The sequence below is a fragment of the uncultured Ferrimonas sp. genome, assembly GCF_947489035.1.
Classification (GTDB): domain Bacteria; phylum Pseudomonadota; class Gammaproteobacteria; order Enterobacterales; family Shewanellaceae; genus Ferrimonas.
This window is the reverse complement of record NZ_CANLCI010000008.1, coordinates 57,672-115,342: the sequence shown is the minus strand read 5'-3', so window position 1 is coordinate 115,342 and position 57,671 is coordinate 57,672. Positions and strand designations below refer to the sequence as shown.

The following is a 57,671-nucleotide window of genomic DNA, read 5'->3' as shown; positions in this document are numbered from 1 at the left end:
AACAGCAGCAAAAACGACGGCAGGGTAAAACCAAAGAACGCGGCAATGCCCCCCGCCAGCCCCGCCCGTTGATAGCCGATGGCAAAACCCACTTGGCTGGAGCCGGGCCCCGGCAGCAGTTGGCTTAACGCCACCAGTTGGCTGTACTGGCTTTGCTGTAACCAGCGCAGCTCTTGCACAAAACGCCGTTGGAAATAACCAAGGTGCGCCGCTGGGCCGCCAACACTGACCAAACCCAACAGCAAAAATCGCCAAAATACCTGTACTACTGCGGCCATCGTTCTTCCTTGTATGACTGTGCGACGCGGCGCAAAGATCCGATTGCGCCGCAGCTTATTCCGAGTTTAAGACACTGTAATGACGACGAAGATTACCACAACCAAGCTGATTCCAAGCCCGTTAAACTCGTCGACAATTAGCTCAAGTCGGCCATCAATCGCTTTAAGCCCTGCTCCACTTTGGCAAAAAAAGGGGCGTTGTTTTTACCGTGGCTACATCGCGGGGGCGTTTGGGATTGCCAAGGGTCTTGCCCCTTGCCCCTTGGCCGCTGCTGGGCGGCCCCACAACAACCTTTGTGCATCTGCTGGCCAGACAACATCGCGCTAACCGTTATCAACAACGCCAAAAAAAAGGAGCCGATAAGGCTCCTTTACTTATGCTACTTGCTGCTACTCACTGCGCGAACAGCTACAGACAGCTACAGACAGCTAACGCCAACTCGCGGGCAACTACGACTGCAGCGGTGGCCGCTGGTGCAGCTTCTTACCCGCTCGCAATGCCAACAAACTTGGGGTCAGCAGCAAGGTAAGGAAGGTGGCAAACGCCAAGCCGCCAGCCACGGTGGTGGCCAACTGCGACCACCACTGGGTTGATGGTGCACCAAAGGTGATGGTGCGGCTGAACAGATCGATGTTGGTTTGCAGCACCATCGGCATTAACCCCAAGATGGTGGTGATGGTGGTTAGCATTACCGGCCGCAAACGCTGGGCGCCAGTACGCACGATCGCTTCAGCAGGGCTGAGCCCCTGCGCCACCAACACGTTGTAGGTGTCGATCAGCACAATGTTGTTGTTGACCACAATCCCCGCCAGCGAGATCACCCCAAGGCCACACATGACAATGCCAAAGGGCTGATTGGTGATCATCAACCCCAGCAGCACCCCTGCGATCGACAACACCACCGCCGTCAGGATCAAAAACGCTTGGAAGATCGAGTTGAACTGGGTCACCAGAATGATCGCCATTACGCACAAGGCGATCAAAAAGGCGTTGATCAAGAAGGTTTGCGATTCTTGCTGATCCTCTTGTTCGCCACGGAAACTCAGTTGCACCGAAGGATCCAGTTGCAGATCCGGCAGCTTGGCTTGCAGCGCTGGCAGCACTTGATCCAGCTGCACCCCCGGCGCCAGATCCGCTTCGATCTTCATCACTCGGCGGCCATCAACGCGGCGAATGCTGTCCACCTTGGGCGCGGCCACGCGATCCATAAAGTTGCCCACCGGCACCTGCCCGTAACTGGTGTTGATCCGCAGTTGATCCAGCCGCAGGATGTGGCGTTTTTCTGCGGGGAAACGGGCGCGAATGTCCAGTTCGTCGTCGGCGTCATCTGGGCGATATTCCCCCAACTTTAAGCCCGAAGTCACCAGCTGCACGGTGCTGCCCACCAAGGTGGCATCCGCACCGAAGCGGGCGGCTTTGGTGCGATCCACCAGCAGCTGCCATTCGATCCCGGGTTTGCTGCCGTTGTCGGTGATGTTGATAAAGCGCGGATCGCTTTCCAGCTCGGTGCGGATCGTGGCGATGGCGTCGTTCAGTGCCGCCGGCAGCTTAGAAGCCAACTGCAACTGGAACGGTTTGCCACCGGATGGGCCGTTTTGATCGCGGCGTACTTCCAGCTCGATCCCTTTTAGATCGTCCAACCGATCGCGCACCTTGGTTACCACGGTGTCGGCGTCTACTCGTTGCTGCCAATCGATCAAATTTAACCGAGCGTAGCCGATGCGATCGCTGCCGCCGCTGCGACTGTAAAGGGTCTCTAACTCTTCCATGTCGCCGATGCGCTGTTCGACCTGTTTCATCAATTGATCCTTTTCATGGATCGACAGATCGCCGTAGCCGCGCACGTACAGGTTCAGCCCTTCCGGTTCGACTTCAGGGAAGAATTCGGTGCCTGCGTTGTTGAAGACGTAGGTGGCGATGATCAGCACCACCGTCACCAGCATCCCCAGCAGCACTTTCCATGGGTGGGCGATGGCCCGTTGCAGTTGGCGCACGTAGTGGCCGGTCAGCCCCGGCAGTTGGCTTAGATCGCCATGTTCCGCTTGCTTCATGGCGGCGCGGGTTTTGGCGCTCAGCGGCAACGGCTTACCAAACAATGCCCCCAAGGTGGGCACAAAGATCAGCGCCATCAACAGTGAGGCACTTAAGGTGGCGATCAGGGTCAGCGGCATGTACTTCATAAACTCGCCCATGATCCCCGGCCAGAACAGCAGCGGCGCAAAGGCGGCTAAGGTGGTGGCGGTAGACGCAATAATCGGCCACGCCATCCGCTGGGCGGCTTCGCGGTAGGCAATCCGCTTGTCGGCGCCTTCGGTCATGCGTCGATCGGCAAATTCGGTCACCACGATGGCGCCATCCACCAACATGCCCACCGCCATGATCAGCGCAAACAGCACCACCATGTTAACAGTTAGCCCCATTACCCCCAGCAGCATGATGCCGGTTAGGAATGAGCCGGGAATGGCCACGCCCACTAAACCCGCGCTGCGCAGCCCCAAGGCGGCCACCACCACAATGGTGACCAGAATGATCGCCGACAACACGTTGTTTTGCAGATCCAGCAGCATCTCTTCGATCTCTTCACTGCGATCGCCGGTGAAGGTGACTTGCAGGCCGTTGGGCCACTGCGGTTTGCTCTGCTCAACAATGGCGCGCACCTGCTGCACCGTTTCGATGATGTTTTTGCCCGGGCGCTTTTTCACTTCCAGCGACAACGCCGGTTGTTGGTTTAGGCGGGCAAAGGAGTTGGGATCTTTAAAGCCGCGGCGCACGGTGGCGAGATCGCCAATGGTGATCACTTGATCCCCCTGCACCTTGACCGGCAGCGACAATACGTCGGTGATGTTTTCAAACACCGACGGCAGCTTAACCGCAAAACGGCCTTCGCCGGTGTCCATGGTGCCTGCTGGCACCAGGCGGTTAGAGCGCGACACCAAGGTAACGATGTCGCCTACCGACAGCTGGTAGCTTTCCAGCAGCAGCGGATCGACGATGATCTCCAGCAGTTCGTCGCGATCGCCGCCGATCTCTACTTCTAGCACCTGCGGCAACGCTTCAAACGAGTCCTGAAAACGCCGTGCCAGCTGCACCAAGGCGCGTTCGGATAGTGGCCCCGACAAGGTAACGGTGATCACCGGATTCTCATCCGCCATGGTCACTTCGTTAACCGTGGGTTCTTCGGTGTCAGCGGGCAGTTTGGCGCGGGCTAAGGTAACTTTGTCGCGCACCTTGGCCAGTGCTTCGCTGGCGTCAAAACCGGCGTCAAACTCCATCACCACGCTGGCGTGGCCTTCGGATGCCGTCGAGCGCAGTTCATCAATGCCTTCGATGCTGCGCAGCTCTTGCTCCATCGGCCGCACCAGCATCCGTTCGGCGTCTTCCGGCGAGATCCCATCGTGGCTGATGGAGACGTAGATCACCGGAATGGTGATGTCCGGCTCTGATTCTTTGGGGATGTTGAGGTAGGTAACGGTGCCGCTGATCAGCAGCAGCATAAACACCATCAACACACTGCGGCTGCGGCTCAGCAGCGCTTGGATGATGCCGGTCATTATGGCTGCTCCAACGAGACGTTGATCGGATCGCCATCGCGCACAAACGCTTGGCCAACGGTGATAACGGTCACGTCGTCAGGCATGCCGCCGGTCCAGATCCCATCGCCGTCGGCTTTGACCACTTCGATGGGGTAAAACTTCACAAGATTGCCTTCTACCGCTTTCACCCCAAGGTTGCCTTGTTCGTCTAGCGCCAGCAGGGCGGGAGTGATGTAGATGGCGTTGCGCTGCTCCAGTGGCAGTTGCAGTTCGGCACTTTTACCGGCGCGCAGCTTGCCATCGGGGTTGGCCAGCGCCACTTCGATGCGGAAGGTGTTGGTGCCTTCGCTGGATAACGACGAGATGTAACGCAGCTTGCCGCTGCGATCGCCATCGCCAATAAAGGTGGCGTTGGCGGTTTGCCCCACTTGCAAAGAGACCACGTCGACTTCGGTCACTTCGGCGTTCACCACCAGCGGATCCAGATCCGCCACCATCGCCACTTTATCGCCCACCCCTAAGTAGTCGCCCACTTCCACGAAGCGCTCATTCAGCACTCCGGTGAACGGGGCGCGAATGGTGGTGTGTTCTAAATCCAGCTTCAATCGGGTGACTTCGGCTTCGGCACTGACTAACGCGGCTTTGGCCTGCGCCAGTTGCAGTTCGCCTTGCAGCCCTTGTTTGGCCAATTTTTTCGCGCCGTTGTAATCCAAGGTTTGTTGGGTCAGCAGGCTTTGTGCCCGCGCCAGCTGTTGCGGCAGATCGCGCTGATGCAGTGTCATTAATGCTTGCCCTGCCTCAACCTGCGCGCCGCGTTCCAGCAGCACGGCGGTAATGCGACCGCGCACTTCCGCCCGCAAGGTGGCCATCCGATCCGGTTGGGTGCGGCCATACAGGATCACTTCTCGCTGCACGGGCTGCGCCTGCATGCGCTTGGCGGTTACGGCGACCGCTTCAATGGCATCGGCGCGGGGGGCGGGTTCGTCGCTGTTTGGCTCTTCGCTTGGCCAAACCACGCCAGAGGCCAACCACAACACCAGCGCGATGCTCATGAGCAACGCCACCATCAATGGGTTTCGGGACATACCACCACTCCTTGGGCTGTCTTTGTACTTAATTAAGACACCGAGAATATGGTGATCTTGGTCACCATCCAACCTAAATTTGTGACAACCAGTATTAATGGTGAGCAAAAACTCAAACTGAGCCCGGTTCAAGCACTGCGCGGCGGCCAAATTATGGCCACAAAAAAACCGCCATGATGGCGGTTTTTATTACGAGCTGAGCGCCGTTTCGGTTACACCGAGAACGAAGCGCCACAGCCGCAGGTGGTGGTGGCATTGGGGTTGTTGACAAAGAAACGGCTGCCTTCGAGCCCTTCGGTGTAATCAACAATGCCGCCCATTAGGTATTGCAGGCTCATTGGGTCAACCAACAGGGTGACGCCCTCTTTTACCACAGTCATGTCGCCGTCGTTCGCCTTCTCATCGAAGGTAAAGCCGTACTGGAAACCGGAACAACCGCCGCCAGTCACGTACACGCGCAATTTCAATTCTGGGTTTTCTTCTTCTGCCAACAGGGTTTTCACCTTTGCCGCGGCGGCATCGGAGAATTCGATCGGCAGAGCTTGTTCAGCGACTGCAGTCATGGATACCTCTCAATTTCAGACTCTGGGATTATCTAATACCTGACTAATCCGTTCAAGTTTTACCCTGTAGTTTACGGAGGGTATCGGCGCTAACCAGTTGTGAAAATGGGAACAACGTCTCGCTGTTACCGCCTTTTCCACGGCTCTTTAACGTTATCAGCACCCGCTCTGGAATAAAGTTTTCCGGCACGCTGATTTCGCCGTCAAATTGCTGAAAGTAACGGAAAGAGTAGTCGAACTTGGCGCTGTCGCCGCCCAGTGCCAGCAGGCTTAAACGCTGGGCTTTGCCCGCTTGCGTGCCTTCAAGCTGCACGCTCACGCTGCCTTTGCCGTACCGCTTACGCAGCTGTTGCTGAGTTAACACCAGTTGGTAGCGAAAGCGGCGCGGGGTGTTGGTTTCATCCAACACCAGATCGTGCACGACAACCCCATCCACCTCTTGTTCTGGCGCCATGATGTTGCGGTAGAACGCCAGCTCGGTTTGCACATCGTCCAGTTGCTGCCGCTGCCGCACCAGTGCCGCTTGGGTTTCGTGCTGGCTTTGCTGTTCGAGTTTCAGTTCTAACTGCAGCGTGACCCGCTGCTGATCCGCCTGCAACTGTTGCTGTTGCAGCTGTTGTTGCAGCTGCTGCGCCTGCGCCAGTTGTTGCTGCTGGCTGTACAGCACGGGGCTGAGGATGGCCGCGCCAAGCCCAATAAACAGCAGCGCCAACAGCAACAACAACGGCCCACTTGGGTACAGTCGTTGCCAAAATGCCAGCAGCGCGTGCCAGCGGTGTTTCCAATATTGCATCATCTGATCAGGGCTTCTCTATGATAAACTCAGGCCAATAAAGTCCGCTTACTCAAAGACATGATTGCCGATTATAAGTTCCGACTCGCGTCCGCTCGCCTTAGTGTACAGCTCTGTTTATTGGGGCTGTTGGTTGGGGTGGTTGCCAGCGTACTTATTATCGCGTTTCAGCTAACGGTGGCGTCGCTGCAATCGCTGTTATGGTTTGCGGCGGAGGATTTTACCCAGCAACCGCAATGGATGCGAGTGGCACTGCCCATTGGTGGCGCCATCACCATTGCCGCCTTAATGCATTTCAGCAAGCGCCACTATCGCCGCACCGGCATCGCCTTTGTGATCCATCGGATCCAAAAACACTATGGCCGCATCCCCTTAGGCTCTGGCATTAACCAATTTATTACCGCCGTATTGGCGCTGGTCAGTGGCTTCTCGGTGGGCCGCGAAGGCCCAGCGGTGCACATTGGCGCCAGTGCCGCCACCATGGTAACTCGGTGGTGGTCGCTGCCCGATAACACCATGAAGATCCTCTCTTGTTGCGGCGTTGCGGCGGGGATCTCGGCCATTTTTAACACCCCATTGGCGGGGGTTATTTTTGTGTTGGAAGTGGTGCTGCGGGAATACAAGGTGCACTACTTTTTGCCGATCACCATTGCCGCTGTGACGGCTTCGGTCAGCAGCCGCATCGCCTTTGGCGATGTGCATCTGTACGCCAGCTTAGAGCTGCCGCAGATGCCGCTTGAACTGTACCCAACCTTGGTGGGCTTTGGTTTGGTGCTGGGGTTGGTGGCGGCGTTTTTCCACCACGCGTTGATCCGCACCAATTCGATGAGCCACCACCTGCCCCAGTGGCAACGCATTGTGGCGGCAGGGATCATCACCGCGGCCGTGGGCCTGTTGATCCCGCAAGCGCTTGGGGGCGAACACTCGGTGGTGGCGCTGTCGCACTTGGCCGACACCGGGTTAATGCTGCTGGCTTCGCTGCTGATCGCCAAAATTGTGCTAACCATTGCCGCCATCGGCCTTGGCATTCCGGGCGGCTTAATTGGGCCAATGTACGGCATCGGTGCCCTGCTTGGCGGCACCATGTGTTTGCTGTTTACCCCGTTGTTGCCACAAGTAGAACAGTACCTCAGCCTGTACACCGCCATCAGCATGACCGCGATGATGGCGGTGTGTTTAAACGCCCCCATCGCCGGTTTGTTGGCGTTGGTGGAGCTGACCAACAACGCCACGGTGATCCTGCCGTTTTTGCTGGTGACCATTCCGGCGTTCCTGTTGGCGCACCTTGGGTTGGGCGCCAAGCCGATCTTCTTACGCCAATTGGACATCATGGGCTTGGGCTACCGAGTGCCGCCGATTGAGCAGGATCTCAGTAAAACTGGGGTGCTGGCGCTGATGCACACCGATCTGATCTGTGGCCGTGCCGACTTAAACGCAGCCCAGCAGCTGGAGCTAATCAAAACCGCCGCCGGCAGCCACCTGTTGATCCCCAGCGAACAGGGGCAGCAGTTGGTGTCGCTGCACAGCGACTTTACCGACGCCGACAACAATCCGCTGGCGTGCACGGAACTCAGCGGCTTGCCCGATAACGCCACCTTGGCCGAGGTTTACCTGCTGCTGTCGCCCAGTCGCCAAGGCATGGTGTACATCTACCATGGCGATCCAAGCTGCCCAATTGGCTTAATCAGTTGGTCGAAACTGCATAATTTTGCCCGCTACGGCACCAGTTAAGTGCTTTGTGTCCAGTAAATCAGCAAGCTGTGATCATGGCGCTTGCGCGGCAAGGTCACAAAATGACACTCTGCCAGCGCCAATTTTTACCCAATTTTAATTTCGTTGCTGCGGTAACGAGGTGGGCAGCGCCTTGATGGCGCTGTGCTAACGTATAGGCAATTGTGGCGCGCTTAAGTCGCCCTCCCATTGAAGCCGCTGGTTTGGGCCTGCCCCGCCAGTCATAGACCGAAGGTATGGAGAACCATGAACCGCTCTGAAACCCTATTTGAACAAGCCCAGCAGACCATTCCTGGTGGCGTAAACTCCCCTGTACGTGCATTTAAAGGCGTGGGCGGTACCCCAGTATTTATCGACCGTGCCGATGGCGCTTACCTGTTTGACGTAGACGGCAAACAGTACATCGATTACGTCGGTTCTTGGGGGCCAATGATCTTGGGCCACAACCACCCAGCAATCCGCGATGCGGTACTGCAAGCGGTTGAGAAAGGCTTATCCTTCGGTGCGCCAACCGCAAGCGAAGTAGAGATGGCTGAGCTGGTCTCGGAGATCCTGCCGTGCGTTGACCAAGTACGGATGGTGAACTCGGGCACCGAAGCCACCATGTCGGCGCTGCGCTTGGCGCGTGGCTTCACTGGCCGCGACAAGTTCATCAAATTTGAAGGGTGCTACCACGGCCACGCCGATTGCCTGCTGGTGAAAGCCGGCTCTGGCATGCTGACCTTTGGCGAGCCAACCTCGCCAGGCGTACCGGCCGATTTCGCTAAGCACACCCTCACCGCCGACTACAACAAGTTGGATTCGGTTAAGGCGCTGTTTGATTCCAACCCAGGCGAGATTGCCGCGATCATTCTGGAACCGGTTGCGGGCAACATGAACTGCATCCCACCCATCCCAGGCTTCTTAGAAGGTCTGCGCGCACTGTGTGACGAGCACGGCGCGCTGCTGATCATCGACGAAGTGATGACCGGCTTCCGCGTATCCCTAACCGGTGCCCACGGCCACTACGGCGTTAACCCTGATCTGGTTTGCTTAGGCAAAGTGATTGGCGGTGGCATGCCTGTGGGTGCCTTTGGTGGTCGTCGCGATGTGATGGACTTCTTGGCGCCAAACGGCCCGGTATACCAAGCGGGTACTTTGTCTGGTAACCCTGTAGCCATGGCGGCGGGCCAAGCCCAGCTGAAGCTGCTGCAACAAGACGGCATTTACGCCGAGCTGACCGCCAAAACCGAAAAGCTGGTTAACGGCATTCAAGCGGTTGCGGATAAGAACGGCGTACCGATGACCACCAACACCGTTGGCGGCATGTTCGGCTTGTTCTTCACCAGCGCAGCGAAGGTAACCACCTTTGAGCAGGTTTCGGCGTGCAACATGGATCACTTCAAAGCGTTCTTCCACGGCATGCTGAATGAAGGCATCAACTTGGCGCCGTCTGCGTTTGAAGCGGGCTTCCTGTCGATGGCACACTCTGACGCAGACATCGATGCCACCATCGATGCCGCCGATCGAGTTCTGGCGAACATCGCCAAGCTGTAACGGCTACGTTGATCCAAAAAACGGCGCTCATTGAGCGCCGTTTTTTTATGGCTGTAGTGCAGTGGCTGCTGCCGTTGGTTTATTGCTTTGCTGGGGTATGTCGCAGTGGCGACGGCACCCACAGGGGATAAATCCCCTTTGGAATCCCCTTCGCCTTAGCACAGCTCAACTTTCGCTCCTTGCACTGCGCCATTCGGCACGGCATCGATGCGCCATCCTTGGCTTAGCGATGCATTCGCAACATCCTGTTGCTCAACCTCATTTGCAGTACATCGCTCAACGCTGTGATGCGGCCGTAGAGCAGCTGCGGCGTAGCCTATTTATTTCGCCAACAGCGAGCCCCTGATCAGGCCACGGCTCAGAACCGTCGTCGCGATCAGCGTTAGCAGTGGCTGCTGCCCTACAACCCTTTGCGGTATTGGCGATTGCTGCATGGGGTCAGCTGCTGTTGCAACTGCTCGGCGGCGCCTTCGGCTTGGGCCATTAACCCTAAGAAATCCGCCACCAGCTCGGCGTCGTCCATCGGCACCGAGGTCTCGGTTTGAATTAAGCGCAGATCGATAAAGCCGTGGCTGAGTTGACGCAGATCCGCCACCGCCGCCACATTCAAAAAGTTCTGATTGGCGTACACCACGTTGTGATCGCCGCGCTGCTTATCAATCACGTAGCTGCGCCCTTTTAAGTTGATCAGACTGGCGCGCTTATCGCACTTAGGCAGGCAACTTGGGGTGACCCGATCTTTGCGACAGCCGCTGGTTTGCTGCAACAAACATTGGCGACTGGTGAGCAGGGCTTGCGGATGATACAGGCTGTAATACAGCGCCATGCCCGCTGGCGCACCAATGCCTTTTAACTGGCGCTGGTTCAGTTCGTTCGACATAAACCCACCCACACAACCAAGGCGATGCAGTACCTCAAAGCCGTAACCGTTGCTGAGGTTAAATTGCGGCCCCGCCACCCACGCCAACCCCAGCTGCTGGGCTAACGCGGCAATGCCCGAGTTATTGGTGATTAACCGCGGGGGCCGCAGCTCGTGCAGCAGCCGCTCGGCGGCCTCGAAATCACGGCCAATCAAGATGGCGGGGAAGTAAGGCAGTAACTTGGGCTCGGCGCGCAGCAGTTCGATCATCTCGTGGCAGTGGGCGTGCAGCGCCTCTGGCAGCTGGTAGTACAGCTCGACCGGTTGTTGCAGCAGCTCTGGGCTAGGGCGACGATTGATCAAGACCGCCAAGGTGCGCTCTCCTTGGTGGGTTTCGACCGCCGGGGCGGCTGGCAGCGCCACCGCTGGGTGTATGGTGTTTTCGCCATGCAGTGCTTGCAACAGTTGCTGCCGCAGCTGGGTTAACTCGGCAAAGGGCACCACTGCGCCATCGGCTAAGCCCTGCAGTTGCAGCGGCTGCAACTGATGGTTGGCGTCGTTCAGCGGTTTGACCATGGGGGCTAAGGTTGCTTCGTCAAAGCGGTGCTTTTGCCCCTGCTTCAACACCGAGCTGGACTGTACATGGTGCACCTGCGCCCGATGGCCACTGCCGACGATCAACGTCATGGTGAGCGGTTGCCCCAACTGGCCATGCAGGCTGAGGGTAAGCGGGCGCTTACTGATGTCCATTGGCGCGATCTGGGCTGCCACGTGGTTGATGATGTTGGTTTTGACATCGTACAAACGCTGTTTCACCGCTTTGATTTCGCCCAGTTCGGTGGCGTTGGCGGCGGCCGCAAAGTGGCTGGCGCTGTGATCCCGCGGGTTGTCGATGTACATCGATTGGTTGATGTTGCCATGCAGGTAACCGGCACTGAAATCGCGGTTAAACACGGTGTAGAGCAGCTCGCTGCTGTCGGCCAGTGGCTTGCCTTGGCAGTAGTTGTCGATTTGATCCCGCCACTGATCCACCACGGTGTAAACGTAATGGGATTTTTTGATCCGCCCTTCCACTTTAAGGGAATACACCCCGGCGTCAGCCAGCGCCGCCATTTCGGCAAAGGCGCTGTTGTCTTTCATGTTCAGCGGGAAGTCGTAACCTTGATCGCTGGCTTGATACTGATCGCGACAGGGTTGGCTGCAACGGCCACGGTTGCCCGAGGAGCCGTTGTGTTCCGAGCTGATGTAACACAGGCCAGAGAAACCGATGCAGTAGGAGCCGTGCACAAACACTTCCATCTGCACCCCATGCCGGGCACCGTAGCTGGCCAGCGGCTTGATCTCGGCCAAGCTCAGTTCCCGCGAAAGGTTAACTCGGCTTACCCCAAACTGGCGCAAAAAGTCGATTTGGCCGCGGTTGTGGGTGTTGGCTTGGGTTGAGGCGTGCACATCCAAGCTGGGGAAGTATTGCTGCACCAAGCCGAACAGGCCGATGTCTTGCACAATCACCCCATCTACGTCGCTGTTTTGCAGCAAGTTCAGCAGCTTCCACAGTTGCGGGAACTCACCAGGCAGCATGATCACGTTCAGGGTTAGGAAGATTTTACACTGATGCCGATGGGCTAAGCGGATCACCCCATTTAGGGCATCCCAATCGAGGTTGTCGGCACGGTTGCGGGCGTTGAATTTATCCAAGCCACAATAAACGGCATCAGCGCCAGCAGCGATGGCCGCTTTGATCGACTCTAGATCGCCACCGGGGGCCAATAATTCAAACCGTTTACTCATGCGCTACACCTCAATTTCACCACGGCGGCGCATTGTAGAGATTGGTTAACAGCTTGTATATCGCCCCACTCGCAACTTCATCAACCTAAAAAATAAAACTCTGTTTTATCTAAATTTTTAACTTCAGCTTTATTTCGGCACGGCGGCGACAATGGCGCAATGGGGTTACTTATCGGTTGTTAAGAATGGGTTCCCATGCCGTTCCAGCTCGGTAAGCCACATGCGGGTGGCCAGTTCTAACTGGTGGTATTGCGGCAGCATGTGCTCACACAGGGCGTAGAAGTTTTTGTCGTGTTGTTTCTCTTTCAGGTGCGCCAATTCGTGCACCGCGATCATCCGCAGCATTGGCTCGGGGGCTTGCTTAAACAAGCTGCCAATGCGGATCTCATTTTTGCTTTTCAGCTTGCTGCCCTGCACCCGTCGCACCGTGGTGTGAGTGCCTAAGGCGTTATGCACAATGTGCAGTTTGCCATCGTATTGGATCTTCGCCAGTGGCCCCGACTTCTTCATGTATTGCTGCTTCATCGCCATGATGTATTCCCGCAGCGCCCCATCGCTGGTGATCTGATGGGGCTTGCTGTAATTGCGCCGCAACCATTCGCCAAGGCGTCGCTCGCGCAGCAGTTGCTGCACTTGCTGTTGCAGGCTGTCGGGATAATGGCTGAGGTACTTCAGTGGGGTCATAACACTCTCATCGGTTAAACGGCGACTTCTATGATACCAGCCTCAACCGGCGCTGCCTCTGTTGCGGGTCGATCCCTGAAGCACAGTCAGACTTGCCCATGCATATCGGTCATTTGCATTCATCCATTGCCGCCGTAGTATAAAAATCAGTCGCGTTTGCATTCGCAGCCGCGCCCCTATTTTGTCTGCAAGGATCCGCCATGACTCAAGCTCACCTCGATTCATTGACCATCGGCAGCGGGGCCACACTGGCGCCGCCGCAATTTGCCGATCCACGGCAACAGCGCCAACACGATAAACAGCGTCTGGCCGCCGCCTTTCGCGCCTTTGCCCTGTACGGCTTTGACGAAGGTTTGGCTGGCCACATTACCGTGCGCGATGCGGTGGAGCCAGACACCTTTTGGGTTAACCCCTTGGCGGTGCACTTTGCGCTGATCTGCGCCTCGGATCTGGTGCGGGTGGATCACCACGGTAATGTGGTCGAGGGCGATGCGATGGTCAATAAAGCGGCCTTTGCCATTCATTCCCGCGTGCATCAATCCCACCCCAACATTAAGGCGGTGGCGCACTCTCATAGCCGTTACGGCCGCGCCTTTGCGGCCCTTGGCCAGCCACTGCTGCCGATCAGCCAAGACGCCTGCATGTTCTTTGAAAATCACGCCATCTACGACGATTTTGGCGGCGTGGTGATGGAACTGGATGAGGGCCAACGCATCGCCAATGCGCTGGGCGACAACATCGCTGCGGTGCTGCAAAACCATGGCCTGTTAACCGTTGGCAGCAGCGTGGACGCCGCCTGTGCCAGCTTCATCACCATGGACAGCTGTTGCCACAGCCAGTTGCTGGCGCAAGCCGCCGGGGAACTGAAGCTGATCCACCCCGAAGTGGCTCGTCAGGCCAAGCAGATCACCGCCTCGGATCTGGTGCTGTGGGGTAACTTCCAGCCGCTGTATCAGAAGCTGCTGGCGCAAGACTCAAGCTTCCTCGACTGATGCAGGGCACAGTCTTAACTCAGGTGCTGCTGCCGCTGGCGTTGGCCTTAATCATGTTTGGCATGGGCTTAACCCTGCGCCGCCAAGATTTCACCCGCTTGCTGCAACTGCCGCAATCGGTGGCGGCGGGGCTGCTGGGGCAAGTGCTGGGGTTGCCGCTGCTGGCGCTGTTGGTGATCAGCGCATTTAACCTCTCGACCGAGCTGGCGGTGGGGTTGATGCTGGTGGCGATCTGCCCCGGTGGCACCACTTCTAATTTGCTGTGTCACTTAGCCCGCGCCAACTTAGCCCTAAGCGTGTCGTTAACCGCGCTCAGCAACTTAATTTGCGTGTTAACCGCGCCGCTGCTGGTGGGGCTAACGCTGCAGTGGTTTGCCAGCCGCGACGCGGTTGAGTTTTCACTGGCGGCAACGGCGGCGGGCTTGTTCACGATTTCGTTGCTGCCGGTGGCCATCGGCATGGGGGTAAATCATGTTGCGCCGCAGTGGGCCAAGCGCACTGAACCGCTGTTTCGTTGGTTTTCGGTGTTGGTGCTGGTGCTGCTGGTTATCGCCATCACCATTCAAGAGTGGCAGATGTTGATCCGCATGTTCGATCAGCTGTTGCTGGCGTGTTTGGCGTTCAATCTGCTGGGGCTGGGGCTGGGTTATCTGCTCAGTTATCTGTTTCGGCTCAATGGCAACGACACCACCACCGTGGTGATTGAAGTGGGCGTGCAGAACACCACCTTGTCGATGCTGATCGCCATCACCTTCTTAGGCCACCCCGACTACGCCATTACCGCAGGCGTTTATGGCTTGGTGATGTATCTGGGTGCCGCCTTGGCCATTGGCTGGCGCCGCCGTGGCCAAGCCAAGGCAGCCGTTATGCCATCAAGCTGATACACTGGCGCTTTCGTCCCCTTTATCGGAAGCGCCATGAACATCTGGGTAGACGCCGACGCCTGTCCGGCGGTGATCAAAGAGATCCTATTTAAAGCCGCGGATCGCACCGCCACCCCCACCACCTTGATCGCCAACCACCCGCTGCGCGTACCGCCATCGCCTTACATTCAGTTTCGCCAAGTCAGCAGCGGCTTTGATGTGGCCGACAACTGGATTGTGCAGCAGGTGCAAGCCAACGATCTGGTGATCACCGCCGACATCCCGTTAGCGGCGGAAGTGATCGACAAAAAGGCGCTAGCGCTTAACCCCCGTGGCGAGATGTACAGCGCCAGCAACATCCGCCAGCGGCTGAACATGCGCGATTTTATGGACACCATGCGCGCCAGTGGGGTACAAACCGGTGGGCCACCGGCGCTGAGTGCCCAAGATCGCAAAGCCTTTGCCGGTGAACTGGATCGTTGGCTGGCCAAACGGGCGCGTTCATTACGTTAATAGCGATTCAACACAAGGAGTGTGACCATGAAACCAATAGCCCTGCTAATTGCTATATTGGCGCTGAGCGGCTGCAGCAGCATCGCCAAAAACGCGATCAAAAATAACAGTGCCAGCGAGGTGGAGCTTTCCGCTGGCCAATGCATCACTTTGAAACGCCAGTGCGATGCGGCTGATTATCAGCAATGGCAACAACGCGATGGCAGCATCGGCTGCAGTTGCGACAAGATCCGCTACTGACATCGGCTGTTACAAACTGGATTGGCCTGCGTTTCGGCCAGCCCCTAGGGTGGTAACACTGCTTTGTTATCACCGGAGTTGCCGATGCGCTACCTGATCCCACTGTTGTTCCTTATTGCCGCCCTAAGCTGCTATAGCTTGGGGATTCAATCGGGTGCATTGCTGTTGGTGACGCTGGGGTTGCTGTGCGAATTTGGCTTTTGGTTGGGGCTGGGACGGCTGTTTCGCCAGCGCCATTAGCCGCGACATGGCCCCGGTCCAATCAGCGCGCACATTTTCCCTCCCTTGCCGACTCATCTGCCGCAGCGCCTGCCGCACCCCATAGCCACTCGCTCAGCCGCTTGCTTGCCCTTGGCCATGAACAGCGGCTAACGCCCTAAAAACGTCACAGTTTCGAGCAATTATTTTCCTTTCATCACGCCGCCGGTGCCATTTCAAGCCCATCCACCACGCCATCGCATCCGCCAGCGACCGAAAAAATGTCGGCCCACGGGTGTTTTTGCCGATTTTTGCCACCTGAATTGCATTCGAACCACAGATAGCGTGATCGAGATCGTTCTTTCACATGGATTCACTTTTTCTTAAACAATCGGATCGTATTCTCGCTCTGAACCGAAATTCAGAAAAAGGATCTGTTGATGAATTATTTCGCCAAACCATCGGCCCTCGCGTTGGCCATCATGGCCGCCATGCCTGCCAGTGCCGATCTGTTGATCAGCGAATACGTTGAAGGCTCCAGTTCACGCAAAGCGATTGAGTTGTACAACAGCGGCAGCGAAGCCGTCAGCCTCGCCGGTTACTCATTAGTACGCTACAAAGACGGTGCCACAACGCCTTTAACGATGGTGGATCTGAGCGATCAAACCATCCCAGCGGGCAAGCTGCTGGTGGTGCTGAACAACAACAAAGCAGACACTGGCATCGTGCTGGCCGATGGCATTCCAACGCTCATCAACGGTAACCTGCAACACAATGGCGGCGATGCGGTGGCCTTAATCAAAGACGACCAGATCGTTGATGTGGTTGGCGACATTCCCACCCCAGACAAATGGGCCGCGAACGTTACCTTGCGCCGCAATGCCGATGCCTTAAGCGCCAACAACAAGTACGACAGCACCGACTGGAGCGAACTCAACACCGACGATTTTTCTGGCTTAGGCAATCTGGATGCGGTGGCCGCACCAGAGCCACTGGATTGCAGCCAAGCCACGTTCACCACCATTCCCGCCATTCAAGGCGAAGGCGCAACCAGCCCATTGATCCCCGATGGCGCCTACAGCAGCACCGAAACGGTGTTTGTTCAAGGGGTGGTGAGCGCCCGTGGCGACAACAGCTTTAAGGGCTTCTACCTGCAAGACATCGATGGCGACGGCAACGATGCCACCTCTGATGGCCTGTTTATCAACATGGGTGCCAAGGCTCCGGCGGAGATCCAGCCTGGGGTGGAAGTGTGCGTCCAAGGCTACGTTAAAGAGTTCTACAACCTGACTCAGCTCGACATCAGCGCAGATCCACGCATCGAAATTGGCGCCAGCGGTACCGCACCAGCCGCCACGCCATTGGTGATTGGCGATGGCGAAACCTTAGCGGATGCCCTAGAGCGGGTTGAAGGGATGAAGGTGGTGCTGGACAGCAACAGCGACATGAAGGTAACGGGCTCATTTGGCTACCAAGGCAAAAACGGCAACGTGATGCTGTTGTCGCACCAAGCGCCGCTGTTTAAGCCAACCCAAATTTTGCAGCCCGGCAGCGACGCAGCCGCCGCGCAAGCCATCGCCAACAGCCACAACCGCTTAATCGTGCAGTCCGACTACAAAGACTACGATGGCCAAATCAGCTACCTGCCGGACTTCGATCCAGAGCAGAACTTTATGCGCATTGGCGACACCCTTACCGGCCTTGAAGGGATGGTGGGCTACGCCTACAACGAGTACCGTTTGGTTGCCACCAACACCATTGATGGCAGCGATTTTAGCCGCCTTGATGAGCGCCCAGACTCCCCAGCCATTGCGACCCAAGGCGACATTCGGGTGGGCAGCTTTAACGTATTGAATCTGTTTAACGACACCGATGGCGGCGACGACGCACCAATGGCCAGCCGCGGGGCGAAGACACTGGAAGAGTTCCAGCTGCAGCGCACCAAGATCGTGAACGCCATTGTTGAGATGAACGCCGACATCATTGGTCTGATGGAGATTGGCAACAACGGCTTCGGGGAAAAATCCGCCATTCAAGATCTGGTGAATACCCTCAATCTGGAGATGACCGATGAGCAGATGTACCAGTTCATTGAGATCGCCGCAGAGGACAAATACCAAGATAAGTTCTTAGGCAGCGACGCCATCACCGTGGCGCTGATCTACCGCGCGGCCACCGTAACACCGGAAGGGGCGGCCTTTGTGATTGCCACCCCAGAGCAGCACGCGCCAGCGGCCGCCGCCAGCCGTGGCGAAGGCGATGATCTAGAGCAAAGCCCACAATACGATAAATACCAGCGCCACAGCTTGGGGCAAACCTTTATGGTGGGCGATAAGCCGCTGACGGTGGTGGTAAACCATCTGAAGTCGAAGGGCTCTGAGTGCTTGGAAGATTGGCAGGAGTTTGCCGACGACAGCGATCCGCTGGATCTGCAGGGCCACTGTAATGAGTTCCGCGTTTCGGCTGCCGATGTGATTGGCAAAGCGATCAGCAACATTGAAGGCGATGTGCTGGTGCTGGGCGACATGAACGCCTATGGCCTAGAAGATCCGGTGCGGGTACTGACCGATTACGACGCCAGCAGCAGCGATCACGTGATTGTGACGGCGGCGCACACCACCTTGAACGGCGAAACCTTGGATGCCGAGCCGCGCATCATCGAACAAGGCTACGGCTTAGTGAACCTCAACACCCAAATGCACGGGGTAGACACTTACTCTTACGTTTACAACGGCGAACTGGGTAATTTGGATCACGCCTTAGGCAACAGCAGCGTGGCTCAGCGCGTGGTGGCCATTGAAGATTGGCACATCAATGCGGCGGAATCGTCGCAGTTCCAGTACGCCGATAAGTACACCAGCAAGCTCACCAAATCGGATAACCTGTTCTCGAGCTCGGATCACGATCCTGTGGTGGTGGCGCTGAACTACACCGAAGCTAAGAAAGACAGCGACAGCGGTTCTTTAGGCCATCTTGGCCTGATGCTGCTGGCGTGGTTGGGGCTGCGTCGTCGCCGTTAACCCCTAACCGCCCATTCTCCCTGTAAGCGAAAGGCCAGTCGATTGACTGGCCTTTATTTATGGCGCTTTTGCATCCGCCAAACCGCGCGGGTAACCTGCTGCTTTTACCAAGAAAAAGTCAGCCGTGATAAACGAATTCTCGATCCTTGCCACTTTAGCGTTGGTGCATTTAGCGGCGTTGGCCAGCCCTGGCCCCGATTTTGCCTTAGTGGTGCAGGCCGCCAGCCGACATGGCCGCCAAGCGGGGTTGGCCATCGCCTTTGGCATCTCGTTGGCCATTCTGCTGCACGCCATGTTTGCGATTAGCGGCGTCTCGCTTTTGATCCAGCAAGCACCGCTGCTGGGCGTGGCCCTGAAAGTGGCCGGTGGCGGCTACTTACTGTATTTGGGCGTGAGTGCGCTCAGTTCCCTTCCCGCTCGGCTAAGGCAGCCCACAGGGCACCCCTTGGCCAGCAACGGCGCAAGCCTCAGCATTAAGCAAGCCACCATCAAAGGCTTTATCACTAATTTGCTTAACCCAAAGGCGTTGGTGTTTTTTCTCAGTTTGATCACCAGCTTGGTGCCAGTGCAGATGTCCGTTGGCGGCAAAGGAGCGGCCATTGGCATTTTGTGGGGCTTGTCTTTTGTGTGGTTTGCGGCGCTTTCCTACCTGTTAACTGGGGCGAAGATGCAGCAAAAACTGCAACGGTTAACGGTGTGGATTGATGCGCTGTGCGGCGGGCTGTTTAGCTTGGTGGGCGCTGGGATCTTACTTAGCGTGGCGTTAACTCTGTTGGGCTAAGGCCAACAACCAAGGTAACGCCGCCACAATAAGCACCAGTTACAGTTTGCGGATCTGCTGATCCAGCTCAAAGCCACTGTCGGTGACGATCCGCTCTAGCACTTCCACTCGCTCGGCCAATTTTTGGTTTTGCTCCCGCAGCTGCTGCAGCTCTTGATGCATGGCCGGTTCTGCACCACCGAGCCCCTCGTCGCTGCCGGTAATGGTGCCCACGCCAAACCACTTGTCCCACAGGTTGCTGCGGCCGCTTTTGATCTTTAAGGCGTCTTTGCGGTAATCCACCCACACCGCCAGCGACAAAAAGCCAAACACGCACACCATGGTGATGATCCCTGTCCAATCCATTAGCTGTCTCCTTACCCTAACTTGCGAAACTGCTCTTGCAGCTCATAGTTGCCGTCCGTCACGATCCGCTCTAGCACTTCGACCCGCTCTAATAGCTGCGCGTTGTGTTGCTCAAGCTGTTGTAACCGCCCTTCCAGCGCCTCGCTGTTCTTACTTTGCGCCTTGCTGCGATTACGCTGCTTCATGATCTCTGGGATGGTGCCCATGGTTACCGAAATCGCCACGATAATCACAATGGCTGTCCAAAACGACATGCGTTGTCCTCCTGTTGCTCTCTACCCCAAACATCGTAGCCGCCTGCAGTAGTGTCAAGTTAATGGTGCTGAGTGAAAAAAGGTACCAACAGCGACTGGCACCGTCGCGCATTATGTTGGCATTTTGTTAAAGCAAGAGTTAGGCCAACGAGGAAAACCGCGTTGGAGTGGGCGCCAGCCAACATGGGCACGGGTGCGATTAGCGAAACTGACCGGATTGTGGTGAAATCCATCTACTCTCCTTTTGGTCACCGACGTACCCGCAGCCATGCAGATCCGAAGCAACAATCTCTTTCACCTGTGGGGCTTGCTACCACAGCGTGTCGCGCACGCTCAGATCAGCGCAACGGCGATCAGTGGCACCATTGGTGCCAACCCGTTTTCGATCCAATGGCAGCAGATCGATGCCCTCACGGTGCACAGCGGCAGCTGGTTCGACAGTCTGGAACTGACCGTGGCCGATGAGCGTTACTTGCTGCGGGGGCTAGAGAGCAAAGCGGTGGCGCGATTTGTGGGCAATACCAAGCAGCACCTGTTGCAGGCCATTACCCAAACCACCCAGTGGCAACACTTGCTGCAACTGGCCGAACGCTACCAACAACAGCATCACTATTTCTCCTCCAGTGAATGGCAGCCCTTAGCCAACGTTGTGCGGCTGGGGCAGAAGCTGACGCAGTTGGCGCTGCAGCCGGAGCAATTCCGCGATCCTGCCCAGCAGCAATTGCTGCGTTTTGCCCAGCAATTATCCAGCGCCAACATCACCGAACTTGGCCGCAACCACTACAACCAACAAGTGGTGCCCCGATTGTTGCAACGGCACCAACGCTTCTTCGATACCGTAGAAAAGATGCCGCTGAGCGAACGCCAACGCCAAGCCTGCGTCACCAACGACGATCACAACTTGGTTGTGGCGGGCGCGGGCACCGGCAAAACCTCGACGTTGGTGGGCAAAGCGGGGTATCTGGTGGCGGCAGGCTTAGCTCAGCCCGAGGAGATCTTGCTGTTGGCGTTTGGTAACAAGGCCGCCGAAGAGATGAACCAACGCTTGGCCCAGCGCTTGCCCACTTTAGCGAAGCAGTTTACCGCCAGCACCTTTCACGGCTTTGGTAACCGCATTGTCGCCCACGCCCGTGGCCACAAAGCGTCGTTAACCCAGCTGGTGGAGCAAGAGGAGCAGCTGCAACGTTTTGTGCAAGAAGCACTGGAAACCCAGCTCACCTACAACGCCGCCTATCAGCAACAGTTACTGGTTTTCTTTGCCAGTTACAGCACCCCAGCCAAAACTCAGTTCGATTTCGACAGCATTGAGGCCTACCACGAGTTCATCAGTAAGTGCCGCTTGATCACCCTGCAGGGGGAGTTTGTAAAGAGCATCGGCGAGCTGCGGATCGCGAACTTGCTCTATCTGTGGGGCATCGATTACCGCTATGAGATGAAGTATGAACACCCCACCGCCAGCCTTGAGCACGGCCAATACAAACCGGATTTCTACCTGCCAGAAGCGCAGCTCTATCTTGAGTTTTTTGGCATCAATAAGCAGGGCCATACCGCCCCGTTTGTGGATCAGCAGCAGTATTGGCAAGGGATAGAGTGGAAGCGCCAGCTGCACCAAGACAAGCAAACCAAGCTGGCCGAGCTGTACAGCCATCAGTTGAGTGATGGCAGTTTAGAAACCGAACTCGAACGCCTGCTCAGCCAGCATCAATTGCACAAAGCACCGCTGGATCCCACCCAAGCGTTGCAACAATTACAGCAGCAACAGCACTCACCGTGGCGGGGCTTTTGTGATTTGGTGATCCGCTTTTTGGGGTTATACAAAGAGGGTCAGCACAATCTGGATGAGCTGCGCCAACAGCTGGACGCTGACAGCGGCTACGACGTCGCCCGCTCTAACCACTTCTTTGACCTGTTTGAGCCACTGCTGGATGCCTATCAGCGCCACTTGAAGCTGCAAGGGGAGATCGACTTTGCCGATATGATCGCACTGGCCACCGAACGCCTACAGCAGCGGCAATTCAACCACGGCTACCGTTATGTGCTGGTGGATGAGTTTCAAGATCTCAGCACCGGCCGTGGCCGTTTGCTGAATGCGCTGCTGCAATCGCGCCCCAACATGCGCCTGTTTGCGGTGGGCGACGACTGGCAGGCGATCTACCGCTTTAATGGCTCGGATCTGCGCTTCTTCACTCGCTTTGATCACGCCTTTAGCCCCGCTCAGATGTTGCTGCTGGATAAAAGCTATCGCTTCAACAACCGCATCCATCAACTGTCGAGCACCTTTGTGATGGCCAACCCCGAGCAGCTGCAAAAGCAGATCCACACCCATACTCAGGTGCAGGCGGCGGCTGTGCGCTTGGTCAATGTGCGCGAGCAGCTGCCGCAGCAGTTAGGGCAAACGCCGCAGCAATACAAGCTGGCCGCCAACGCCCAAGCGCTGCAACGCGCCTTGGCGGTCTTTAGCCGTCATGCCGCTAAGCATCAACCCGACAGAGTCGCGCAGGTGTTGGTGGTGGGGCGTTACAGCGCCATCAACATGCGTGAACTGCCAGAGTTGACTCCGCTGCAAGCCTCGCTGCCCAACCTTAACGTCAGTTACAAAACCGCCCACGCGTCGAAGGGCTTAGAAGCGGATTACGTGGTGGTGATTGGCTTGGATCAGGGCGCGTTTCCGTCGGTGAAGAACCACGACGAGTTGATCGATCAGGTGCTGCCGCAAGCGGAGCAGTTCAGCTTTGCCGAAGAACGTCGACTATTCTATGTGGCGCTGACTCGAGCCAAGCACTTTGTCTATGTGCTGTTTGATGGCGATAAACCGTCGCCGTTTGTGCTGGAGCTGGCGCGCCTAAATAAAGAGTTGGTTGAACACAGTGGCGCTCCGCTGGTGCAACATCGATGCCCCAAGTGCCAGCAGGGGCAACTGAAACGCTTAACCAGCAAATACCAAAGCGTGTTTTATGTCTGTTCCCTTAAGCCCGCCTGCGATCACACCGAGCGCGCCTGCCCTGAATGCAGCAGCCCGATGCCAACCCAGCCCCAGGGGTTTCGCCGCTGCGTCAACCGCGACTGTGGCCAAATTGATATTCTGTGCCTGCGCTGCGGCATTGGCACCATGAAAATTCGCAACAATCAGCCCGGCAAAGAGCCGTTTTATGGCTGCAGCCGCTACCGTCGCGACGCCGAGGATTGCTGCCGCGAGAACATCAAAACCGAAGCCTACCAACAGCGATTACAACAGGCCAAACGGTGCCGCTCTTAGCGGTGCGCGAAAGCCTAAGCACGCCAAGACTACAGTTGATGGCGCGCCAGATAGGCGGGCAGATCCACCCCAAGCCAGCGTAAGGTGGGGCTAAGCATGGCCGTCCATTGCTGCCGCTGGGGGGCGCTGAGATAGGGCTGAGCCACGCTCGAACCGGTGAGCGCAAACTGACGTTGGCCTAAGCGTCGGTACGCGTGCAGTGGCCACGAGTGGTTGTCGGCCAGCGCCGCATCAATAAATTGCGCCAAGGGACGCTGCGACCAACGTTGCAGCTGCGTAAAATCTTGCAGCAATGGGTACAGCACGGGGGTGGTCCAGTGTTGCCAATCGGGCTGGGCTTGCATCAACCCAATGTTACGCAGGTGCAGCTGCGCCCACAGTTCCGATGGGGTGGCGCCTTCCCGCAGCAGATGCCAGTACAGATACAGATCCGCTAACACTTCGCGCTGCCAATGCTCGGGCCAATTGCGGGGTTGAATTTTGGCTAACCACGGGGAATGACGGCTGGCGACGTGGCCAAGCTCGTGATAGTAGGTCGAGCGGTAATTACGCAGGCTGGGCTGTTCGTACAGGGTTTCATCCAGCAGCACCAGATGGTTGCGTTTGATCCCTTCGGGGTTCAGGAGGATCAGCGCATCCTCGTCGGCCAGCAGGGTGACCCCACCTTGACCGGCAATGGCGTGGTGCAGCGATTGGTTTAGATCCCCTGGCCACAAGGATTGCAGCACCTGTTGCCAACGCGCACTGAGCCGACAATCCGCCAGCCGATCTAAGCGGCACAGTTGATGGGTGGGAATGGCCATTGCGGCGGTCGGCAGCAGGGCCACCAACAAGAAGGCGACTCGCAGCAAGGCTGGCTTACCGACCAACAACCGTATTGGCCAGTAAGCTTGATGACGGCGCGTCCTTGCGCTCGTCATGTCAGTCCTGCGCGCGGATGGTTTTGATGATGGCGGTGGTGGAACAGCCGTCTTCGAAGCCGAGGATCTTCACTTCGCCGCCGTTATCCAACACTTCACGGTGGCCGGCGATCTGGTCCACTTCATAATCGCCGCCCTTCACCAGCAGATCCGGCAGGGTTTGAGCGATCAGCCGTTGTGGCGTGTCTTCGCCAAACGGCACCACCCAATCCACCGCGCCTAAGCCCGCCAGCACCGCCATGCGGCGATCAACGCTGTTGACCGGACGACCATCGCCTTTCAGGCGGCGTACCGATTCATCGCTGTTAACGGCCACAATCAGGCGATCGCCCAGCTTACGCGCTTGGCTGAGGTAGGACACATGACCGGCGTGCAGAATGTCGAAGCAGCCGTTGGTCATCACCACGTTTTCGCCGCGGGCTTTGGCTTCCGCTACCGCTTGTTGCAGCTGCGATTCATTGACCACACCGAAACCGGACTCGTCGTGCATGTCAGACACCATCGACGCCACTTCCACCGCTGATACGGTTGAGGTGCCCAGTTTGCCCACCACCACCGAAGCAGCAGCGTTGGCCAAGGCACAGGCTTGATCCAGCTCGGCACCGGAAGACAGTGCCGTGGCTAAGGTGGAGATAACGGTATCGCCGGCGCCGGTCACATCGTAGACCTCGCGCGCCATCGCAGGCAGGTGCAGCTCTGGGTGGCCTGGACGCAGTAGGGTCATGCCTTTTTCAGAGCGGGTGATCAACAGCGCTTCAAACTCGTACTGTTCGATCAGTGCCAAGCCTTTGGCCACCAGATCCGCTTCGTCGGCCACCTTGCCAACCACCTGTTCAAACTCCGACATGTTCGGCGTCAGCAAGGTTGCACCACGGTATTTTTCGAAGCTGCCGCCTTTCGGATCGATCAGCACCGGCACCGAGGCCGCCCGCGCCAGTTGGATCAGCGATTGCACTTCAATCAAGGCTCCCTTGGCGTAATCCGACAGCACCAGCACCTTGTGCGGCGACAGGTTCTGCTCGGTAGCGGCCCGCAGTGGAGCGGCGGCCTCTAAGCCAAACTCTTGTTCAAAGTCTAACCGCAGCAACTGCTGGTTACGGGACAACACCCGCAGCTTGGTGATGGTTGGCTTACCGGCAACGGCCACCAGTTGTGGCTCAACGCCATTGCTGGTTAAGCTGGTGCGCAGCACGTCAGCGGCTTCATCCACGCCAACCAAGCCCACCAGTTGCGCTTGGCCACCCAGCGCCGCCACATTCAAGGCAACGTTGGCGGCACCACCAGGGCGGTCTTCAGTTTGATCAACTTTAACAACCGGCACCGGTGCCTCAGGGGAGATGCGATCAATTGGCCCGATCCAATAACGGTCGAGCATCACATCGCCAACCACCAATACCTGAGCCTGTTCAAAGGCGGACAGGGCTACTTTCATCGCCACTCTCTTTCGCTGTAACTGGGTAATGGTCCAGTTTATCACAGCCGCTGATGGGTACGATCCTTGTTTAGCGCCCGAAACTGGGCAAATTTGAGTAAACTTCAAGCGGTTGCTGCGTATGGGCAAAGGCAACAAAATTGCATGGCGCTGGGGCTTTTCGCTATAGTCGGCGCCACTTTGCTGCATGACGCAGTGTGGATATCGCAACAGTTCGGTCGGATATGATTACAGAAGCGCAATTTGAACGCCGCCTGTTGGCGCCCAAGTTCTGGTTAACCTGGCTTGGTGTCGGCCTACTGCGGCTGTTGGTTAAGCTGCCACTCACCACCCAAATCACCTTGGGTCAACGGTTTGGGCGACTGTTTAAAGCGTTGCAGCCCAAGCGCGTGCAAACCGTACGCCGCAACATCGAACGCTGCTACCCCGAGTTAAGCGCCACCGAACAGCAGCAGTTGTTGGACAACAACTTTGATGAGATCGGCATGGCGCTGTTTGATACCGGCAACGCTTGGTTCTGGAGCGATAAACGCATCCAGCAACACATGCAGATTGAAGGCCAAGAGCACATCACTCAGGTGCAAGCCGAAGGCCAAGGGGTGATCCTACTGGCCGCCCACTGCCTGATGCTGGAACCTGGTGCGCGGGTGTTTGGCCAAGCGTTTTCCGGCATTGGCGTTTACCGCCCCAACAAGAACCCACTGATTGAATACTTACAAACCCAAGGGCGATTACAGTCTAATAAAGGGCTAATTAAAAAAACCGAAGTCCGGCAGATGGTGAAGGCGCTGCGCCAAGGCGAGATCATCTGGTATACCCAAGACCAAGATGCAGGCGGTCGTGGGATCTTTACTAACTTCTTTGGCATTGAGTGCTCAACCGCCCCAGGCGCGCCCGCGCTCGCCAAGATGGGCAAGGCCAAGGTATTGCCCTTTTTTGTTGAACGTAGCGCCGATGCCAGCGGCTATCGCATCGCCATTCAGCCGCCATTAGATAACTTCCCCACCGGCGACGACCACGCCGATGTGCAGCGCGGTAATGATGAGACGGAAAAACTGGTGCGGATGCGACCAGAGCAGTACATGTGGCTGCACCGTCGTTTTAAAACTCGCCCAGATACCAACGATCGCAGTGAGTTTTATCGCTAACAGCAACGCTGCCACCAACCGCCTTCGGGCGGTTTTTTTATCCGTGACTGAAAGCGTTTGTGCCGCCGCTGGGTCTATCCCCTGCAATGGAATAAACCGCCACGGAGCAGTAATGGCCCAGTCTCAATCAACCCCGATCCCATTCGATTTAACCGCCGCAGCGGCGACCCCCGCAGTAGCCCGCACAACCACCGCCAGCGCGCCCTCGTGGTTGGCCTTAAGCCACCAAAGCAGCCAACGGCTGATGCTGCTGTTGTTGCTGATCTCATCCACCTTACTGGCCATCAGCACCGCCCTGCTCGGCCACCACTCGGCCATCAGCAACAGCACCCATTTTTACGGCATCAGCCAACTGATGGCACCAACAACGGCCAACGCCATTGCGGCGGTCGGCTTCACCGTTATCGCCTTGCTCACACTGGCCACGCTCTACCACAGCGCACTGCAATCGGCCTTAGGTTGGGTGTTGATCGTCACCAGCACCGTGGCCCTGTTGCCACTGTTGGGGCCAACCCTGTACATCGATAGCTTGGGCGGTTTTCCCGCACTGGGGGCGGGCCAAGGGGTGATCAAATACGCGGCGCTGCTCAGCCTGGGCATTGCCCTGCTGCAACCCAATCTGCGCCCGCCATTGCAGCGGATTATCGCCGTAACACCGGTTTTGTTAGTGCTGCTGTGGATTGGTGGGATGAAATTTACCGCGCTGGAAGCCCAAGGGATTGAGGCACTGGTGCAAAGCTCACCGCTGCTTGGTTGGCTCTATCAACTGTTCAGCCTGCAAACCACTTCTAACCTAATTGGCCTGTACGATCTGCTTACGGTGGCACTGTTGCTGGCCACCTTATGGCAACCCCAAGTGGCGCTGCTTAGCATCGGCCTCAGCGGCGCTGTCTTTGTGGTTACCCAAAGCTTCCTATTCAGCTGGAGCGGTGCCCTCAGCCCCAGCAGTTTGCTCAGCAGCGGCGGTCAGTTTTTGGTGAAAGATCTCTGGTTCATCGCCAACTTAATCGGCTTCTGGTACTGGCTGCGCCAACCCGATAGCTAAGCGCAGCGTTTAGTCTGTCTCGTTCAGCAGCAACTGCCGCCACAGCTGTTCAACCGCTTGGCAGGAGGCAGGCCGCTGGGCCAGTGGCACAATGCTGTTGTGCCCCGCCAAGACCCGATGGTGGTTGTCGTCGCGCAGCTGGTGATAACAATGGGTCAGCAGATCCGCTTGAGCTGGGGTGATGATCTCCGCTTGCAGCGCCGCCTTAAGCATCCGCGCATTGTCGCTGGTACGCAGCAATTGCGGCGCTTGGGCGCTGTAGCGCAGCACCAAATATTGGGTAATGAATTCAATGTCGGTGATCCCGCCTGCGCCCTGCTTCAGATCAAACTGATCCTTAGCGGCACGATCCAGATGCTGACGCATCTTCACCCGCATCTGCACCACATCCTGCTGCAAGGTGGCCGGATCCCGGTCCGCCATCAGGATCTGCCGCCGTAACTGGGCAAAACGCTGGGCAAGGCCATCGTCGCCAAACACATAGCGAGCCCGTGATAACGCCTGATGCTCCCAAGTCCACGCTTCTTGCCGTTGGTACTCTTCAAAGCGGCCGATTTGGCTGACCAGCAAGCCGCTTTTGCCCGAAGGCCGCAGTCGGGTGTCCACTTCATACAGCACCCCAGAGGCGGTGCGGGTTGAGAACAGATGCAAGATCCGCTGCGCCAGTTTGATGTAAAAGTGGCCGCCATCAATCGGCTTATCTCCGGTGGTGGTGCCAACCTCGGCTTGGTGCAAAAACACCAGATCCAGATCCGAACCATAGCCCAGCTCGAAGCCGCCCAGCTTGCCATAGGCCACCACCCCAAACCCACGCTCGCCGTCGGCCAAATTCGCCGGTGCCCCGTGGCGCGCGCTGATCTGCTGCCACGCCATCGCCACCACTTTTTCAATGATCGCTTCCGCCAGCCACGACAGGTGATCGCTCACCTGCGTGACCGGCAGCACGCCGGTGATGTCGGCAGCGGCAATGCGCAGTTGCTGCGCCTGCTTAAATTGGCGCAGCGCTTCCATCTGTTGTTCCAGATCGTCGTCGCTGATCCGCAGCATCGCTTCACGCAGCTCGGCACCGTAGCCATGCTCTGGCAGCGGCTGATACAGCGCCACCGGATCAATCAGTTCATCCAGCAGCACGGGATAACGGGCCAGCTGAGCGGCGATCCACGGACTGGCGGCACACAGGTTGGCGAGTTGAGTTCGGGCGCCGGCTTTCTCTAGCAGTAATTCTAAGTAGGTGGTGCGCGAGAGGATCCGCAGCAACACCGACTCCAACCGCTGCCAGACTTGGTCTGGCTGGTTGCGCTGGGCTAATTCTTGCCACAGGTGCGGGATCAGCCGATCAAGGGTGTCGCGGCCACGGGGGCCCAAGCGGCACTGTTTCATCTCGCTGCGGCTGCGCTGCAGCTGCGGCCACAAGTCAGGCTCGAGCCCTTGTTCGGCTAAGATCGCTGGCCCTTCCAGTTTGTTGTTGTCGTCTAACCACAGCGACGGCAGTGCGCCTAACTCCTGTTCGCTGTCTTCACTGTCGCCAATGGTGGCGCGGAAGATCTGGTGAATGGCGCTCATCGCGTGGTCGATCTGCTGCTGCAGCTGCCCGGCATTGTTGCAGCCCATCGCCAACGCCAGTCGCAGCCAGTTGTCGTCGTCGCTGGGCAGGGTTTGAGTTTGTTGATCGTTCAACGCCTGCAGCCGATTTTCCACCGCCCGCAACAACTGATAGCCCTGCCACAGCTGCAGTTTGTCGTGCTCGCCCAAGATGCCTAGACGGGTCAATTCCGCCAACGCCTGCTGCAACGATTGCAGCCGCAGCCCCGGCTCGCGACCGCCGCGCACCAGTTGGTGACTTTGCACCACAAATTCCACTTCACGAATGCCACCGGCGCCCAGCTTAATGTTGTTGCGGATCGCTTGGCGTCGCACTTGGGTTTCAATCAGCCCCTTCATTTTTCGCAGCGCATCAATGGCGGAGTAATCTAAGTAGCGGCGATACACAAACGGCCGCAGCATCTGCTCCAGCTGTTGATTGGCGTCGTCGTTGCCCAGCACCCGCGCCTTCACCATGGCGAAACGTTCCCATTCTCGCCCCTGCTCTTGGTAGTAATCCTCGAGCGCCGCCAGCGACACCACCAACGGCCCCGCTTCGCCAAAGGGGCGCAAGCGCATATCCACCCGATAGCAGAAACCATCCATGTCGGTTTTGGCCAGCAGGTTAATCAGCTTTTGGCCGATGCGGATGAAGTATTGCTGGTTATCCCACTGGCGGCGGCCACCCACGGTGCTGCCATGCTCTGGGTAACAAAAGATCAGATCAATATCCGACGAGAAGTTAAGCTCGCGTCCGCCCAGCTTGCCCATGCCGAGGATCAACAGCGGCTGCTCCACTCCCGCGTCATTGCAGGCGCGGCCCCAAGCGGGGGCTTGCAGTGCAATCACAAAATCCCGCGCGGCGATCACCACCGCTTCAGCCAGCGCCGACAGGTGGCTAAGGGATTCCTCCAGCGACGCCATATTGAGCAGATCTCGAGCGGCGATGCGGCATTGTTCGCGGTTACGAAAACGACGCAACACTTTGGCGGCGGCCGGTTCGCTGTCGCACTGGCTCAACTGCTGCGCCAATTGCGACGGGTAATCGTGCTGGCGCTGAGCCACCTGCAGTTGGTGTTGCCCCCACAGCTGCGCGAGCCACTGCGGATCCCGCGCCAGCACCCCGCCGACAAACTCGGACAACCCCAGTAAGCGCCAGATCTGATCGCGGTCGTGGCCGTTCAGCTGGGCAAGGGTGTCTGGGCACAAGCGCGACCAAAATCGTTCGGCTTGCGCTTGCAGGGCCGGGCTAAGTTGCGGATCCGTTGGCACGCTGGTCATTATCTAACGCCTTGTTTAACCTAAAACTGATGCAAAAAAGCAGAGGCCACTTTACCAACCTTAGGTACACTCGCCTACTACAGAGAAGCGAATACTGTGTGGCGGCCACGAAACCCAGCGCGATCCCCATGATCGCAGCCGCCCTCAACAGCAAGGATTGAACATGGACACTTTGGAGCTACTCAGTAGCTGGCGCACGCCACAACAACTTATATTGCAAGCAATTGATCTTATTGTGGTACTGCTGCTTTTTGTGGTGGCTCGCTTCAGCCACGGCTGGTTCAGCGGGGTGGACAGCACCAAGGAGCTGGCCGAGCGCGACAACGTTGCTTTTGGCATCAGTGTGGCGGGTGGGATCACCGCGCTGGCGATCGCCCTGTCGGGGGTGTTTTTGTTGAACGAGGTGTCGCAACCGCTGCAGCACGCGTTGCGGTTGGCGGTGGTGGGGATCAGCGCCTTGCTGCTGATCCGGTTAGGCCGTTGGAGCTACGACAAATGGGGCTTGCACCATTTTGATAAGCGCGAGCTGATCTTAGCGGGCAATGTGCCGGTGTCGATTGTGGATGCGGCCGTGGCCTGCGCCATCGCCTTGGTGCTCAAGGGCAGCATGCAGTGGGTGAATGTGGGCCACTGGGGCACCGCGCCGATGCTGATCGTCAACTTTGTTGCCGCCTTAGGGCTGCTGGTGCTGATCAGCCGCGTGTTGGAGTCGCGCTTTGCCAAATTCAATCAAGGCGGCAGCTTGCAACACGCGTTGGCGCAGGGGCACCTGCCGGTGGCGTTGCGCCACAGTGGTTACCTTCTGGCGTGCGGCTTACTGATGCATTCCAGTTCAATGTCGCCGCTGTTTCAGCAACAAAGTCCACTCTCTAATTTGGGGCTGTGGTTTGTGCTGTCGCTGTGCAAAATCATTATGTTGATCGTGCTTTCAACCCTGCTGCGGCGCTTGGTGCTGGCCAAGGTCCACGTTAACGAAGAGATTGAGCTGCAAAACAATGCTGGGGTCGCGGCACTGGAGGGGGCGTTGGTGTTTGCCGCCGCTTACCTGTTGAACCACCTGCTCTGAATCCACTTTGCTTGGGCAAGCGAAGCGGGTAACGTGCTCACTGACTTCCTTTTTTAAATCAAATTCACGCAAGATAACCATGGCCACACTTTTGAAAAACGTAATGGAACGATCCAAGCTGTACAGCGTGGATGAATACGGCGTTAAGAACTACAATCTGAAGCCACTGCTGTTGGCGTCCATCGTCACCATGGTGACCCTGTGTTGCGGCTTAGGCTACTTCACCTATCTGTTTGAGGTGGGCGCTGAAGGGGCCAATGTCGAAAGCTACAGCGATGCGGTGTGGCTGATGTTGATGTCCTCGTCCACCATTGGTTTTGGGGATTTTTATCCGGTTACCGTTGGTGGTCGTGTTATGGCGATCATCATGTTCAGCCTAGGGGTGGGCATTTTGGGCGGCATTGGTGCCATGTTCGCCACCCGCATGTTTGGCTTTAGCGACACCAACGTTAAAAACCGCGAGCTGCGCCAGCAAAACGCCGCCATCCTCGATAAGGTGACGGCGCTGGAAGCCAAGCTCGATAAGCTCTTAGAGCAATCCCCCAACGCTTAAGCCGGCGTCAGCGGCTGACACTCAACCCCACTGAAGAGCCAAGCCCAGCTCATTCTTGCAGCAACCATGCCCGTAATAACGCTAACTGGCATAAGCCATACTGCGGTTGCTGCAACAGCCGCGCTAACGCCTCACTGCCATTGTCGCCGCACTGCAATTGCTGCTGCGCCTGCGCCAGCCACTGCTGCTCGCTGCCATCAAGCCAGTGCTGGGCTTGCTGCCACAGCTGCAGTAATGGCGCCAGTGCCGCGATTTCCCCTGCCAGCAGCCGCTCTTCATTGCGTTGCCACGCCGATAGCACCCCATCGGCACTGGCTGGCCACCGAGTCGCGATGGCGGCGGGGGCTTGCAACTGCGCTAAGCGATAGCCTCGCGCCGCTTTCGAGTCCAACCCCAGTCGCAACGGCTGTTGCTGCATCAAGGTGGCCACCAAGGGCAGCAGCGCCTTGGCTTCCCCCTCGATCAACTCCAGTTCCAGCTCGGCGATGGTTAACTCGGCCCCTTCGGCGCTGATGCTGCCCTGATCCAGTGCCAATTCAACGGTGGCGTCCGCTATCTGCAGCACCCCTTGCTGCCGTTCAAAGTCGGTGGCGAACAACGGCACCAGTTCGGCATTCAATCGCGCCACCTCGGCGGGGCTAAATAAGCCGGACTCAAACAAGCTCAGATCCGGCCGTTCGGCGGCCACATCCACGTTGTATTCGGGACGCGCATGCAGCCCGCCACACACCTTACCCGCCGTTTTTAAAGTCATTTCTCGCTGAGTGCCACGGCGACGGATCCGCAAGCCCATGTCTAATTTGCGCAACGTTTGCGCCGGCGTGTCAAAATAAATATTGCCGAGCAGATCCGTGCGCTGCTGCTGTAATTGACTGGGTAACTGCCAATCACAGACCCGTTTATATGCGCCAGTTGGCGCCAGTAAGAGTTTTATCTCGATTTCCATAACACTTTAATTTTAAAATCAAATTTCAGCCAAATGACAATAACGTTTCACCTGTAATATCGCTGTCATATTTCTGCCATAGGATTCGCGCAATTCGATAATCCACCGAAGCGCTGTTACATGGAATAAAATGTGGCAGTGCAGTTGCAAGAATTGACCTTGCGATTCCATTTCAGGTGGGTATGATTCGCTCGCCTAACTTAGGGCTCCAAAGCAGGAACTAAGGCTATGCCGGTAAATTTTTTGGGCGTCTTCGCGAAGTCGCCGATCAAACCTCTTGAGCAGCACATCGACAAGATCAGTGAAGCTGCCACTCTGATGGTGCCATTCTTCAACGCGGTTATCGACAACCGTTGGGAAGAAGCGGAAACCCTGCAGCGTCAGATCAGCTCTCACGAACATGAAGCCGATGTACTCAAGCGCGAAATTCGCATGAGCCTGCCAAGTGGCATCTTCATGCCCGTGCAGCGTACCGATCTGCTGGAAATTGTGACCCAGCAAGACAAGATTGCCAATAAAGCCAAAGACATCGCCGGTCGTGTTATCGGTCGTCAAACCCAAGTACCCGAATTGATGCAAGAAAACTTCGTTGCCTACGTGCAGCGTTGTGTTGATGCCGTGCACCACGCCCAAAAAGCGATCAACGAACTGGATGATCTGCTAGAAAGCGGTTTCCGTGGTCGTGAAGTGACCATCGTGCACGAACTGATCCAGCAATTGGACGCTATCGAAGATGATACCGATTCAATGCAGGTAACCTTACGCCGTCAGCTGTTTTCATTAGAAAAAGATCTGAATCCAATCGACGTGATGGTGTTCTACAAAATTTTGGAATGGATCGGCGATTTAGCGGATTTGGCCGAGCGCGTTGGTGCTCGACTGGAATTGATGCTGGCTCGTACCTAACCAATCCAGGTTAACTTTTAGGTTCATAAATAGGCTCTTCCATGGTTGAAGTTCTAGTAACTTACGGCCCGTGGCTCATCGCGGCTGCGGCTTTGTTTGGCTTTTTGATGGCATTTGGCGTTGGTGCCAATGACGTGGCCAACGCAATGGGTACATCGGTTGGTTCCGGTGCGCTAACAATCAAACAAGCGATCATCATTGCGATGGTATTTGAATTTGCTGGGGCCTATTTGGCCGGCGGTGAAGTAACCAATACCATTCGTAAGGGCATCATTGACGGTGCCCACTTTGCTGACACCCCAGAACTGCTGGTCTACGGCTTTATTTCGGCTCTCTTGGCCGCAGGGATCTGGCTGATTGCCGCTTCCTACCTAGGCTGGCCGGTATCCACCACCCACTCCATCATTGGTGCCATCATTGGTTTTGCCGCCGTTGGTGTTGGCATGGACGCGGTTAACTGGGCCAAAGTCGCTGGCATCGTTGGCTCTTGGGTTGTTACCCCAGCCATATCGGGCTTTATCGCGTTTGTGATATTCCAAAGCGCCCAGAAGCTGATCTTCGATACGGACTCCCCCTTCAACAACGCTAAGCGCTACGTGCCGTTCTACATGGCATTAGCCGCCTTTGTAATGTCGTTGGTTACCATCAAGAAAGGCCTGAAGCACGTGGGTCTGCACTTCGATAATATGGAAGCCTACGGCTTAGCTATCTTGGCCGCGACCGTTGTTGGCATGCTGGGTAAAGTTGCCATCAACCGGATGAAGTTTGATCAACAAGCGGATCGACATACCCAATTCGCTAACGTGGAAAAAGTGTTTGCTCTGCTGATGGTGGTGACCGCCTGTTGCATGGCCTTCGCCCACGGTTCCAACGACGTTGCGAACGCGATTGGGCCACTGGCTGCGGTCGTAACCATTGTTAGCCACGGCGGTGACATTCCAGACAAAGCGCCTCTCGCATGGTGGATTTTGCCACTGGGCGCCTTTGGTATCGTATTGGGTCTGGCACTGTTGGGTAAGCGCGTTATCGCCACCATCGGTAACAAGATCACCCACCTGACTCCTAGCCGTGGCTTTGCCGCTGAGCTGGCTGCCGCCTCCACCGTTGTTATTGCTTCCGGTACTGGTTTGCCAATCTCCACCACTCAAACTCTGGTTGGTGCGGTGCTGGGTGTGGGCATGGCCCGTGGTATTGCCGCCTTGAACTTAGGCGTGGTGCGTAACATTGTGATCTCTTGGGTAGTCACCCTACCCGCGGGGGCAGCACTTTCTATCGTGTTCTTCCAGTTGATTCGCATAACCTTGCAATAACGCAACAGTTTGCTAGCGAAAAAGGAGCCATAGGGCTCCTTTTTTTGTGCCTACTCGCTTGTGCCTGTTGCCTCAATTACATAGCATGGGCGGGCAATTTAAAGGGTATTCACACTATGTTAAAACGCATTAGCCTGGCGCTGCTTGCACTAGTTAGTCTTAGCGCCTCTGCCGCAGAGCTGACCATCACCGAAGACATCAATGTCTATCTGCTGGCTGGCCCGAGCAACAAATATCGCATCCTTGGCACCATTCGTGCCGGTGATGCCGTCAAGCCCCTAAACGAGGTGTCTGGCGATTACAGCAAAGTCGAAGACGGGAAAGCGCGCCAAGGCTGGGTGCTAACCCGCAACTTGGCCAACAAAGCCAGCTTCCGCACCTTGCTGCCCCAAGCCCAGCAACAGCTGAGTGCGACCCAAGCGCAATTGGAGCAAACCAAAGGCGAACTGGCGCTGCTGACGCAACGTTACGACAACGATCAGCAAGCCAGCACCAGCTCACTGCAAGCGCAGCGGCAGCGGGTAGAGCAACAAGCCATTCGCATTAACGAGTTAGAGCAGAGCAACGCGGCGCTGACCGAACAGATGAACTCGATGCAAAACAGCGAGCGCTTTGTATGGCTAAAGCAGGGTGGCCTGATCGCCGGCATCGGCTTACTGGTGGGCTTGATTGTGCCGTTTTTGCCACGCCCAAGTCGCCGTCGCAAAGATCATAATTACATTCGCTGATCGCCTCCGTGCTCAGCTCAGCGGCACCTTCGGGTGCCGTTTTTTTTGGCTAAAATCCAGCTGCCGCTCAGCGCTGCCACACGCCACTCCGTTACGGCTTGGTTTGAACACTGCCGTTATCAATCCCACCGCCATTTTTTGTGCATTAACCTTTCAAATACTTTTCTGAACGATCTACTTTCACTTGCGCCTGCACCTCTGTTTTAGGTCACAATTTCAAAGTATACTGCGATGTATATTGGAGATTGTATACAAAAAGGACCCGCACTCTCGCAGTGCGTTTCAGTGAGGATCACCCCATGTTTCAAGCCAGCAGCGTACTGGAACCACAAAGCCAAAGCCTAACTCTTGCCGAGCGTTTCGAACTTGTTTGCGCCAACTATGGCGTTGATGAAGCCGCTTACCTAGAGCAATTAATGCCATTGGTGCCAAGCGATAACATTGATGCGATTACCGCTCAGGCCCATCAGATGGTGGCCGACGTGCGTAAGTTCGATAAAAAAGGGCTCAGCGTTGGTATTGATGCCTTCTTGCAGCAATACAGTTTGGAGACTCAAGAAGGGATCATCTTAATGTGTTTGGCGGAGGCGCTGCTGCGCATTCCCGATCCCGCCACCGCCGATGCGCTGATTGAAGATAAGCTCTCTGGTGCCGACTGGAACAAACACCTGAAGGGCTCCGATTCGTTGCTGGTGAATGCCTCCACTTGGGGCCTGATGCTCACCGGCAAAATCGTCACGTTAGACAAGTCGGTAGACGACAAGCCAGCGGGGCTGCTGGGGCGCTTAGTGAATCGCGTCGGCGAGCCGGTGATCCGCCAAGCAATGTACACCGCGATGAAGATCATGGGCCGCCAGTTTGTGCTGGGGCGCGACATCAACGAAGCCCTGAAACACAGCCGCGATAACCGCAAACTCGGTTACAGCCACTCCTACGACATGCTTGGGGAAGCCGCGTTAACCCAGGCCGACGCCGACAAATATTTTGCCGATTACGCCAACGCCATCACCGCTTTAGGGGCGCAGCAGTTCGACCCCAACGACGCCCCAAGACCCACCATCTCGATCAAGTTGTCGGCCCTGCACCCACGCTATGAAGTGGCCAACCGCGCCCGTGTGCTAACCGAGCTGCGCGACACCGTTTTGCAACTGGTGCGTCAAGCTCGGCAGCTGGATGTGGGGATCTCGATTGACGCCGAAGAAGCGGATCGACTGGAGCTGTCGTTAGAGCTGTTTGAGCGCATCTATCGCCACAGCGATTGCAAAGGCTGGGGCAATCTTGGCTTAGTGGTGCAGGCGTACTCAAAGCGTGCCCTGCCCGTGCTAACTTGGATCAACACCCTTGCCCAAGAGCAAGGGGATCTGATCCCAGTGCGCTTGGTCAAAGGCGCCTACTGGGACAGCGAGCTGAAGTGGTGCCAACAGGCCGGCAGCGATGCCTACCCCGTGTTCACCCGCAAAGCCGGTACCGATGTGTCTTACTTGGCCTGCGCTCGCTATCTGTTAAGCGAGCACACCCGGGGCAACATCTACCCGCAATTTGCCAGCCATAACGCCCAAACCGCCGCCACCATTTTGGCCATGGCCGCAGGCCGTGATTTTGAATTCCAACGCCTGCACGGCATGGGACAAGAGCTGTACGACACCTTATTAGGCCAGCACGCGGGCATGAAGGTGCGGATCTACGCGCCAGTGGGCGCCCACAAAGATCTGCTGCCGTACTTGGTGCGACGTCTGCTGGAAAATGGCGCTAACACCTCATTTGTGCACAAGCTGGTGGATCCCAATACCCCAATCGACACCTTGGTGGCGCACCCACTGCCGGTGCTGCAAGGCTACCCAAGCCTCAATAACCACAAGATTGTGCAGCCAAAGCAGATCTTCCCAGATCGCGTTAACTCCCGTGGCCTCAACCTCAATATCCACTCCGAGTCCAAACCGTTTTATCAGCAGCTGGCGCAATTTGCGGAGACCCAATGGCAAGCGGCCCCTGTTATTGGCGGCCAAGCGGCACCACAGGGCCCAGCCGTGGCAGTGCAAAGCCCGCAGGATCTGAGCCCCGTTGGCAGCGCCCACTTTGCTACCCCTGCGCAAATCGAAACCGCACTGGCCAACGCCACGGCAGCGTTTCCGCGCTGGAATAACACCCCAGTAGCCACCCGCGCCAGCGCCCTCGATAAACTGGCGGATCTGCTGGAACAGCATCGGGTTGAGCTGATCGCGCTCTGTACTCGGGAAGCAGGTAAAAGCCTGCAAGATGGCATTGATGAAGTGCGTGAAGCGGTGGACTTTTGCCGTTACTACGCCATTGAAGCGCGCAAGCTGATGGGCGAAGCCAGCACCCTGCCGGGGCCAACCGGCGAGCTCAATCAACTGCTGGTGCAAGGGCGCGGCACCTTCTTGTGCATCAGCCCGTGGAACTTCCCCTTGGCGATCTTCTTAGGCCAAGTGAGCGCCGCCTTGGCCGCCGGTAACTGCGTTATTGCTAAGCCCGCCGAGCAAACCAACTTAGTTGCATTTCGTGCCACCGAACTCGCACACCAAGCGGGGATCCCAGGCGATGTCTTGCAGCTGTTGCCAGGGCTTGGCCGTGACATTGGCCCAACCCTGACCAGCGACGAACGTATCACCGGCGTCTGCTTTACCGGCTCGACCGCCACCGCCAAACACATCAACCGCAGCTTGGCGGCACGAGATGGCGCCATCGCCCCGTTGATTGCCGAAACCGGTGGCCAAAACGCGATGATCGTTGACTCCACCTCTCTGCCAGAGCAGGTGATCACCGATGTGGTCCATTCCGCCTTCCAAAGTGCCGGCCAGCGCTGCAGTGCCTTGCGGGTGTTGTTTGTGCAAGAGGATGTGGCCCCACGGATGCTGTCGTTGCTGGAAGGGGCAATGGCGCAGTTAAGCATTGGCGATCCGGCGCAGTTCAGCACCGATGTCGGCCCCGTGATCGACGCCAACGCCAAAGCCAAGCTCAATGCCCACATCGAGCAGATCAGCCAACAAGGCAAACTGCTGGGACAAACCCCAGTGCCAAGCGAACTGCGTGGCCACTTTGTTAGTCCAACGGCGGTGCAAATTGACAGCCTGTCTCAGCTGAAGGAAGAACAATTTGGCCCGATCTTACACGTCATCAGTTACCCATCAGGCCAGTTGCAACAGGTGATCGATCAGATCAACGGCAGTGGCTACGGCTTAACCTTGGGCATTCACAGCCGCAACGAAGGCTTAGCGCTGCAGATCGCCAATCGCGCCAATGTGGGCAACGCCTACATCAACCGCAACCAGATTGGGGCGGTGGTTGGGGTGCAACCCTTTGGCGGCCAAGGGCTGTCGGGCACGGGCCCCAAGGCCGGTGGGCCACATTACCTCACCCGCTTTGTGACCGAAAAAACCATCAGCAATAACATCACCGCCATCGGTGGTAACGCCACCTTGTTGTCTCTCGGTGACGGCTAACCGTTAACCCGCTGCCCCTGTTGCCCCAAGCGCAGCAGCCAGAAAAAACCGCGCCAACAGACTGCTGGCGCGGTTTTTCTTTTTCTGTTTACGCTTGCTACAGGCTGCCTAACGCCGGAATGCGAAACGCTTGGTTATCCATCTCCAACACAATTTCGTTCGGCAGGATCCGCTTAATCCTCAACCCTGGCGCGGCTTCATCGCCCTCTTGCAGCTCACGACCGTTGGCCCGTAACCAGCTTTTGTTGGCTTCAGAAGCGTACACGTGGGCGGTAACGTCCAGATCCGGCAACCGTTTTTGGAACGACCACGGCATCTGCCCAAGTTTCGGAATGGCCTTCGGTTGCAGCGGCGGCGTCGTGGCCGCAATCGCCGCTGGGCTGTCCATCCCAGCATCCGCCAGTGCCTGCTGCAACGCTTGCTGCTGCTTGGCTGACAACACCTGCTCGGCGGCGTCGTGTTTGCCCTGTGGTTCAACCGGCGCTGGGATCGTATTCGTTGTTGCTGTGGTTGGCTCCGCCAATTGTTGCTCTAACCTCGCCACTATCGCCGCCAGATCCGTTGCCGCCGGATCGGCAACCGCTTCGGTCGTGCTGGCCCGAACTGCGGGCTCGGCTTCGGCTTGAGCCGTTGCTGGCGATGCCGACTCAGCCAGCGGCTCAGTAACGGCAGCCAATGGGGCTGGCTGGCTTGGTTCCGGCGTTACCCCGCCCACTTCGGCAACCGCCTGCTCTAACGCCGCCAATAATTGTGGATCCGCATTCGCGTTGCTCGGCTCAGCCACCGCCGTTGCCGTCGTGCTGTGATTAAGCGGGCTGCTGTTGCTGGCCGGAGTCGCGCTCGACGCTGGCGCGGCCTGCATGGCGGCGGGTGTCGGACGCATGGTATCGCTGGCCGCAACGTATTCAAGCGCGGTTCCGGCTGACGGCGACGGCTGCAGCTGCAGCTGATCTGAGCGGGGCTGCACCGGCAGTGGCATCGACACCCGCGCGGCCAACGTCGCGTAGGCGGGCACCGATGGCGCCTCTTCTTGCTGTGCTAACGCTTGGCTGTGCTGCCATTGTTGCCAACCCCATCCCGCAGCCGCGCCCAGCAGCAGTGCCAGCGGCGGCAACAGCCACGGCCATGGCCATTGGCGCGACTTCGGCTGGCGTGGCAGCATCGCCGCTAACGCCGGATCTTGATTGGCTTCACTGTGGCGCTGTCGTTGCACCGCATCTAAAAGCATCGACATTAGCGCGTCTCCTGCGTCAGGGTGGGGCCAGTGCTGGCCAGCAGCGTCAGCCGCTCTAAGGTTTGTCGTCCGGCCAAGCCATCCGCTTGCAACCCTTGGGCAAGTTGGAACTGCCGTAATGCCTGCTCTAAGGGTTGATCAAAACGACTCAGCAATCGCGCCGATCGTTGCTGCACCTGCGCTAAGCGGTTTTCCAACCACTGCAGCTGCGTCAACGGAGCCAGCGGCCCGATCAGATTCGGCAGCTGCGCATTCGGTTGCCACAATAAAGTAAATTGTCCTTGGTAGTGTTCAATAAACCATTGCTGCGACAGCCACAGTTGCTGCTCTCCAAGCTGCAGCAGCCAGCGCTGATCCTGATGCTGCAACAGCGCCCCAAAGCGAGTTTGCCCGGTTTCGTCACTGAAGCGGATCATCGCTGGCCGATTCAACTGCAACAGCTGCTGCCAGCTGCCGTTGTCGCTTAAACAGGCCAAGCCGTAATCCGCGGCATAACCGCAAGGATCAGTGGCGGGCAACGGTTGCTGCCAACGGTAAAACAGCGCCTGCAACGATTGCAGCTCGCTGCTAGGGTGATCCTGCAGGCTAATGCTGGCCGCAGGTGCCTCCACTGGGGGCACTGGCGCCATTGGCGTTAAGGCGTACGCGGCAGCAAACCCAGTGATCCCAGCCAATGCAGTGGCGGCCCACAATGGCCAGCGACGCGACGCGCGCATTGGCCGATCCAACACTTCCGCAGCAGCGCGTTCGATGTCGTCACCACCGAGCTGCGGCTTTTGCTGACCATAACCGCCCATCAGGGCCCGCTCACAAATCAAATTGATGATCCGCGGCACCCCGTCACTTTGCTGATGCAGCGCCTTAATGGCACTGCGCTTAAACAGCGGTTGCGCTCGCCCCGCCACATGCAAACGGTGGCTAACGTAAGCGGCCACTTCATCCAAATTCAATGGCAACAGGTGGTAGCGGGCGGTGATCCGCTGCGCCAACTGCCGCAGCTCTTGCCGCCGCAACAGCGCTTGCAGTTCCGGCTGACCGATTAAGATCACCTGCAGCAACTTACGCGTGTCGGTTTCAAGGTTGGTCAATAAGCGCAGCTGCTCCAGCACTTCGGCCGCCAAATGTTGGGCTTCGTCAATCACCAGCAAGGTGCGACGACCGCGCTGATGATTCGCCAGCAAGTACTCAGCAATTTTATCGGTTAGCTGCTTTAAGGTGGGTTGCTCTGGTACCGCGATGTGCAGCTGATCGCACACCGTGGCAAGCAACTCCAACTGGGTTAACGCGGGGTTGAGGATAAAGGCCAGATCGGCGTCCTCGGGCAGCTGCGCAAACAGCGTGCGCGATACCGTGGTTTTGCCGGTGCCGACTTCGCCGGTAAGCAGCACAAAACCGCCATTTTCACCCAAGCCATAGGTGAGGTGCGCCAAGGCTTCGCGGTGACGATCACTTAAAAACAGAAAGGCCGGATTGGGGGCGATGGAAAACGGGCTCTCGTTAAGCCCATAAAACCCTTTATACATGGGGATACACTGCACTGAAATTCACTGCCAGCCAAGGTACGGCGATCCCCATAAGTTGTCAAAATGGCAACCGCGTTTGCCATTGGTATACTGACCCCAAACCTGTTGTGGATTCACGATTTTGAAAATTTATCTGGTGGGTGGCGCCGTGCGCGACCGCTTGCTTGGCTTAACGGTCAAAGACCGCGACCATCTTGTGGTGGGTGCCAGCGTTGAACAGATGCTGGCGCTGGGCTACAGCCAAGTAGGCAAAAGCTTTCCGGTGTTTTTGCACCCACGCAGCAAGCAAGAATACGCCTTGGCCCGCACCGAACGGAAGACCGGCATGGGTTACGGTGGTTTCGACTTTGATGCCGCCCCAACCGTGAGCTTGGAAGAGGATCTGCTGCGGCGCGATCTGACCATCAATGCCATCGCCGAAGACGATCAAGGTCAACTCACCGATCCTTACGGTGGCCAGCGGGATCTCGACGCGCGGCTGCTGCGCCACGTGTCGCCCGCCTTTGCTGAGGATCCATTGCGGGTGCTGCGCGTGGCTCGGTTTGCCGCCCGTCTGCACCACTTAGGCTTTACGGTTGCCGCGGAAACCCTAGCGCTGATGAGCGAACTGAGCGCCAGCGGCGAACTGCAGCACCTCAGCGCCGAACGAGTCTGGCAAGAAACCGAACGCGCCCTGAGCGAGCCGGATCCACAGGTCTACTTCCAACTGTTGCAGCAATGCGGTGCGTTAACGGTGTTACTGCCAGAGTTGGCCAAGCTGGTGGCCGTTCCCCAGCCCAGCCAATGGCACGGTGGCCTGGATGCCTTTGAGCACACCATGCTGGCGCTGCAACTGGCGGCCAAGCAAGGGCTGGCCACATCGGTGCGCTTTGCGGTGCTGTGCCACGATCTTGGCAAAGGCGTAACCCCCGCCGATCAATGGCCGCGCCACATCGGCCATGAACACGCAGGCATCGCCCCGCTAACGCAGCTGTGCGCGCGCTTAAAGTTACCTAACGACTGGCGCGATCTGGCGCTGCTGGTGTGCCAGTACCATCTGAACGTACACCGCGCCCTGGAACTAAAGCCCGCCACCCTACTGAAGTTATTTGAGCAAACCGACGCTTGGCGCAAACCGGATCGTTTTAGCAGCATGCTGCAAGGCTGTCGCTTGGATGCCCAAGGGCGCCCAGAGCAGGCCGAGCAAGCCTATCCCAGCGAAGCGTATCTGCTGGAAGCGCTGCGTTGTGCTAATCAGGTGGCGGTAAAAGAGGTGGTGGCGGCGGGCTTTACGGGGGCAAAAATTCGCGATGAATTGGCGCAACGGCGCTTACAGGCGCTAAGCCAGTTTAAACTGACGTATCGCGCAGACTAGGACGCAGCAAGGGCACTCATCACCCCTTAGATCAAAACGGGGCAGTCATAGACTGCCCCGTACTTCTATCAACCGCTGCTACACGAAAAAGGCGAACAACAGCGCCCCAAGAGCGAGGCGATACACCACAAACGGCAGCATCCCCATGCGGCTGATCGCTTTTAAGAATAGGAAAATACAGGCGTAGGCGGAGAAAAATGCCAACACAGTGCCCACGGCCATCGCGATCCAATCCACCGCCAATGGCGATTGCACCAGCTCTAACGTCTTCAACGATCCTGCGGCGACGATAATTGGCACCGACAGCAAGAACGAGAAACGCGCTGCGGTCATTCGATTTAGCCCTAAAAACAGTGCCATGGTGATAGTGGCACCGGAACGCGAGGTGCCTGGGATCAGCGCCATCGCTTGCGCCAAGCCAATCAACAACGCGATCTTCCAGGTAATATCAACCATCTGCTTACGCTCGGTTGCGGTGGCATCGGCCAGCCACAGCAGCAAACCAAACAGCACCGTGGTGGTGGCGATCACGGTGGTTGAGCGCAGCTCCGTCGAGATGATGTCGTTAAACAGCAGCCCCGCAATGACCGCCGGCACCGTGCCTAAGGCGATATACCACGCCGTGCGACTGTCGTCGTTATGGCGACCAGCAAACGATCCGCCCCACGCGACCGCCATGCGGCCAATGTCTTGCCGAAAATAGAGCACCACCGCCGCCAAAGTACCAACGTGGGTGGCCACATCAAAGGCGCTGCCTTGATCCGGCCAGCCGAAGATCTTGGCCGGTAAAATCAGGTGGGCCGAACTGGAGATCGGTAAAAATTCGGAAAAGCCCTGCAGCAAGGCCAGCAGAACGGTTTGCATTAGATCCACTTACGAACCCTCAATTATTTGATTTCAAGAATCAGCGCTTGGCCACGCAAAAGCGATTGGCCACAATTTTTGGCTGTGTTGCGGGTAAGCCTGCCAGAGCTGCTGTAAAGTTTTTGTGGATCCGGCGATCACGCCGGTTGGCCACAACTGTTGCAACGGCAACAACACAAAGGCGTTATCAAAAATTTCGGGACGGGGCAGCTCCACTGGGGTTTGGCAACGGATCTCGCCATACAGCAGCAGATCCAGATCTAGGGTTCGAGGCGCGAATTTTTTCGCCCCGCGCACACGGCCATGATCTTGTTCAATCTGCTTAAACAGCGCCACGACCTCAGCAATGGACAGTTCGGTATCCGCCTGCGCCACCAAATTGAGGAAGTTATCCCCCTCAAATCCCACCGCTTCGCTTTCATAGACGGGAGAAATAACCACATTGGATAACGCCGCCGCCAGATCATTCAGGCCATGGCGAATGTGGGTGTGGGCATCGATGTTGGAGCCCAAGCTGATGAAGATGCGGGTCATGACAGACTCCGTTCAATCTCAACCCCAACGGTGGCGGCATTGGCCACCGCGCCGGGCTTATTCACGCGCACTCGTACCCATGGCGCCTGAAATTGGCCCAAAATAAGCTGCGCCACTTTTTCTGCTACGGTTTCGATCAGCTCATGGGGTTGATCCTGCACCAAAGCGGTCACCGCTTTGGCGACGGTGTCGTAACACAAGGCATATTGGAAGTCGTCGCCTGCAGCGGCTTGGCGGTTATCCCAACCGATGGTGAGATCCAGCAGTAATTGCTGCCGGATCTGTTTTTCCCAATCGAAAATGCCAATCACGGCTTGGCAATCGAGGTCTTTGATAAATACGGTATCGGTCATGCTTTTTATTGAAACCTTGAGAACTGGCACTTGGCCTGTGGGTTGGTTACCCTAACCCAACTCATTGCCGATGATTTCGGCAGCCTGTGGGCGCGGATAATAGCCTAAACAACCTAGGAAAAACATTGGACAGCCACCTCACTCTAGCCATTTTAATGACCCTAACCGGCTACCTGCTTGGCTCGATCTCCAGCGCTGTCTTAATCTGTCGCCTTTTTCGCCTGCCGGATCCCCGGCTGCACGGCTCAGGCAACCCCGGTGCCACCAATGTCTTGCGCTTGGGTGGCCGCATTCCTGCCACGCTGGTGCTGCTCAGCGATATTTTAAAAGGCACCATCCCGGTTTGGGGGGGCTATTTGCTGGGGCTGTCGCCTTGGGTGTTGGCCGCGGTTGGCGTTGCAGCCACCTTAGGCCACATCTATCCGCTGTTTTTTAAGATGCAGGGCGGAAAAGGGGTGGCAACCGCCTTAGGCGCCATTGCCCCAATTGGTTGGGAACTGCTGTTGGCGCTGGCGATCACCTGGTTTTTGGTGGCGCTGGTTACCCGCTATTCATCGCTGGCGTCCATCTGCGCTTGCAGCATGGCGCCACTATTTACCTATTTATTTAAGCCGCAATACACCGGCGCGGTAGCGGTGCTGATTGCGCTGATCCTCTGGCGTCATCGCGCCAACATGATCCGCTTATATCGCGGCACCGAACCTAAGCTCGGCGCCGCCCGCAGCGTTGGCCCTAAGCGCTAGCCCGCCTGCCCCGGCACTGCCAGTTGATCCAGCGGCCAGCGTGGGGTGGTCTTAACGCTTAAATCACCCTGTTCCCCCGCCAACAACCGCTGCATCCCCGCAAACGCAATCATCGCGCCGTTATCGGTGCAAAACTCTGGTCGCGGGTAGAACACTTCGCCATTGCGCTTAACCATTAAGGCCGCAAGCTCGGCGCGCAGATGACGGTTGGCGCTAACCCCACCGGCCACCACCAAGCGGTTGATGCCAGTTTGATCCATGGCACGGCGACACTTAATCGCCAAGGTGTCCACCACCGCGTCTTCAAAGGCGCGAGCGATGTTGGCTTTTTCCGACTCATCCTGGGCCGCAATGGTATTGGCGGCAAAGGTTTTCAAACCAGAGAAGCTGAAATCCAAGCCAGGACGATCACACATTGGCCGAGGGAAACGGTATTTGCCCACCTCACCCTGCTGCGCTAATTTCGACAACAACGGCCCGCCGGGGTAATCCAAGCCCATCAGCTTGGCGGTTTTATCGAACGCTTCACCGGCGGCATCGTCAATCGATTCCCCCAGCAATTGATATTGGCCAATGCCATCCACCTGCACCAATTGCGTGTGGCCACCGGATACCAGCAAGGCGATAAACGGAAACGCCGGCGGCGTCTCTTCCAGCATGGGCGCTAACAGGTGCCCTTCCATGTGATTAACCGCAATGGCCGGCTTGCCCCAAGCAAAGGCGAGCGCCCGCCCTGCACAAGCACCAACTAACAAGGCGCCCACTAAACCGGGGCCCGCGGTGTAAGCCACACCATCAATATCGTCTTTACTGAGGCCAGCTTCCGCAATCGCTTGCTGGATCAGTGGTACAATCTTACGTACGTGGTCGCGAGAGGCCAGCTCAGGTACCACCCCACCATAATCGGCGTGCAGTTTAACTTGGCTATATAAAGTGTGTGACAGCAGCCCCTGCGCATCGTCATAGATGGCGATGCCGGTTTCATCGCACGAAGTTTCGATGCCTAAAATGCGCATAAGTGACTCTCTATCTGGATTCAAAGTGGCGCAATTCTAGCGGGACTGCACTTCACTGACCAGTGTTGGACAACCAGACTTTACAACCGTGGGGTAATCGGAGTAGAATTTCGCACCATTTTGAATTGAAGCTGCTCAAAGAATGACCAGCTTCTAGATAACCGAAGATTTTCGAGGTAAGAGGCAGATGCCGGTAATTAAAGTTCGTGAAAATGAGCCCTTCGACGTAGCACTGCGTCGTTTCAAGCGTTCCTGTGAAAAGGCAGGTATCCTGTCTGAAGTTCGTCGTCGTGAGCACTACGAGAAGCCTACCACCGTGCGTAAGCGCGCCAAGGCTGCAGCATCTAAGCGTCAAGCTAAGAAGCTGGCTCGCGAAAACGCACGTCGTACTCGCTTGTACTGATCATGACTTTAGTCGAGCAACTTAAAGATGCCATGAAGGTGGCCATGCGTGCGAAAGATAAAGCACGCCTGAGCACCATTCGAATGGCACTGGCTGCGATTAAGCAGGTAGAAGTGGACACCCAAACCACTCCGGACGATGCAGAAGTGACTAAGCTGGTAACCAAATTGGTTAAACAGCGTCGCGACTCCATCAAGCAGTACGAAGAAGCCGGTCGTCAAGACTTAGCCGATTCCGAAGCTGCTGAAGTTGTTGTGCTGCAAGAATTCTTGCCGCAGCAGCTGACCGAAGCGGAACTGGAGGCCCTGATCAGCAAAGCTGTAGCCGACAGTGGTGCCAGCTCGATGAAAGACATGGGCAAAGTGATGGGCCAGCTGCAAAGCCAGGTTCAAGGGCGCGCCGATATGGCCGTGGTGAGCAAGATCTTAAAAGCTCAACTGGTCTAATCTAGCCAGCCCGTTCACAGCAACAAGCCGTGCCTTATGCACGGCTTGTTTGTTTGTGTTTTCACCTTTTATTGCCTAATGCATTGGCGACTTTCTAGTTTTTAACTGTTAGTTATCAATGCCATAGGCTATAAATCACACTCTATCGTTCGAGGACACAGCTTCAGGTGGCAGGTCGCATTCCCAGAGAATTTATCGATCAACTGTTGGCGCGAGTCGACATCGTTGAGCTGATCGATGGCCGCGTGAAGCTGAAAAAAGCAGGGCGTAATTACCACGCCTGTTGTCCGTTCCACAACGAGAAAACCCCCTCGTTTACTGTTGCCCAAGACAAGCAGTTCTACCATTGCTTCGGCTGTGGTGCCCACGGCAACGCCATCGACTTTGTGATGGAGTACGATCGGCTTGAATTTCCCGATGCGGTGGAAGAACTGTCCAGCCAAGCTGGGCTGGAAGTGGTGCGCGAACAGTCCACTTACCGTTCTGGCAGTGGTGGCAATGCCCCACGCAGTGCGCCGCCAAGCAACAGCGCCAAGTTCACCGATCACTACAGCTTAATGCAGTGGGCGGCCAACTTCTTTCAGCAAGCTTTGCAGCAGCACCCAGAAAAGCAGCGCGTTATCGAATACATTCAAGGCCGTGGCCTGGATAGCGACACCGTCACTAAGTTCGGGATCGGCTTTGCGCCACCGGGCTGGGATAACTTGCTGAAGCAACAGCGCGGCAACTTCCAAGGCGAGAAGCTGCTGACCGACTGCGGCATGGTGATTGAAAAAGAGGGTGGCAAACGCTACGACCGCTTTCGCGATAGACTGATGTTCCCGATCCACGATCGCCGTGGCCGTGTGGTCGGCTTTGGTGGCCGAGTCATGGGCGACGATACCCCAAAGTATCTGAACTCGCCGGAAACGCCGATCTTTCATAAGGGCCATGAACTCTATGGTCTGTATGAAGTCAGACAAGCCAGCCGTACCCCCGAACGGGTGTTGGTGGTGGAAGGCTATATGGATGTGGTGGCACTGGCGCAACACGGCATCGATTATGCTGTGGCTTCGCTCGGCACCGCCACCACCAGCGATCACGTTCAAGCGTTGGTTCGCACCGCCAAAAGCGAAGTGGTGTGCTGTTACGACGGCGACCGCGCTGGCCGCGAAGCCGCTTGGCGCGCCGTAGAAACGGCGCTGCCGCTGTTACGCAGTGGCACCGCCTTAAAATTTATGTTCCTGCCGGACGGTGAAGATCCTGATTCACTGGTCCGACAGGAGGGCAAAGACGCCTTTGAAGTTCGGATCGGCCAAGCCACGAGCTTGTCGGATTACCTGTTCAGTCACGTGATGAAACAAGCGGACATGAGCAACGACGAAGGCAAAGCCCACATGGCCAAGCTGGTGACGGATCTGATCAATAAGATCAATGACGACAGCCTGCGCCAAGTGTTCGGCCAGCGACTCGCTCGCGAGTTGGCGTGGGATGAACACAAGCTCAACCGGTTTCTGAAACAGGAAACCAAGCCGGCGCAACAAAGCTTAAAAAAAGCCGCGCAAGGCCGCGGTACGCCTCTGCGCCACGCCATTGCCCTACTGCTGCATCAACCGCAGCTGGGCTTTGAACTGCCGCCGCAAACGGCGTTACAGCACCTGAATCTCAACGGCGTGTCGCTATTACGCGAGATGCTGGAGTTATGCCGCCAACAACCCCTGACCACGGCCCAGTTGTTGGAACGGTTCCGTGAGCGCCCCGAACAGGGGATCTTACGAAAATTAATGGGCTGGCAATTCGCGGTTGAGGAAAACCTCAACAAAGAATTTACTGATTGTTTGAGTTGGCTAAACCAGCGTTTTTTGGAACAAATGTCCGAGACACTGAATCAAAAAGCCCGAGACGGGTCCATTACACCGGACGAAATTCGGCAACTGCAGTGGCTCAATATAAGGCTGGCGTCACTCAGGCAATCGGCAAAGGCTAGCGGCTCGTAGCGAACGCCGTTATAATTGGCTATTTGCGCGTCAACGGCCGCTTACCCTCAGTTTTTAACCTTAAGTGGATGATATCAATGGATCAAACTCCGCAGTCACAACTTAAGCTCCTGGTCGCTAAAGGCAAAGAGCAGGGCTATCTGACTTACGCCGAGGTGAACGATCACCTTCCGGCCGATATGGTCGATTCCGATCAGATCGAAGATATTATCCAGATGATTAATGACATGGGCATCCAAGTCTTTGAATCCGCTCCGGATAAAGACGAATTGATGATGTCTGAAGACAACACTGATGAAGACGCCGCGGAAGCTGCGGCGGCCGCTCTGGCCAGTGTTGAAGGCGAGCTTGGTCGCACCACCGATCCCGTCCGCATGTACATGCGCGAAATGGGCACCGTGGAGCTACTGACTCGTGAAGGCGAAATTGTCATTGCCAAGCGCATTGAAGATGGCATCAATCAGGTTCAGTGTTCCATTGCTGAGTACCCTGCTGCCATCAGCTACTTGCTCGAGCAATGGGATCGCTTCGTTGCTGAAGAGATCCGCCTGTCTGAGATCATCTCTGGATTCATTACCGAAGAAGATGAAGCGCCAACCGCCACCCACGTTGGTTCTGAGTTGTCCCAAGAAGAGTTGGACGACGAAGACGACGATGATGACGATGAAGAAGAAGAAGAGACCAACACCGGTCCTTGTCCTGAACAAGCCAAAGAGAAGTTTGACGCCCTGCGTGAACACTACACTCTGGCAATGACGGCCATGGGCGAGCATGGCTCTGACTCTTTAGAAGTGGCGATGATCGTAACCAAGTTGTCTGAACTGTTTAAAGAGTTCCGCTTGGTACCAAAGCAGTTTGATGGTCTGGTTCGCTCCATGCGCACCATGATGGATCGCGTGCGCGTTCAAGAACGTCTGATCATGAAGACGTGTGTCGAGCACGCTAAGATGCCGAAGAAGAACTTCATGAAAGTGTTCGCCGGTAACGAAGCCAGCGACGCTTGGCTGCAGGCCGAAATTGAAGCCGGTAAGTCTTACTCCAACTCGCTGTCAGCGTGGAAAGACGATCTGGGTCGTTCGACCGTTAAGTTACAAGCGATCCAGCAAGAGACTGGCCTGTCGATTGCCAAGATCAAGGACATCAACCGTCGCATGTCCATCGGTGAAGCTAAGGCTCGCCGCGCCAAGAAAGAGATGGTTGAAGCCAACTTGCGTTTGGTTATCTCCATCGCCAAGAAATACACCAACCGTGGTTTGCAATTCTTGGATCTGATCCAGGAAGGCAACATCGGCTTGATGAAGGCCGTAGATAAGTTCGAGTACCGTCGTGGCTACAAGTTCTCTACCTACGCCACTTGGTGGATCCGTCAGGCGATCACCCGTTCTATTGCTGACCAAGCGCGCACCATCCGTATTCCGGTACACATGATCGAGACCATCAACAAACTGAACCGCATCTCTCGTCAGATGCTGCAGGAGATGGGTCGCGAGCCTACCCCGGAAGAGCTGGCTGAACGCATGCTGATGCCAGAGGATAAGATCCGCAAGGTTCTGAAGATCGCCAAAGAGCCAATCTCGATGGAAACCCCAATCGGTGACGATGAAGATTCCCACTTGGGCGACTTCATTGAAGACACCACCTTGGCACAGCCAATCGATTCCGCCACTTCGGAAAGCCTGAAAATGGCCACCAACGAAGTTCTGGCTGGCTTGACGGCTCGTGAAGCCAAGGTACTGCGGATGCGTTTCGGTATCGAAATGAACACCGATCACACCTTGGAAGAGGTGGGTAAACAGTTCGACGTTACCCGTGAGCGTATTCGTCAGATTGAAGCCAAAGCGCTGCGTAAGCTGCGTCACCCATCTCGTTCCGAGATCTTAAAGAGCTTCCTGGACGAGTAATCGTCAGTAACGCCCTTTAAAAAACGCCCAGCACCTGCTGGGCGTTTTTGTCTCTGCGATGCATCGCCGTGCACGGCAACGCCTTGCCTCAGCTAACCGGTTTGAGACTTCCTCGTTACCACGCTTTACGTGGGTCGTAATCGCGATCTTTGCCTTGCTGCTTTGCCACCGCAATCCGTTGATTCTTGCCCAAAATTAACCGCCATTGGCTGAAGGTTTCCGCCGCCAACATTCGCCCCGATTTGGGCACACCATGACGACGGTACAGCTTCTTGGTTGCCGCAATGGCGTCTGGCGAGCGTTCCAACAGCTGCGCCATCTTTGCGTGCGCCAAGGCCAGCGGATCGTCACTTAACTCTGTCAGTAACCCCAGCTCGTGGCTGCGTTTGCCATCAATCACTTCGGCGGTCATCGCTAACCACAACGCTTGGTCTTGCGCCATCTGCTCACGCATGGCGAGGTTGCCGCCCATGTCTGGCAATAAGCCCCAGCGCCCTTCCATCACCGACAAGGTGCAATCGTGATGACCAAAGCGGAAATCCGCGCCTAAAGCGATCTGCAAGCCGCCACCCCACACTTTGCCCTGCAACACCGCCATCACCGGCACCGGCAAATCGCGCCAGCCGGTGCTCACCCGCTGCGCCATGTTGGCCTGCCCCGGCCACCATTTCCACAGCAGCCGCGCCGCCTGCTTTGGATCACTAAGCAGTGATTTAACATCGATCCCGGTACAAAAATCGACACCGGCACCGGTCAGGATCACGCCCCGCAGATCTCGCTGTTTGGCCAAGCGCCGTTGCACCGATATAATGGCTTTAAACATCGCCATATCCAGCGCATTATGTTTTTCTGGGCGTTGCAGTGTAACGACCGCGACACAGTCGGTAATTTGACAGGCTACTCGTGGTTCCATACATCTCTCCTTGATTACTTCTTGCACAGTAGCAACCACGGTAAGCGATGACAACTGATTGAATTTGAAATAGAATAATTCGGTTTATTAATCCATCATGCGTTTGGGAGCCAAACTTTTGACCCTCCGGATCTTAATCTGCGACGACTCCGCCATGGCGCGGAAACACCTGCAGAGAAACCTGCCTAAAAACTGGCAAGCGGAAGTGCACTTTGCGGTGCATGGTCTGGATGCATTGGCCCAGATCGACACCCAGCCGTTCGATCTGTTGTTCCTTGATCTGAACATGCCCGAACTTGATGGTTATGGCGTGCTGCAACGCTTACAGCACAACGCCCAAGCGCCTAAGGTGATTGTCTGCTCAGCGGACATTCAGCAAGAAGCGTTGCGCCGCGTATTGGCACTGGGCGCCTTGGCCTTTTTGAAGAAGCCCTCCCAGCCGGAGCAGATCTTAGAGCTGCTGCAGAGCCACGGCCTCTATCAAACCGGCACCTTAAGCCCACAAACTCACATTGACGTTGATTACGACGATGCCCTGCGGGAGATCTGCAACGTTGCCATGGGGAAAGCCGGCGCCAGCATTGCTCAGGTGCTGGGCACCTTTGTCGATTTGCCCATTCCACGGGTGCGCCGCCTCAACAAAGGTGAGATGAGCATGATCTTGGCACCCAGCATGAGCGATCCGGATCTGCAGGTTATCTCCCAAGGCTTTATTGGCGATGGCATCAGTGGCGAAGCCCTGCTGATGCTGCAAGATGGCAGCTACAGCAGCATGGGGCAGCTGATGGGGATCAACGACGTCAGCTCAAAACAGGCGCGGCTTGAGATCCAAATGGACACCGCGAACATCCTCTTTGCGTCGTTCCTAACCGGCCTGGCCGAACAGCTGCACGTGCCGTTTACCCAAAGCCACCCGGTGGTGCTATCGGAGCTGCCCAACGAACATTTCGACGAACAAACCTTGGCGGTAGAGATCAGTTACCGCCTGGCGGAGCACCAGATCGTCTGCGATCTGCTGTTGTTGTTTCCTTACGCCAGCCTGCCGCGGCTTGAGCGCAACATTAAGTATCTGGTGGGATAACCGTGGACAATCAACAATTCGCTCAGCTGCACTGGTTAACGCAACTGCTGCAAGGCATCGAAGTGGGCCTGGTGGTGATCGATCGCGATTACAAAATCCAACTGTGGAATGGCTTTATGGAAAACCATTCCGGCCTGTCCAGTAAACAGGTACTCACGCACTCCCTATTTGAACGCTTTCCCGAGCTGCCGCAGCAGTGGCTGCTGAGCAAACTGGAGTCGGCCTTCTTATTAGAGAGCCGCAGCTTTACCGTGTGGGAGCAGCGCCCTTGGGTGTTCTCCTTTGCCAACTCGCGCCCCATCACCGGCGGGCTCGAGAAGATGCACCAAAACATGACGGTGCAGCCGCTGAAAAACAGCCATGGCGACATCAGCCACGCCGCACTGATCATTTATGACGTGAGCGTACAGGCGCAAGATCGGATGATGCTCAGCAACGCCAATGGCCGCTTAGAGCAACTCAGCCAGATCGACGGCTTAACCGGGTTGACCAACCGTCGTCAGTGGGAAACCCTACTGAACCACGAGTTCAACCGCTGCAGCCGGTACGATCAAGCCAGCACCCTCTTAGTATTGGACATCGATCACTTCAAACAGGTGAACGACAAACGCGGCCACGCCGTGGGCGATCAGGTGTTGGTTGGCTTAGCCAACTTACTGCAACAACGGTTGCGTAAAAGTGACGTTATCGCCCGCTACGGTGGTGAAGAGTTTGTGATTTTGCTCACCGAAACCGCACCACAGCAAGCGCGGATGTTGGCCGAACGCATTCGCCAAGCGGTGGAAGAGATGGTGTTTGATTTAGATCCCCCGCTGCAGATCACCATCAGTCTTGGGGTTTGTGGCTTTAACGGCAATATCGGCAGCGCCAATCAGTGGTTTGAGCTGGCCGACCAAGCCCTGTACCGCAGTAAGAATGAAGGCCGAAACCGGCTCACGGTGGTCTAAGCCCATGGCGCAGTTCAGAGACTATCAACCCACTGACTGCGCCGCGCTATTGGCCATTTACAACCACGCGATTTGCCACAGCAGCGCCACCTTCGAAGAAAGCCCAATTAGCCTCAGCGAATTTGCCGCTCGCCTCAGTGCCATTCAAGCGCACTACCCCATACTGGTGCTGGAACACGACGGTAAGCTGCAAGGCTACGCGTACGGCAACCATTACAAACCCCGCAGCGCGTACCGCTTTTGTGCCGAAACCACCATCTATCTGCACCAAGACTGTCGCGGCACCGGCCTCGGGCAGCTGCTGTATCAAGCGCTGTTTACCCGCTTGCAGGCGCAAGGGATCGAACAACTGCTGGCCATCGTCACTCGCCCCAACGAACAAAGCGCTGGTTTTCACCAGCGCTTAGGCTACGAACAAGTGGGCGTGATGCGCCGTGTTGGTTATAAATTTAACCGTTGGTATGACGTCGCCATCTACCAAAAGTCGCTTATCGAGTCAGCGTCTTAGGCACATCGGCTAAACGGCGGCCAGGGCCAATGCGCCGATCCACCACTTCACTTAACCAGCGCTGATCACCGCGACGTTCTAGCACCGCTCGGCGTTTGTCTTTGCGCCTATCTGGGCCCATGTAAGTCATCGTGCCTCCTAGTGCGCCGGTGGCAGCACATCTTCTTCTCGCCGCCCAGGCCCTTTGATGCGCCGATCAATGCCCGCTTGTTGCCAACGCTGAGCAACGCTGCGCTGAATTTGCCAACGTCTGTCTTTACCCCGTCGTTCTGGTCCACTGTAATTCATAACAAGACTCCTTATCGAAACCTGCTTTTAGTATAGCCAGCGCATAAAAAAGGCAGCCTGTTGGCTGCCTTAATTAAACTCAAACCCGCTTATTCGCCGGTTTCGACGAAGTGAGTGCCCCAACCGTCGTACAGCACCTTGTGCTTCGCGGCCATTTCAATCAATGCGTTACAATCTTTATCTAAACGTTCAACGTCCAATTCGTGTTCCGCTACGGCACTGAAGCAGTAAGCGATATCGCCGTCGTCCAGTTCAATCTCTTCGGCGTCTTCCACCTGATAGCCCGCTTTGAACACGTCGACCGCCAGCTTTTCTAGCGCTTCGAAGTCTTCCGCTGCGAAATGGTGCTCGATGGCGTAAATCGCATCGGCTTTAGAGCCGTCATCCAGCAGCGCCTGCACAATTTCACGGGTTTCCATCTGCTGTTCTTCAACTAACTGCTCTGCTGTCATCATCGCCGCAATTCCTACCAATATTAGACTGCTGAAGCCACGCTCAGTTGGCGAGCTTCTTCATTAATTTGTTCCAAACGAGTCGCCATTTGTTGCTGCACTCGCTGCATCAATTCTCGCACATCTTCGCGACCCATGCCTTCGGTACTGATCGGTTCCAGTGCTTCAATGATCACCACCCCGTTATTTCGCTTACCTAAATCGACGTGTTGCTGACATGAAGCCAGCACCGGCACCACGGGTACGCCTGCGTTGATGGCGGTATGGAAGGCGCCGGATTTAAACGGCAACAAACCTCGGCCACGGGAACGAGTGCCCTCTGGGAAAACCCATACCGACAGCCCTTTGTCGCGAATGTTCTTGGTGGTGTTTTCAATGGTGCCGCGCGCTTTACTGCGGTTGTTCCGATCAATCAAAATGTTGCCGGTCAGCCAGTAGATCAAACCAAAGAATGGGATCCACTTTAGGCTTTTTTTGCCGATGCTCACCGTGCCTTTTGGCACCATGGTCGCCTGCGTAAACAGATCGAAGTTGTTTTGGTGGTTACCCACGTACACCACGGGCTGATCCACCAGCAGGTTTTCCTGCCCACGTTTCACCACTTTGAGGCCAATGAGTGGCCCAACACGGCCAAACCAGCTGGCGACTTGATGCACGTTATCGCGATGGAATGGGCGCAACAAACACACCACCATGGTGGCAAAAAACACAAAAATCAGTAATACGACCAATAACAGGCCACGGAACAAAGTCAGCACAAATGCGTCTCCGGGTAAAACGGGCGCCCAGTATAGGGCTGGCCTGTAGCCGCCGCAACACGTTTGGGCTACAGATGTGCGCTCAATTCATAATCACCAATCGTTGTTTTTTAACGCACTGGGGTTAACCATTGCTCTGGTGTGGCAAAGCGTTGCTCAAGCTTTTGATAAAATTGGGCAATATGAATGCCATCAGCCAGACCATGGTGCACCTGCAAAGAAAGTGGCATCACTGTACGCTCAGCTTGTTTATCGTACTTGCCCCAACCTAGCCGAGGGATAGAACAGCTGGGTTGCACCGGCACGGGGTGGGTAAATTGGGTAAATCGCAGCCACGGCAGGCAGCTGACAAAGATGGCGCCATCGCTGTCGCTGCCGGTGTCGTCGTTGAATAACTGGCGACTGTGGGCCAGCATTGCACCGATGCGCTTGGCTTCAGCGTTAAATTCAGGCCAGTTGGATTGATGCGGGATCCGGCTAAAGCGCAGCTGCTGATCGTCGCTCAACGCGGTGGCACCAATCACCAGTTGCTCATGCTCTATCACTTGCTCGCCTCGGATCCGCTGGCGCAACCACGGCAGCTCGTCACTGAGCAATAACACCGCATAGATAATGGCGCGGTAGCTGCTGAGCTGGTGCTGCTGGCAATAAGCCAGTAAAGCGGTGATCTCAACATCGGCGCAGATC

Annotated in this window: 52 protein-coding genes (2 of these 52 cut by a window edge); 27 read left to right on the top strand and 25 right to left on the bottom strand. The window is 56.7% G+C overall.

Annotated elements, in window-relative coordinates; all coding sequences use genetic code 11:
• The 5 genes from chrA to Q0796_RS07245 all read right to left on the bottom strand — a co-directional run.
• On the bottom strand, positions 1–278 hold the 5' end (the start) of the coding sequence (gene chrA, locus Q0796_RS07265) for a chromate efflux transporter (RefSeq protein ID WP_298441534.1). The gene continues 871 nt to the left of window position 1, outside the view; 278 of the gene's 1,149 nt are visible here — the first part of the coding sequence; it begins with the start codon at positions 276–278; the stop codon falls past the left edge of the window.
• A 450-nt stretch (positions 279–728) separates the two neighbouring features.
• Positions 729–3,830 (bottom strand): efflux RND transporter permease subunit, encoded by a 3,102-nt coding sequence (locus Q0796_RS07260; RefSeq protein ID WP_298441533.1) that lies wholly within the window; start codon positions 3,828–3,830, stop codon positions 729–731.
• The gene (locus Q0796_RS07255; RefSeq protein ID WP_298441532.1) at positions 3,830–4,897 is read right to left on the bottom strand and encodes an efflux RND transporter periplasmic adaptor subunit; all 1,068 of its coding nucleotides are present in this window, start codon (positions 4,895–4,897) and stop codon (positions 3,830–3,832) included. Before Q0796_RS07255 ends, Q0796_RS07260 begins: the two co-directional genes overlap by 1 nt.
• Positions 4,898–5,109: 212 nt before the next feature.
• Complete coding sequence (gene erpA / locus Q0796_RS07250) at positions 5,110–5,460, bottom strand: iron-sulfur cluster insertion protein ErpA (RefSeq protein ID WP_298441530.1); 351 nt, start codon at positions 5,458–5,460, stop codon at positions 5,110–5,112.
• Positions 5,461–5,512: 52 nt separating this feature from the next.
• Entirely contained in the window at positions 5,513–6,253 is a 741-nt protein-coding gene (locus Q0796_RS07245; protein ID WP_298441529.1) for a DUF6776 family protein, read from the bottom strand.
• Positions 6,254–6,313: 60 nt separating this feature from the next.
• Here Q0796_RS07245 and Q0796_RS07240 point away from each other — a divergent pair, with 60 nt between their 5' ends.
• Together Q0796_RS07240 and hemL are read left to right on the top strand one after the other, a co-directional pair.
• On the top strand, positions 6,314–7,984 hold the full coding sequence (locus Q0796_RS07240) for a chloride channel protein (RefSeq protein ID WP_298441528.1): 1,671 nt from the start codon (positions 6,314–6,316) through the stop codon (positions 7,982–7,984).
• Between the two features lie 246 nt (positions 7,985–8,230).
• The gene (gene hemL / locus Q0796_RS07235; RefSeq protein WP_298441526.1) at positions 8,231–9,520 is read left to right on the top strand and encodes a glutamate-1-semialdehyde 2,1-aminomutase; all 1,290 of its coding nucleotides are present in this window, start codon (positions 8,231–8,233) and stop codon (positions 9,518–9,520) included.
• A gap of 400 nt (positions 9,521–9,920) precedes the next feature.
• Here hemL and Q0796_RS07230 read toward each other — a convergent pair whose 3' ends face one another.
• Positions 9,921–12,167, bottom strand: coding sequence for a peptidase U32 family protein (locus Q0796_RS07230; protein WP_298441524.1), 2,247 nt, complete (start codon positions 12,165–12,167; stop codon positions 9,921–9,923).
• A gap of 165 nt (positions 12,168–12,332) precedes the next feature.
• The gene (locus tag Q0796_RS07225; protein WP_298441523.1) at positions 12,333–12,851 is read right to left on the bottom strand and encodes a YgjP-like metallopeptidase domain-containing protein; all 519 of its coding nucleotides are present in this window, start codon (positions 12,849–12,851) and stop codon (positions 12,333–12,335) included.
• Between the two features lie 200 nt (positions 12,852–13,051).
• Here Q0796_RS07225 and Q0796_RS07220 point away from each other — a divergent pair, with 200 nt between their 5' ends.
• The 7 genes from Q0796_RS07220 to Q0796_RS07190 all read left to right on the top strand — a co-directional run bounded on the left by Q0796_RS07220 (position 13,052) and on the right by Q0796_RS07190 (position 19,458).
• Positions 13,052–13,843 carry a class II aldolase/adducin family protein gene (locus Q0796_RS07220; protein WP_298441522.1) on the top strand — a complete coding sequence of 264 codons (792 nt, stop codon included), beginning with the start codon at positions 13,052–13,054 and terminating at the stop codon, positions 13,841–13,843.
• Positions 13,843–14,724: a bile acid:sodium symporter family protein gene (locus Q0796_RS07215; protein ID WP_298441521.1), complete on the top strand. Its 882-nt coding sequence runs from the start codon at positions 13,843–13,845 to the stop codon at positions 14,722–14,724. The genes Q0796_RS07220 and Q0796_RS07215 overlap by 1 nt, the downstream gene beginning before the upstream one ends.
• 36 nt (positions 14,725–14,760) lie before the next feature.
• Positions 14,761–15,219 carry a YaiI/YqxD family protein gene (locus tag Q0796_RS07210; protein WP_298441519.1) on the top strand — a complete coding sequence of 153 codons (459 nt, stop codon included), beginning with the start codon at positions 14,761–14,763 and terminating at the stop codon, positions 15,217–15,219.
• Between the two features lie 27 nt (positions 15,220–15,246).
• Positions 15,247–15,459: a hypothetical protein gene (locus Q0796_RS07205; RefSeq protein WP_298441517.1), complete on the top strand. Its 213-nt coding sequence runs from the start codon at positions 15,247–15,249 to the stop codon at positions 15,457–15,459.
• Positions 15,460–15,543: 84 nt separating this feature from the next.
• The gene (locus Q0796_RS07200) at positions 15,544–15,699 is read left to right on the top strand and encodes a hypothetical protein (protein ID WP_298441516.1); all 156 of its coding nucleotides are present in this window, start codon (positions 15,544–15,546) and stop codon (positions 15,697–15,699) included.
• 398 nt (positions 15,700–16,097) lie between these two features.
• The gene (locus tag Q0796_RS07195; RefSeq protein ID WP_298441514.1) at positions 16,098–18,677 is read left to right on the top strand and encodes an ExeM/NucH family extracellular endonuclease; all 2,580 of its coding nucleotides are present in this window, start codon (positions 16,098–16,100) and stop codon (positions 18,675–18,677) included.
• Between the two features lie 124 nt (positions 18,678–18,801).
• The gene (locus Q0796_RS07190; RefSeq protein ID WP_298441512.1) at positions 18,802–19,458 is read left to right on the top strand and encodes a LysE family transporter; all 657 of its coding nucleotides are present in this window, start codon (positions 18,802–18,804) and stop codon (positions 19,456–19,458) included.
• Positions 19,459–19,497: 39 nt separating this feature from the next.
• Here Q0796_RS07190 and Q0796_RS07185 read toward each other — a convergent pair whose 3' ends face one another.
• Positions 19,498–19,803 carry a hypothetical protein gene (locus tag Q0796_RS07185; protein WP_298441510.1) on the bottom strand — a complete coding sequence of 102 codons (306 nt, stop codon included), beginning with the start codon at positions 19,801–19,803 and terminating at the stop codon, positions 19,498–19,500.
• Between the two features lie 11 nt (positions 19,804–19,814).
• A complete protein-coding gene (locus Q0796_RS07180; RefSeq protein WP_298441508.1) occupies positions 19,815–20,057 on the bottom strand; it encodes a hypothetical protein in 243 nt (80 codons plus the stop codon).
• A gap of 268 nt (positions 20,058–20,325) precedes the next feature.
• Between Q0796_RS07180 and Q0796_RS07175 the strand changes: the two genes are divergently transcribed.
• Positions 20,326–23,313, top strand: coding sequence for a UvrD-helicase domain-containing protein (locus tag Q0796_RS07175; RefSeq protein WP_298441507.1), 2,988 nt, complete (start codon positions 20,326–20,328; stop codon positions 23,311–23,313).
• Positions 23,314–23,342: 29 nt separating this feature from the next.
• On the opposite strand, the gene Q0796_RS07170 is transcribed toward Q0796_RS07175, so the two are convergent.
• Both Q0796_RS07170 and hldE read right to left on the bottom strand, forming a co-directional pair.
• Entirely contained in the window at positions 23,343–24,233 is an 891-nt protein-coding gene (locus tag Q0796_RS07170) for a hypothetical protein (protein WP_298441506.1), read from the bottom strand.
• A 1-nt stretch (position 24,234) separates the two neighbouring features.
• On the bottom strand, positions 24,235–25,665 hold the full coding sequence (hldE, locus tag Q0796_RS07165; RefSeq protein WP_298441504.1) for a bifunctional D-glycero-beta-D-manno-heptose-7-phosphate kinase/D-glycero-beta-D-manno-heptose 1-phosphate adenylyltransferase HldE: 1,431 nt from the start codon (positions 25,663–25,665) through the stop codon (positions 24,235–24,237).
• Positions 25,666–25,889: 224 nt separating this feature from the next.
• Between hldE and lpxL the strand changes: the two genes are divergently transcribed.
• Both lpxL and Q0796_RS07155 read left to right on the top strand, forming a co-directional pair.
• A complete protein-coding gene (gene lpxL / locus Q0796_RS07160; protein ID WP_298441502.1) occupies positions 25,890–26,813 on the top strand; it encodes an LpxL/LpxP family Kdo(2)-lipid IV(A) lauroyl/palmitoleoyl acyltransferase in 924 nt (307 codons plus the stop codon).
• Positions 26,814–26,925: 112 nt separating this feature from the next.
• A complete protein-coding gene (locus Q0796_RS07155; protein WP_298441500.1) occupies positions 26,926–27,858 on the top strand; it encodes a DUF417 family protein in 933 nt (310 codons plus the stop codon).
• Positions 27,859–27,867: 9 nt separating this feature from the next.
• Here Q0796_RS07155 and glnE read toward each other — a convergent pair whose 3' ends face one another.
• Positions 27,868–30,720 (bottom strand): bifunctional [glutamate--ammonia ligase]-adenylyl-L-tyrosine phosphorylase/[glutamate--ammonia-ligase] adenylyltransferase, encoded by a 2,853-nt coding sequence (gene glnE / locus Q0796_RS07150; RefSeq protein WP_298441498.1) that lies wholly within the window; start codon positions 30,718–30,720, stop codon positions 27,868–27,870.
• 163 nt (positions 30,721–30,883) lie between these two features.
• On the opposite strand from glnE, the gene Q0796_RS07145 reads away from it, so the two are divergent.
• Together Q0796_RS07145 and Q0796_RS07140 are read left to right on the top strand one after the other, a co-directional pair.
• Positions 30,884–31,786 (top strand): DUF350 domain-containing protein, encoded by a 903-nt coding sequence (locus Q0796_RS07145; protein WP_298441496.1) that lies wholly within the window; start codon positions 30,884–30,886, stop codon positions 31,784–31,786.
• Between the two features lie 103 nt (positions 31,787–31,889).
• Positions 31,890–32,339 (top strand): potassium channel family protein, encoded by a 450-nt coding sequence (locus tag Q0796_RS07140; RefSeq protein ID WP_298441495.1) that lies wholly within the window; start codon positions 31,890–31,892, stop codon positions 32,337–32,339.
• 49 nt (positions 32,340–32,388) lie between these two features.
• Here Q0796_RS07140 and Q0796_RS07135 read toward each other — a convergent pair whose 3' ends face one another.
• Positions 32,389–33,285, bottom strand: coding sequence for a CYTH domain-containing protein (locus Q0796_RS07135; protein WP_298441494.1), 897 nt, complete (start codon positions 33,283–33,285; stop codon positions 32,389–32,391).
• A 228-nt stretch (positions 33,286–33,513) separates the two neighbouring features.
• On the opposite strand from Q0796_RS07135, the gene Q0796_RS07130 reads away from it, so the two are divergent.
• The 4 genes from Q0796_RS07130 (at position 33,514) to putA (ending at position 39,690) form a co-directional block, all read left to right on the top strand.
• Positions 33,514–34,191: a TIGR00153 family protein gene (locus Q0796_RS07130; protein ID WP_298441492.1), complete on the top strand. Its 678-nt coding sequence runs from the start codon at positions 33,514–33,516 to the stop codon at positions 34,189–34,191.
• 41 nt (positions 34,192–34,232) lie between these two features.
• Positions 34,233–35,501, top strand: a complete 1,269-nt coding sequence (locus Q0796_RS07125) for an inorganic phosphate transporter (RefSeq protein WP_298441490.1) — start codon at positions 34,233–34,235, stop codon at positions 35,499–35,501.
• A gap of 116 nt (positions 35,502–35,617) precedes the next feature.
• Positions 35,618–36,229, top strand: coding sequence for a TIGR04211 family SH3 domain-containing protein (locus tag Q0796_RS07120; protein ID WP_298441488.1), 612 nt, complete (start codon positions 35,618–35,620; stop codon positions 36,227–36,229).
• Positions 36,230–36,528: 299 nt separating this feature from the next.
• Positions 36,529–39,690, top strand: coding sequence for a bifunctional proline dehydrogenase/L-glutamate gamma-semialdehyde dehydrogenase PutA (gene putA / locus Q0796_RS07115; RefSeq protein WP_298441486.1), 3,162 nt, complete (start codon positions 36,529–36,531; stop codon positions 39,688–39,690).
• A gap of 97 nt (positions 39,691–39,787) precedes the next feature.
• Here the strand turns inward: putA and Q0796_RS07110 are convergent, their stop codons facing one another.
• Positions 39,788–40,924 (bottom strand): general secretion pathway protein GspB, encoded by a 1,137-nt coding sequence (locus tag Q0796_RS07110; protein ID WP_298441484.1) that lies wholly within the window; start codon positions 40,922–40,924, stop codon positions 39,788–39,790.
• Positions 40,924–42,447, bottom strand: a complete 1,524-nt coding sequence (locus tag Q0796_RS07105) for an AAA family ATPase (RefSeq protein WP_298441483.1) — start codon at positions 42,445–42,447, stop codon at positions 40,924–40,926. Before Q0796_RS07105 ends, Q0796_RS07110 begins: the two co-directional genes overlap by 1 nt.
• Positions 42,448–42,568: 121 nt before the next feature.
• Between Q0796_RS07105 and Q0796_RS07100 the strand changes: the two genes are divergently transcribed.
• Entirely contained in the window at positions 42,569–43,801 is a 1,233-nt protein-coding gene (locus Q0796_RS07100) for a multifunctional CCA addition/repair protein (protein WP_298441481.1), read from the top strand.
• Positions 43,802–43,879: 78 nt separating this feature from the next.
• Here Q0796_RS07100 and Q0796_RS07095 read toward each other — a convergent pair whose 3' ends face one another.
• From Q0796_RS07095 to folB, 3 genes are read right to left on the bottom strand one after another with little or no spacing between them, the layout of a single operon-like run.
• Positions 43,880–44,674, bottom strand: coding sequence for an undecaprenyl-diphosphate phosphatase (locus Q0796_RS07095; RefSeq protein ID WP_298441480.1), 795 nt, complete (start codon positions 44,672–44,674; stop codon positions 43,880–43,882).
• Positions 44,675–44,698: 24 nt separating this feature from the next.
• Entirely contained in the window at positions 44,699–45,199 is a 501-nt protein-coding gene (folK, locus tag Q0796_RS07090; protein WP_298441478.1) for a 2-amino-4-hydroxy-6-hydroxymethyldihydropteridine diphosphokinase, read from the bottom strand.
• Positions 45,196–45,552: a dihydroneopterin aldolase gene (folB, locus tag Q0796_RS07085; RefSeq protein WP_298441476.1), complete on the bottom strand. Its 357-nt coding sequence runs from the start codon at positions 45,550–45,552 to the stop codon at positions 45,196–45,198. The genes folK and folB overlap by 4 nt, the downstream gene beginning before the upstream one ends.
• A 125-nt stretch (positions 45,553–45,677) precedes the next feature.
• Between folB and plsY the strand changes: the two genes are divergently transcribed.
• The gene (gene plsY, locus Q0796_RS07080; protein ID WP_298441474.1) at positions 45,678–46,295 is read left to right on the top strand and encodes a glycerol-3-phosphate 1-O-acyltransferase PlsY; all 618 of its coding nucleotides are present in this window, start codon (positions 45,678–45,680) and stop codon (positions 46,293–46,295) included.
• On the opposite strand, the gene tsaD is transcribed toward plsY, so the two are convergent.
• Positions 46,292–47,311 (bottom strand): tRNA (adenosine(37)-N6)-threonylcarbamoyltransferase complex transferase subunit TsaD, encoded by a 1,020-nt coding sequence (tsaD, locus tag Q0796_RS07075; protein WP_298441472.1) that lies wholly within the window; start codon positions 47,309–47,311, stop codon positions 46,292–46,294. The two genes, plsY and tsaD, sit on opposite strands and share 4 nt — an antisense overlap.
• 187 nt (positions 47,312–47,498) lie before the next feature.
• Here tsaD and rpsU point away from each other — a divergent pair, with 187 nt between their 5' ends.
• The 4 genes from rpsU (at position 47,499) to rpoD (ending at position 52,037) form a co-directional block, all read left to right on the top strand.
• Positions 47,499–47,714 (top strand): 30S ribosomal protein S21, encoded by a 216-nt coding sequence (gene rpsU / locus Q0796_RS07070; RefSeq protein WP_298441470.1) that lies wholly within the window; start codon positions 47,499–47,501, stop codon positions 47,712–47,714.
• A 2-nt stretch (positions 47,715–47,716) separates the two neighbouring features.
• The gene (locus Q0796_RS07065) at positions 47,717–48,160 is read left to right on the top strand and encodes a GatB/YqeY domain-containing protein (protein ID WP_298441469.1); all 444 of its coding nucleotides are present in this window, start codon (positions 47,717–47,719) and stop codon (positions 48,158–48,160) included.
• 167 nt (positions 48,161–48,327) lie between these two features.
• Positions 48,328–50,136, top strand: a complete 1,809-nt coding sequence (gene dnaG, locus Q0796_RS07060) for a DNA primase (protein ID WP_298441468.1) — start codon at positions 48,328–48,330, stop codon at positions 50,134–50,136.
• Between the two features lie 77 nt (positions 50,137–50,213).
• Positions 50,214–52,037, top strand: a complete 1,824-nt coding sequence (gene rpoD, locus Q0796_RS07055) for an RNA polymerase sigma factor RpoD (protein ID WP_298441467.1) — start codon at positions 50,214–50,216, stop codon at positions 52,035–52,037.
• A 115-nt stretch (positions 52,038–52,152) separates the two neighbouring features.
• On the opposite strand, the gene Q0796_RS07050 is transcribed toward rpoD, so the two are convergent.
• The gene (locus tag Q0796_RS07050) at positions 52,153–52,950 is read right to left on the bottom strand and encodes a crotonase/enoyl-CoA hydratase family protein (protein WP_298441466.1); all 798 of its coding nucleotides are present in this window, start codon (positions 52,948–52,950) and stop codon (positions 52,153–52,155) included.
• A gap of 118 nt (positions 52,951–53,068) precedes the next feature.
• On the opposite strand from Q0796_RS07050, the gene Q0796_RS07045 reads away from it, so the two are divergent.
• From Q0796_RS07045 to Q0796_RS07035, 3 genes are read left to right on the top strand one after another with little or no spacing between them, the layout of a single operon-like run.
• A complete protein-coding gene (locus Q0796_RS07045; RefSeq protein WP_298441464.1) occupies positions 53,069–54,031 on the top strand; it encodes a response regulator in 963 nt (320 codons plus the stop codon).
• Between the two features lie 2 nt (positions 54,032–54,033).
• Positions 54,034–54,978: a diguanylate cyclase gene (locus Q0796_RS07040; protein WP_298441462.1), complete on the top strand. Its 945-nt coding sequence runs from the start codon at positions 54,034–54,036 to the stop codon at positions 54,976–54,978.
• Between the two features lie 4 nt (positions 54,979–54,982).
• A complete protein-coding gene (locus Q0796_RS07035; protein WP_298441460.1) occupies positions 54,983–55,486 on the top strand; it encodes a GNAT family N-acetyltransferase in 504 nt (167 codons plus the stop codon).
• Here the strand turns inward: Q0796_RS07035 and Q0796_RS07030 are convergent.
• The 5 genes from Q0796_RS07030 to Q0796_RS07010 all read right to left on the bottom strand — a co-directional run.
• Positions 55,467–55,616, bottom strand: a complete 150-nt coding sequence (locus tag Q0796_RS07030; protein ID WP_298441458.1) for a hypothetical protein — start codon at positions 55,614–55,616, stop codon at positions 55,467–55,469. The two genes, Q0796_RS07035 and Q0796_RS07030, sit on opposite strands and share 20 nt — an antisense overlap.
• An 8-nt stretch (positions 55,617–55,624) precedes the next feature.
• Positions 55,625–55,774, bottom strand: a complete 150-nt coding sequence (locus Q0796_RS07025) for a hypothetical protein (protein ID WP_298441456.1) — start codon at positions 55,772–55,774, stop codon at positions 55,625–55,627.
• An 89-nt stretch (positions 55,775–55,863) separates the two neighbouring features.
• On the bottom strand, positions 55,864–56,229 hold the full coding sequence (gene rraB, locus Q0796_RS07020) for a ribonuclease E inhibitor RraB (protein WP_363322309.1): 366 nt from the start codon (positions 56,227–56,229) through the stop codon (positions 55,864–55,866).
• A 20-nt stretch (positions 56,230–56,249) separates the two neighbouring features.
• Complete coding sequence (locus Q0796_RS07015; protein ID WP_298441454.1) at positions 56,250–56,984, bottom strand: 1-acylglycerol-3-phosphate O-acyltransferase; 735 nt, start codon at positions 56,982–56,984, stop codon at positions 56,250–56,252.
• A 110-nt stretch (positions 56,985–57,094) separates the two neighbouring features.
• Positions 57,095–57,671, bottom strand: the 3' portion of a protein-coding gene (locus Q0796_RS07010; protein ID WP_298441452.1) for a CatA-like O-acetyltransferase. Its footprint extends 80 nt past the window's final position; only the last 577 of its 657 coding nucleotides appear in the window; the start codon falls outside the window, past its right edge; its stop codon occupies positions 57,095–57,097.

Coding starts and splice junctions, on each gene's coding strand:
- putA (WP_298441486.1), top strand. CDS start 36,529: ATGTTTCAAGCCAGCAGCGTACTGGAACCACAAAGCCAAAGCCTAACT.
- Q0796_RS07245 (WP_298441529.1), bottom strand. CDS start 6,253: ATGCAATATTGGAAACACCGCTGGCACGCGCTGCTGGCATTTTGGCAA.
- Q0796_RS07225 (WP_298441523.1), bottom strand. CDS start 12,851: ATGACCCCACTGAAGTACCTCAGCCATTATCCCGACAGCCTGCAACAG.
- Q0796_RS07025 (WP_298441456.1), bottom strand. CDS start 55,774: ATGAATTACAGTGGACCAGAACGACGGGGTAAAGACAGACGTTGGCAA.
- hemL (WP_298441526.1), top strand. CDS start 8,231: ATGAACCGCTCTGAAACCCTATTTGAACAAGCCCAGCAGACCATTCCT.
- Q0796_RS07030 (WP_298441458.1), bottom strand. CDS start 55,616: ATGACTTACATGGGCCCAGATAGGCGCAAAGACAAACGCCGAGCGGTG.
- Q0796_RS07135 (WP_298441494.1), bottom strand. CDS start 33,285: ATGGAAATCGAGATAAAACTCTTACTGGCGCCAACTGGCGCATATAAA.
- Q0796_RS07175 (WP_298441507.1), top strand. CDS start 20,326: ATGCAGATCCGAAGCAACAATCTCTTTCACCTGTGGGGCTTGCTACCA.
- Q0796_RS07185 (WP_298441510.1), bottom strand. CDS start 19,803: ATGGATTGGACAGGGATCATCACCATGGTGTGCGTGTTTGGCTTTTTG.
- tsaD (WP_298441472.1), bottom strand. CDS start 47,311: ATGCGCATTTTAGGCATCGAAACTTCGTGCGATGAAACCGGCATCGCC.
- rraB (WP_363322309.1), bottom strand. CDS start 56,229: ATGATGACAGCAGAGCAGTTAGTTGAAGAACAGCAGATGGAAACCCGT.
- Q0796_RS07210 (WP_298441519.1), top strand. CDS start 14,761: ATGAACATCTGGGTAGACGCCGACGCCTGTCCGGCGGTGATCAAAGAG.
- folK (WP_298441478.1), bottom strand. CDS start 45,199: ATGACCCGCATCTTCATCAGCTTGGGCTCCAACATCGATGCCCACACC.
- Q0796_RS07120 (WP_298441488.1), top strand. CDS start 35,618: ATGTTAAAACGCATTAGCCTGGCGCTGCTTGCACTAGTTAGTCTTAGC.
- glnE (WP_298441498.1), bottom strand. CDS start 30,720: ATGACCAGCGTGCCAACGGATCCGCAACTTAGCCCGGCCCTGCAAGCG.
- folB (WP_298441476.1), bottom strand. CDS start 45,552: ATGACCGATACCGTATTTATCAAAGACCTCGATTGCCAAGCCGTGATT.
- Q0796_RS07145 (WP_298441496.1), top strand. CDS start 30,884: ATGGACACTTTGGAGCTACTCAGTAGCTGGCGCACGCCACAACAACTT.
- hldE (WP_298441504.1), bottom strand. CDS start 25,665: ATGAAAGTAGCCCTGTCCGCCTTTGAACAGGCTCAGGTATTGGTGGTT.
- Q0796_RS07220 (WP_298441522.1), top strand. CDS start 13,052: ATGACTCAAGCTCACCTCGATTCATTGACCATCGGCAGCGGGGCCACA.
- rpsU (WP_298441470.1), top strand. CDS start 47,499: ATGCCGGTAATTAAAGTTCGTGAAAATGAGCCCTTCGACGTAGCACTG.
- Q0796_RS07105 (WP_298441483.1), bottom strand. CDS start 42,447: ATGTATAAAGGGTTTTATGGGCTTAACGAGAGCCCGTTTTCCATCGCC.
- Q0796_RS07050 (WP_298441466.1), bottom strand. CDS start 52,950: ATGGAACCACGAGTAGCCTGTCAAATTACCGACTGTGTCGCGGTCGTT.
- Q0796_RS07200 (WP_298441516.1), top strand. CDS start 15,544: ATGCGCTACCTGATCCCACTGTTGTTCCTTATTGCCGCCCTAAGCTGC.
- Q0796_RS07240 (WP_298441528.1), top strand. CDS start 6,314: ATGATTGCCGATTATAAGTTCCGACTCGCGTCCGCTCGCCTTAGTGTA.
- Q0796_RS07035 (WP_298441460.1), top strand. CDS start 54,983: ATGGCGCAGTTCAGAGACTATCAACCCACTGACTGCGCCGCGCTATTG.
- Q0796_RS07130 (WP_298441492.1), top strand. CDS start 33,514: ATGCCGGTAAATTTTTTGGGCGTCTTCGCGAAGTCGCCGATCAAACCT.
- Q0796_RS07180 (WP_298441508.1), bottom strand. CDS start 20,057: ATGTCGTTTTGGACAGCCATTGTGATTATCGTGGCGATTTCGGTAACC.
- Q0796_RS07195 (WP_298441514.1), top strand. CDS start 16,098: ATGAATTATTTCGCCAAACCATCGGCCCTCGCGTTGGCCATCATGGCC.
- Q0796_RS07110 (WP_298441484.1), bottom strand. CDS start 40,924: ATGTCGATGCTTTTAGATGCGGTGCAACGACAGCGCCACAGTGAAGCC.
- rpoD (WP_298441467.1), top strand. CDS start 50,214: ATGGATCAAACTCCGCAGTCACAACTTAAGCTCCTGGTCGCTAAAGGC.
- Q0796_RS07140 (WP_298441495.1), top strand. CDS start 31,890: ATGGAACGATCCAAGCTGTACAGCGTGGATGAATACGGCGTTAAGAAC.
- Q0796_RS07205 (WP_298441517.1), top strand. CDS start 15,247: ATGAAACCAATAGCCCTGCTAATTGCTATATTGGCGCTGAGCGGCTGC.
- Q0796_RS07065 (WP_298441469.1), top strand. CDS start 47,717: ATGACTTTAGTCGAGCAACTTAAAGATGCCATGAAGGTGGCCATGCGT.
- Q0796_RS07125 (WP_298441490.1), top strand. CDS start 34,233: ATGGTTGAAGTTCTAGTAACTTACGGCCCGTGGCTCATCGCGGCTGCG.
- erpA (WP_298441530.1), bottom strand. CDS start 5,460: ATGACTGCAGTCGCTGAACAAGCTCTGCCGATCGAATTCTCCGATGCC.
- Q0796_RS07170 (WP_298441506.1), bottom strand. CDS start 24,233: ATGACGAGCGCAAGGACGCGCCGTCATCAAGCTTACTGGCCAATACGG.
- Q0796_RS07260 (WP_298441533.1), bottom strand. CDS start 3,830: ATGACCGGCATCATCCAAGCGCTGCTGAGCCGCAGCCGCAGTGTGTTG.
- Q0796_RS07215 (WP_298441521.1), top strand. CDS start 13,843: ATGCAGGGCACAGTCTTAACTCAGGTGCTGCTGCCGCTGGCGTTGGCC.
- Q0796_RS07255 (WP_298441532.1), bottom strand. CDS start 4,897: ATGTCCCGAAACCCATTGATGGTGGCGTTGCTCATGAGCATCGCGCTG.
- Q0796_RS07155 (WP_298441500.1), top strand. CDS start 26,926: ATGGCCCAGTCTCAATCAACCCCGATCCCATTCGATTTAACCGCCGCA.
- lpxL (WP_298441502.1), top strand. CDS start 25,890: ATGATTACAGAAGCGCAATTTGAACGCCGCCTGTTGGCGCCCAAGTTC.
- Q0796_RS07230 (WP_298441524.1), bottom strand. CDS start 12,167: ATGAGTAAACGGTTTGAATTATTGGCCCCCGGTGGCGATCTAGAGTCG.